56 protein-coding genes and 1 tRNA gene (2 of these 57 running past the window's edge) are annotated in these 56491 nt (G+C 57.1%); 22 read left to right on the top strand and 35 right to left on the bottom strand.

What is annotated here, in order from left to right:
• Positions 1–134: the final stretch of a hypothetical protein gene (locus VSQ83_RS15165; RefSeq protein WP_133076113.1), read on the top strand. Its footprint begins 358 nt before the window's first position; the window shows 134 of its 492 coding nt (coding positions 359–492); the start codon falls outside the window, past its left edge; its stop codon occupies positions 132–134.
• A gap of 62 nt (positions 135–196) precedes the next feature.
• Here VSQ83_RS15165 and VSQ83_RS15170 read toward each other — a convergent pair whose 3' ends face one another.
• A complete protein-coding gene (locus VSQ83_RS15170) occupies positions 197–1090 on the bottom strand; it encodes a DMT family transporter (RefSeq protein ID WP_219261063.1) in 894 nt (297 codons plus the stop codon).
• Positions 1091–1222: 132 nt separating this feature from the next.
• On the opposite strand from VSQ83_RS15170, the gene VSQ83_RS15175 reads away from it, so the two are divergent.
• Entirely contained in the window at positions 1223–1660 is a 438-nt protein-coding gene (locus VSQ83_RS15175; protein WP_133076111.1) for an Lrp/AsnC family transcriptional regulator, read from the top strand.
• A 26-nt stretch (positions 1661–1686) separates the two neighbouring features.
• Here the strand turns inward: VSQ83_RS15175 and VSQ83_RS15180 are convergent, their stop codons facing one another.
• On the bottom strand, positions 1687–3018 hold the full coding sequence (locus VSQ83_RS15180) for an aminotransferase-like domain-containing protein (protein WP_326427137.1): 1332 nt from the start codon (positions 3016–3018) through the stop codon (positions 1687–1689).
• Positions 3019–3115: 97 nt separating this feature from the next.
• Between VSQ83_RS15180 and VSQ83_RS15185 the strand changes: the two genes are divergently transcribed.
• Positions 3116–4012 (top strand): DMT family transporter, encoded by an 897-nt coding sequence (locus tag VSQ83_RS15185; protein ID WP_326427138.1) that lies wholly within the window; start codon positions 3116–3118, stop codon positions 4010–4012.
• Between the two features lie 126 nt (positions 4013–4138).
• The gene (locus VSQ83_RS15190) at positions 4139–5476 is read left to right on the top strand and encodes an MFS transporter (RefSeq protein WP_133076107.1); all 1338 of its coding nucleotides are present in this window, start codon (positions 4139–4141) and stop codon (positions 5474–5476) included.
• 61 nt (positions 5477–5537) lie between these two features.
• Here the strand turns inward: VSQ83_RS15190 and VSQ83_RS15195 are convergent, their stop codons facing one another.
• Positions 5538–6626 (bottom strand): YkvI family membrane protein, encoded by a 1089-nt coding sequence (locus VSQ83_RS15195; RefSeq protein ID WP_219261060.1) that lies wholly within the window; start codon positions 6624–6626, stop codon positions 5538–5540.
• 524 nt (positions 6627–7150) lie between these two features.
• On the opposite strand from VSQ83_RS15195, the gene VSQ83_RS15200 reads away from it, so the two are divergent.
• Complete coding sequence (locus VSQ83_RS15200; protein ID WP_133076105.1) at positions 7151–7312, top strand: DUF2986 domain-containing protein; 162 nt, start codon at positions 7151–7153, stop codon at positions 7310–7312.
• A gap of 39 nt (positions 7313–7351) precedes the next feature.
• Here VSQ83_RS15200 and VSQ83_RS15205 read toward each other — a convergent pair whose 3' ends face one another.
• The 16 genes from VSQ83_RS15205 to tssA all read right to left on the bottom strand — a co-directional run bounded on the left by VSQ83_RS15205 (position 7352) and on the right by tssA (position 27830).
• Entirely contained in the window at positions 7352–8356 is a 1005-nt protein-coding gene (locus tag VSQ83_RS15205) for a serine/threonine-protein kinase (protein WP_326427139.1), read from the bottom strand.
• A complete protein-coding gene (locus VSQ83_RS15210) occupies positions 8353–9081 on the bottom strand; it encodes a PP2C family protein-serine/threonine phosphatase (RefSeq protein ID WP_219261058.1) in 729 nt (242 codons plus the stop codon). Before VSQ83_RS15210 ends, VSQ83_RS15205 begins: the two co-directional genes overlap by 4 nt.
• Positions 9081–12608, bottom strand: coding sequence for a type VI secretion system membrane subunit TssM (tssM, locus tag VSQ83_RS15215; protein ID WP_326427140.1), 3528 nt, complete (start codon positions 12606–12608; stop codon positions 9081–9083). Before tssM ends, VSQ83_RS15210 begins: the two co-directional genes overlap by 1 nt.
• Before the next feature lie 13 nt (positions 12609–12621).
• Positions 12622–13497, bottom strand: a complete 876-nt coding sequence (icmH, locus tag VSQ83_RS15220; RefSeq protein ID WP_326427141.1) for a type IVB secretion system protein IcmH/DotU — start codon at positions 13495–13497, stop codon at positions 12622–12624.
• Between the two features lie 5 nt (positions 13498–13502).
• Entirely contained in the window at positions 13503–14834 is a 1332-nt protein-coding gene (gene tssK / locus VSQ83_RS15225; RefSeq protein WP_326427142.1) for a type VI secretion system baseplate subunit TssK, read from the bottom strand.
• A gap of 2 nt (positions 14835–14836) precedes the next feature.
• Positions 14837–15337 (bottom strand): type VI secretion system lipoprotein TssJ, encoded by a 501-nt coding sequence (gene tssJ / locus VSQ83_RS15230; protein WP_326427143.1) that lies wholly within the window; start codon positions 15335–15337, stop codon positions 14837–14839.
• A gap of 5 nt (positions 15338–15342) precedes the next feature.
• Complete coding sequence (tagH, locus tag VSQ83_RS15235; RefSeq protein WP_326427144.1) at positions 15343–16539, bottom strand: type VI secretion system-associated FHA domain protein TagH; 1197 nt, start codon at positions 16537–16539, stop codon at positions 15343–15345.
• 17 nt (positions 16540–16556) lie between these two features.
• On the bottom strand, positions 16557–16697 hold the full coding sequence (locus tag VSQ83_RS15240) for a type VI secretion protein (protein ID WP_326427145.1): 141 nt from the start codon (positions 16695–16697) through the stop codon (positions 16557–16559).
• 86 nt (positions 16698–16783) lie between these two features.
• Positions 16784–18301 carry a sigma-54 interaction domain-containing protein gene (locus VSQ83_RS15245; RefSeq protein ID WP_326427146.1) on the bottom strand — a complete coding sequence of 506 codons (1518 nt, stop codon included), beginning with the start codon at positions 18299–18301 and terminating at the stop codon, positions 16784–16786.
• A 10-nt stretch (positions 18302–18311) separates the two neighbouring features.
• Positions 18312–20924, bottom strand: coding sequence for a type VI secretion system ATPase TssH (gene tssH / locus VSQ83_RS15250; protein ID WP_326427147.1), 2613 nt, complete (start codon positions 20922–20924; stop codon positions 18312–18314).
• A gap of 13 nt (positions 20925–20937) precedes the next feature.
• Complete coding sequence (tssG, locus tag VSQ83_RS15255) at positions 20938–21945, bottom strand: type VI secretion system baseplate subunit TssG (RefSeq protein WP_326427148.1); 1008 nt, start codon at positions 21943–21945, stop codon at positions 20938–20940.
• Positions 21909–23696 (bottom strand): type VI secretion system baseplate subunit TssF, encoded by a 1788-nt coding sequence (gene tssF / locus VSQ83_RS15260; protein ID WP_326427149.1) that lies wholly within the window; start codon positions 23694–23696, stop codon positions 21909–21911. The genes tssG and tssF overlap by 37 nt, the downstream gene beginning before the upstream one ends.
• A gap of 114 nt (positions 23697–23810) precedes the next feature.
• The gene (gene tssE / locus VSQ83_RS15265) at positions 23811–24221 is read right to left on the bottom strand and encodes a type VI secretion system baseplate subunit TssE (protein WP_326427151.1); all 411 of its coding nucleotides are present in this window, start codon (positions 24219–24221) and stop codon (positions 23811–23813) included.
• A 12-nt stretch (positions 24222–24233) separates the two neighbouring features.
• Complete coding sequence (tssC, locus tag VSQ83_RS15270; protein WP_326427152.1) at positions 24234–25709, bottom strand: type VI secretion system contractile sheath large subunit; 1476 nt, start codon at positions 25707–25709, stop codon at positions 24234–24236.
• Between the two features lie 28 nt (positions 25710–25737).
• Positions 25738–26241: a type VI secretion system contractile sheath small subunit gene (gene tssB / locus VSQ83_RS15275; protein WP_326427153.1), complete on the bottom strand. Its 504-nt coding sequence runs from the start codon at positions 26239–26241 to the stop codon at positions 25738–25740.
• 32 nt (positions 26242–26273) lie between these two features.
• On the bottom strand, positions 26274–27830 hold the full coding sequence (gene tssA / locus VSQ83_RS15280) for a type VI secretion system protein TssA (protein WP_326427154.1): 1557 nt from the start codon (positions 27828–27830) through the stop codon (positions 26274–26276).
• Between the two features lie 611 nt (positions 27831–28441).
• Between tssA and VSQ83_RS15285 the strand changes: the two genes are divergently transcribed.
• From VSQ83_RS15285 to VSQ83_RS15305, 5 genes are all read left to right on the top strand, one after another.
• Positions 28442–28960, top strand: a complete 519-nt coding sequence (locus tag VSQ83_RS15285) for an Hcp family type VI secretion system effector (protein ID WP_219261057.1) — start codon at positions 28442–28444, stop codon at positions 28958–28960.
• A gap of 86 nt (positions 28961–29046) precedes the next feature.
• Complete coding sequence (tssI, locus tag VSQ83_RS15290) at positions 29047–31122, top strand: type VI secretion system Vgr family protein (protein ID WP_326427155.1); 2076 nt, start codon at positions 29047–29049, stop codon at positions 31120–31122.
• A complete protein-coding gene (locus VSQ83_RS15295; protein ID WP_326427156.1) occupies positions 31119–31967 on the top strand; it encodes a DUF4123 domain-containing protein in 849 nt (282 codons plus the stop codon). The genes tssI and VSQ83_RS15295 overlap by 4 nt, the downstream gene beginning before the upstream one ends.
• Positions 31964–32761 (top strand): hypothetical protein, encoded by a 798-nt coding sequence (locus VSQ83_RS15300; RefSeq protein WP_219261054.1) that lies wholly within the window; start codon positions 31964–31966, stop codon positions 32759–32761. Before VSQ83_RS15295 ends, VSQ83_RS15300 begins: the two co-directional genes overlap by 4 nt.
• Positions 32758–34998 (top strand): lipase family protein, encoded by a 2241-nt coding sequence (locus tag VSQ83_RS15305; protein ID WP_326427157.1) that lies wholly within the window; start codon positions 32758–32760, stop codon positions 34996–34998. The genes VSQ83_RS15300 and VSQ83_RS15305 overlap by 4 nt, the downstream gene beginning before the upstream one ends.
• A gap of 492 nt (positions 34999–35490) precedes the next feature.
• Here VSQ83_RS15305 and metC read toward each other — a convergent pair whose 3' ends face one another.
• Genes metC through VSQ83_RS15335 form a run of 6 tightly spaced genes read right to left on the bottom strand, consistent with a single transcriptional unit; the run spans position 35491 to position 42170 of the window.
• Positions 35491–38277, bottom strand: a complete 2787-nt coding sequence (metC, locus tag VSQ83_RS15310) for a cystathionine beta-lyase (RefSeq protein ID WP_326427158.1) — start codon at positions 38275–38277, stop codon at positions 35491–35493.
• 40 nt (positions 38278–38317) lie between these two features.
• Positions 38318–38914: a cysteine dioxygenase gene (locus VSQ83_RS15315; protein WP_219261051.1), complete on the bottom strand. Its 597-nt coding sequence runs from the start codon at positions 38912–38914 to the stop codon at positions 38318–38320.
• A gap of 17 nt (positions 38915–38931) precedes the next feature.
• Positions 38932–39768 carry an amino acid ABC transporter ATP-binding protein gene (locus tag VSQ83_RS15320; RefSeq protein WP_219261050.1) on the bottom strand — a complete coding sequence of 279 codons (837 nt, stop codon included), beginning with the start codon at positions 39766–39768 and terminating at the stop codon, positions 38932–38934.
• Positions 39755–40543 (bottom strand): amino acid ABC transporter permease, encoded by a 789-nt coding sequence (locus tag VSQ83_RS15325; RefSeq protein ID WP_219261049.1) that lies wholly within the window; start codon positions 40541–40543, stop codon positions 39755–39757. Before VSQ83_RS15325 ends, VSQ83_RS15320 begins: the two co-directional genes overlap by 14 nt.
• The gene (locus VSQ83_RS15330) at positions 40533–41267 is read right to left on the bottom strand and encodes an amino acid ABC transporter permease (RefSeq protein WP_326427159.1); all 735 of its coding nucleotides are present in this window, start codon (positions 41265–41267) and stop codon (positions 40533–40535) included. Before VSQ83_RS15330 ends, VSQ83_RS15325 begins: the two co-directional genes overlap by 11 nt.
• 60 nt (positions 41268–41327) lie before the next feature.
• The gene (locus VSQ83_RS15335) at positions 41328–42170 is read right to left on the bottom strand and encodes a transporter substrate-binding domain-containing protein (RefSeq protein ID WP_326427160.1); all 843 of its coding nucleotides are present in this window, start codon (positions 42168–42170) and stop codon (positions 41328–41330) included.
• Positions 42171–42413: 243 nt separating this feature from the next.
• Here VSQ83_RS15335 and VSQ83_RS15340 point away from each other — a divergent pair, with 243 nt between their 5' ends.
• The 3 genes from VSQ83_RS15340 to VSQ83_RS15350 all read left to right on the top strand — a co-directional run bounded on the left by VSQ83_RS15340 (position 42414) and on the right by VSQ83_RS15350 (position 44898).
• Positions 42414–43265: a LysR substrate-binding domain-containing protein gene (locus tag VSQ83_RS15340; protein WP_326427161.1), complete on the top strand. Its 852-nt coding sequence runs from the start codon at positions 42414–42416 to the stop codon at positions 43263–43265.
• 536 nt (positions 43266–43801) lie between these two features.
• Positions 43802–44467, top strand: a complete 666-nt coding sequence (locus VSQ83_RS15345) for an acetyltransferase (RefSeq protein ID WP_326427162.1) — start codon at positions 43802–43804, stop codon at positions 44465–44467.
• Positions 44467–44898, top strand: a complete 432-nt coding sequence (locus VSQ83_RS15350; RefSeq protein ID WP_133076094.1) for a MaoC family dehydratase — start codon at positions 44467–44469, stop codon at positions 44896–44898. Before VSQ83_RS15345 ends, VSQ83_RS15350 begins: the two co-directional genes overlap by 1 nt.
• 137 nt (positions 44899–45035) lie before the next feature.
• Here VSQ83_RS15350 and VSQ83_RS15355 read toward each other — a convergent pair whose 3' ends face one another.
• Together VSQ83_RS15355 and VSQ83_RS15360 are read right to left on the bottom strand one after the other, a co-directional pair.
• Positions 45036–45341, bottom strand: coding sequence for a hypothetical protein (locus VSQ83_RS15355; RefSeq protein ID WP_326427163.1), 306 nt, complete (start codon positions 45339–45341; stop codon positions 45036–45038).
• A gap of 346 nt (positions 45342–45687) precedes the next feature.
• A tRNA-Ser gene (locus VSQ83_RS15360) sits at positions 45688–45778 on the bottom strand.
• Positions 45779–46021: 243 nt separating this feature from the next.
• On the opposite strand from VSQ83_RS15360, the gene VSQ83_RS15365 reads away from it, so the two are divergent.
• From VSQ83_RS15365 to VSQ83_RS15395, 7 genes are all read left to right on the top strand, one after another.
• A complete protein-coding gene (locus VSQ83_RS15365; RefSeq protein ID WP_326427164.1) occupies positions 46022–46693 on the top strand; it encodes a Bax inhibitor-1/YccA family protein in 672 nt (223 codons plus the stop codon).
• Positions 46694–46803: 110 nt separating this feature from the next.
• Positions 46804–47196 (top strand): sulfurtransferase complex subunit TusD, encoded by a 393-nt coding sequence (gene tusD / locus VSQ83_RS15370; protein WP_133076091.1) that lies wholly within the window; start codon positions 46804–46806, stop codon positions 47194–47196.
• A gap of 1 nt (position 47197) precedes the next feature.
• Positions 47198–47560, top strand: coding sequence for a sulfurtransferase complex subunit TusC (gene tusC / locus VSQ83_RS15375; protein WP_219261045.1), 363 nt, complete (start codon positions 47198–47200; stop codon positions 47558–47560).
• Complete coding sequence (gene tusB, locus VSQ83_RS15380; RefSeq protein WP_133076089.1) at positions 47560–47847, top strand: sulfurtransferase complex subunit TusB; 288 nt, start codon at positions 47560–47562, stop codon at positions 47845–47847. The genes tusC and tusB overlap by 1 nt, the downstream gene beginning before the upstream one ends.
• Entirely contained in the window at positions 47844–48179 is a 336-nt protein-coding gene (locus tag VSQ83_RS15385) for a TusE/DsrC/DsvC family sulfur relay protein (protein ID WP_219261044.1), read from the top strand. The genes tusB and VSQ83_RS15385 overlap by 4 nt, the downstream gene beginning before the upstream one ends.
• The gene (locus VSQ83_RS15390; protein WP_133076087.1) at positions 48176–49177 is read left to right on the top strand and encodes a glycosyl transferase family protein; all 1002 of its coding nucleotides are present in this window, start codon (positions 48176–48178) and stop codon (positions 49175–49177) included. Before VSQ83_RS15385 ends, VSQ83_RS15390 begins: the two co-directional genes overlap by 4 nt.
• 45 nt (positions 49178–49222) lie before the next feature.
• Complete coding sequence (locus VSQ83_RS15395) at positions 49223–49450, top strand: YheU family protein (protein ID WP_016781468.1); 228 nt, start codon at positions 49223–49225, stop codon at positions 49448–49450.
• Here the strand turns inward: VSQ83_RS15395 and csrA are convergent.
• The gene (gene csrA, locus VSQ83_RS15400) at positions 49447–49707 is read right to left on the bottom strand and encodes a carbon storage regulator CsrA (protein WP_442800233.1); all 261 of its coding nucleotides are present in this window, start codon (positions 49705–49707) and stop codon (positions 49447–49449) included. The genes VSQ83_RS15395 and csrA overlap by 4 nt on opposite strands.
• A gap of 77 nt (positions 49708–49784) precedes the next feature.
• Positions 49785–50117, bottom strand: coding sequence for a YnfA family protein (locus VSQ83_RS15405; RefSeq protein WP_133076085.1), 333 nt, complete (start codon positions 50115–50117; stop codon positions 49785–49787).
• Between the two features lie 201 nt (positions 50118–50318).
• Here VSQ83_RS15405 and VSQ83_RS15410 point away from each other — a divergent pair, with 201 nt between their 5' ends.
• Complete coding sequence (locus VSQ83_RS15410; RefSeq protein ID WP_133076084.1) at positions 50319–50477, top strand: DUF3309 family protein; 159 nt, start codon at positions 50319–50321, stop codon at positions 50475–50477.
• Positions 50478–50533: 56 nt separating this feature from the next.
• Here the strand turns inward: VSQ83_RS15410 and VSQ83_RS15415 are convergent, their stop codons facing one another.
• From VSQ83_RS15415 to VSQ83_RS15430, 4 genes are all read right to left on the bottom strand, one after another.
• Entirely contained in the window at positions 50534–52612 is a 2079-nt protein-coding gene (locus tag VSQ83_RS15415; protein ID WP_326427165.1) for an LTA synthase family protein, read from the bottom strand.
• A gap of 369 nt (positions 52613–52981) precedes the next feature.
• Complete coding sequence (locus VSQ83_RS15420; RefSeq protein ID WP_133076081.1) at positions 52982–53173, bottom strand: PLDc N-terminal domain-containing protein; 192 nt, start codon at positions 53171–53173, stop codon at positions 52982–52984.
• Positions 53174–53256: 83 nt separating this feature from the next.
• Positions 53257–53787 carry a hypothetical protein gene (locus VSQ83_RS15425; protein WP_326427166.1) on the bottom strand — a complete coding sequence of 177 codons (531 nt, stop codon included), beginning with the start codon at positions 53785–53787 and terminating at the stop codon, positions 53257–53259.
• 67 nt (positions 53788–53854) lie between these two features.
• On the bottom strand, positions 53855–54388 hold the full coding sequence (locus tag VSQ83_RS15430) for an ankyrin repeat domain-containing protein (protein WP_133076079.1): 534 nt from the start codon (positions 54386–54388) through the stop codon (positions 53855–53857).
• 291 nt (positions 54389–54679) lie between these two features.
• On the opposite strand from VSQ83_RS15430, the gene VSQ83_RS15435 reads away from it, so the two are divergent.
• Positions 54680–54958, top strand: a complete 279-nt coding sequence (locus tag VSQ83_RS15435) for a DUF3509 domain-containing protein (RefSeq protein WP_133076078.1) — start codon at positions 54680–54682, stop codon at positions 54956–54958.
• Between the two features lie 65 nt (positions 54959–55023).
• On the opposite strand, the gene VSQ83_RS15440 is transcribed toward VSQ83_RS15435, so the two are convergent.
• The gene (locus tag VSQ83_RS15440) at positions 55024–55569 is read right to left on the bottom strand and encodes a 1,2-dihydroxy-3-keto-5-methylthiopentene dioxygenase (protein WP_219261039.1); all 546 of its coding nucleotides are present in this window, start codon (positions 55567–55569) and stop codon (positions 55024–55026) included.
• A gap of 50 nt (positions 55570–55619) precedes the next feature.
• Positions 55620–56491, bottom strand: partial view of an MFS transporter gene (locus VSQ83_RS15445; protein ID WP_219261038.1) — the 3' portion only. 277 nt of this gene lie beyond the right edge of the window; 872 of the gene's 1149 nt are visible here — the last part of the coding sequence; its start codon lies off the right edge, out of view; its stop codon occupies positions 55620–55622.

Genomic DNA, 56491 nt, shown 5'->3' on the forward strand with positions numbered 1-56491 from the left:
GCGCCCCGACCCTTGGCGAGAAACTGGCGCAGTGCATCAAGGACGAAAACACCGCTGACCTCAGAGCACTGGTGACGCAAGCGCTCAGCTTGGGAGTGCGGATGATCAGCCCGATGAGTCGGTCGGGGATTTAAGCCAGATTTGACGAGTACTTGGCCACAGGGGTAGTGGCCAAGCACTCGTAGACCGCCGCTAATCATCCATTCACCAACCTGCGCCCTCCCACTCGCCACCCCAATTGAATCCCGGCAGCAGCGACCAGAATCGCGCCAACCCCGATCCATTGCAGAAGTTCCAGGCGATGGCCAAAGGCAAACCAGTCCACAAATATCGCGGCGATGGGGTAGATAAAGCTCAGGGCTCCGATCAATGCCGTGGGCAATTTCTGGATTGCGCCGTAGAGAAGTACGTACATAAGACCGGTGTGGACGACGCCCAGCGTCAGCAATGTGCTCCAGGCCTGTGTGCCCGTGGGTAGTTCCGTGAAGTTGGTCATCGGTGCCAGCAGCAGAACTCCGGTGCTGACCTGGATCAATGCGATCAGGTGCGGGGGCACGCCTCGCAGACGCTTGATGATCAATACGGCCACGGCATACATCAGCGCCGCACTCAACGCCAGGGCAATCCCCAGCAAATATTGCGTTCCGCTCTCCCCTTGCCCGTGATGGGCACTGACGATGGCCAGCATTCCTGCGAAAGACACCCCAAGCCAGGCCAGTTTTTGCAGGGTGATTTTTTCGCCGAGAAACAACGCCGCCAGGCCAAGCAAAATGAACGGCTGGACGTTGTAGACAGCAGTGCCAATGGCGATGGAGGCCCGTGAGTAGGAGGCAAACAACAGCACCCAATTGGCGACGATGGCTACCCCGCTCAACACAATCAGTAGAAAACTATGACGATTCAATATACCGGGACGCAGGAAACCCATCAGCGCACAAATCACCAGCAACGTTGCCGCACCGAATACACAGCGCCAGAACACGACGTCCAGTACCGCCTGCCCGGAGAGCAGGACCAGCCAGCCGATGGTGCCGGAAATCAGCATGGCAGCGACCATCTCCAGCGAACCACGCTGCGTTGTTTTGTCCATGTTTGCCTCCTTCAAAGTAGGAAACCAGTATGGCAATCTCGCCGCACGCAGCTCCATAATCCAGAAAAGGCAAATCAACCTATTTGCCTTTAGTGTTGAGGCATTCTGCTGGTTTTGCCTAAGGAGCAAAAAATGAACGACGAGATAGATCAGCTATTGATCAGCGCCTTGATGGAAGACTCCCGCTGCTCCCTTAAAACCCTTGCCAGCATCAGCGGCCTGTCGTCACCCAGTGTTGCGCAGCGAATACACAAGCTGGAGGAGCGCAAAGTCATCACCGGTTATACCGTGAACGTTGATCCCAAGGCCTTCGGCTATCAGCTCCAGGCCATCATCCGCATTCGACCGCTACCCGGCCAGTTGCAGGAGGTGGAGCGCCAGATCCAGAACACCCCTCAGTTCACTGAATGCGACAAGGTCACGGGGGATGACTGTTTTATCGCTCGTTTACATGTGCGCTCAATCGAGCAGTTGGACAGCCTGCTCGATGGCCTGAATGCCTATGCCGAAACCAATACGTCAATTATCAAGAAAAGCCCGGTCAAACGCCGCTTGCCGCCCATGGCGTGAACTTCCCGGTTGAGGCCCTGCCCGCCCTAAGCATGGGCTTGAACCACCCATTTCACTTTGGCCAGGCCCTCTCGCAGTGAATTCATGTCCACCGAGCCCAGCGCCAGCCGGATCGCATGGGGCACATGAGCTGAGGTGGCAAACGGCTGGGCGGTTGAGACCGATACCTGCTCACGCAGCAACGCCGCAACCACCTGATCCGCCCTGGCGTCCTCCGACAAGGGTAGCCAGACAAAGTAGGAAGATGGATGACGAACTGTATGCAGCCCGGCCAGTAGTTCATCAGCGATAAGTTGCCTTGCTTGTGCGTCCTTGCGCTTTTGCGCCTCCAGGCGGCTTACGGTGCCATCGTCAAGCCAGGCGCTGGTGATTGCGGTCATCACGCCGGGGGCGTTCCAGGCGGTCACCCTGATGATTCGCTCCAGTACACCGACTTTTTTTGCGGGCGCAACGATAAATCCAACCCGCAGGCCCGCCGCCACACTTTTGGAAAACCCGGAAACGTAGACCGTCCTTTCAGGTGCCAGCTCGGCCAGGGGCGTAGGTGGGTTTTCGACTAAAAAAGCGTAGGCAGCGTCCTCAATGATATGCAGATCATGCTTGCGGGCGATCGCTACCAACTGCTCGCGCTGCTCAAGGCCCATCACCCAGCCCAACGGGTTATGCAAGGTGGGCATGCTGTAGATCGCACGCACCGAGCGGCTGCGGCAGAGCTTTGCAAGGGCATCCAGATCGGGCCCGTTTTCTGTTGTCGGTATGGGCAGTATTTCAAGATGCAGGGCAAGGGCCAGAGCCTTGAAGCCCGGGTAAGTCAACCCGTCGACTGCGATGACATCCCCAGGTTGTAGCAAGGCCATCAGGACGACGGTCAATCCGTGTTGCGCGCCATTGACGATCAGCACCTGTTCGGCAGGTACGTTCAGCCCGCTCATGGCCAGATGCCGCGCCACCGACGCCCGCTCATGCAGACGCCCGCCATGGGGCTGGTAGCGCAGCAGCGACTCAAGATCACCGGATAGCGCAAGCTGACGCAACGCGGTGCGCAGCATATCGGCCTGGCCCGGCAATGAGGGGTAGTTGTAGTTGAGGTCCAGCATCCCGGCAGTCACATCGGGCTGGTCAATGCCGTGGCCGGGTGGCAACGAGGTTTCCCTGACGAACGTGCCACGCCCGGTTTCACCACTGACCAGCCCCATGGCCTCAAGCTCGGCATATACCCGGCTGGCCGTAACCAGCGCCAGGCCTTCGCTGGCCGCCAACTGGCGGTGCGTAGGCAGCCGCGTGCCTGGAGGCAAACGCCCTGAGCGAATATCAACTGCAAACGCGTCGACCAGCGACTTGTACCGGGATCGAGACATCGAACTTGTATCCATGACAATATTTTGATTGTCATTAATCATCAGCCCTAGGATGTGCTGCATGCAATCCCGCGATTAGCCGTGAGCGTGAGACTCGATGGAACGTACCTCCAAGCTGCAAAACCCCAGTGCTGAAAAAAACCTGAGCGGCTGGATCAACGGGTTTATTGGCGTGGTCATTTTCGGTGCTTCACTGCCCGCGACCAAGGTGGCTGTGCAGGCGTTTGATCCGGTGTTTCTGACCCTGGCCCGCGCCAGCATTGCCGGTGTGATTGCGTTGGCCATGCTGGGGTTGCTCAAGGCACGGCGGCCGCAACGAAGCCATCTGGTCCCGCTGTTACTCGTGGCAACCGGTGTTGTCGTCGGATTCCCCTTGTTGACCGCACTGGCTTTGCAGCATGTGACGTCGGCCCACACCATTGTTTTTCTCGGCCTGCTGCCTCTCTCCACGGCAGCCTTCGCCGTCGTCCGTGGCGGGGAGAGTCCAAGGCCTGCGTTCTGGGTTTTTTCCATCCTGGGCAGTGCGTTCGTGGTGGCTTATGCCCTGTCCCAGGGCCTGACAGCGGCTCCTGAAGGCGACATCCTGATGCTCCTGGCCGTCCTGATCTGTGGCCTGGGTTATGCCGAAGGCGCAAAACTGTCCCGCACGCTGGGCGGCTGGCAGGTGATTTCATGGGCGCTGGTGCTATCGCTGCCCATCATGGCTCCACTGGCATGGCTGTGCGCCCCGTCTTCATTCGCCGGCATCAGCCCCCCGGCCTGGTTTGGCCTGGCTTACATCTCGGTATTCAGCATGCTGATCGGCTTCATATTCTGGTACCGCGGACTGGCCCAGGGCGGGATCGCAGCGGTTGGGCAACTACAGCTCCTGCAGCCTTTTTTCGGGTTGGCACTGGCGGCCACGTTGCTGCACGAAAGCGTCAGCATGGGCATGTTTGGCGTCACCGCGGCGGTGATTCTGTGCGTGGCAGGTGCCAAAAAGTTTGCCCGGTAGCCTGTAGCACACGGCGTTAATCCGCGGATCAGTCGGTGCTGACTATGCCGATGACACTTTTGGAGCGAATCACATCAACCGCTGCCTCGATAATCACGACTTACTGATGACAGGTCGAGGTTCAGCATGACGAGCGTATCCACAGAGCAGGTCAGCCCGAAAACGCTGAGAAAAGTAATCGCCGCCGCCACCATCGGTAATTTCGTCGAATGGTTCGACTTCGCCGTGTATGGCTTTCTGGCCACCACCATCGCCCAGCAGTTTTTCCCCAGTGGCGATACCAGTGCCGCGCTGCTCAAGACGTTTGCGGTGTTTGCCGTGGCCTTCGCATTCAGGCCACTGGGAGGGATTTTCTTCGGCATGCTGGGTGACAGAATCGGGCGCAAGCGCACACTCGCCATGACCATTCTGCTGATGGCCGGTGCTACGACCTTGATCGGAGTGCTGCCCACTTATGCCGCTATCGGGGTTGCAGCGCCGATTCTTCTGACCCTGATCCGTTGCGCCCAAGGGTTTTCTGCCGGGGGCGAATATGCGGGAGCCTGTGCCTACCTGATGGAGCACGCGCCCAACGATAAAAGGGCCTGGTACGGCAGCTTTCTTCCCGTGTCGACATTTTCCGCTTTTGCCGCCGCGGCCGTGGTGGCCTACGCACTTGAGGCTTCATTATCGGCCGAGGCCATGGGCAGCTGGGGCTGGCGCCTGCCGTTCCTGATTGCCGCCCCCCTGGGCCTGGTGGGGCTTTACATGCGCTGGAGGCTGGACGAAACACCGGCGTTCCAGGCGGTGACCGAGGAACATGAGATTGCCCACTCCCCTCTCAAGGAAACCTTGCGCAACCATGGCTCGGCCATCTGCTGCCTGGGGGCCTTTGTGTCGCTGACGGCGCTGTCTTTTTACATGTTCACCACCTACTTCGCGACCTACCTGCAAGTGGCAGGAGGGTTGAGTCGCGCCACCGCCTTGCTGGTGTCGCTGATAGCGCTGATCTTCGCCGCTGCAATATGCCCGCTGGCCGGGCTCTATTCGGACCGGGTCGGGCGTCGGGCTACAGTGGTGACGGCATGCGTGCTGCTGATCGTCGCGGTGTACCCGTCGTTCATGATGGCCAGCTCCGGAGGGTTCACAGCGTCCATCATCGGCGTGATGCTCCTGGCCATAGGTGCGGTGTTGTGTGGCGTGGTCACCGCCGCGTTGCTCTCGGAAACCTTCCCGACACGCACTCGCTACACCGCGTCGGCAATCACCTACAACATGGCCTATACCCTCTTCGGTGGCACGGCTCCGCTGGTAGCTACATGGCTGATCAGCTCCACGGGCAGCAATCTGTCGCCTGCGTTTTACCTGATGGCAGTGGCACTGCTGGCTCTGGCTGGCGGCCTGGCATTACCCGAGACCTCGCGGATTTCACTGCATGATGTTGCCACGCCGGAAAAAGGGAGCGCGGCGGCGGCAACGGTCTGAAGGATTGGAAGAACAGGACTGAGAAGGGATGGCGCCGAGCCTGGGCTCGGCGCCAGCAAGATCAGGACACGGCGTCCAGGGCGGCTTTTTGCGCCTTGGCAATGGAACGACCACGCACCCAGTTGAAACAAATGGCGAGGATCAGGGCGAAACCGACGTAGCCCAGCAGCGGGTAGACAGTGCCTACCAGCTTGCTGAAGCCGCCCAGGCTCAGGCCCAGCCCCACACACACCGTCACTGCACTGATCATTTTGAAGCGACTCGTTTCAGGCTTGGAGAAACGTGCGCTGAACGCAAAGAACATCCCCACCGCCGTGCTGTAGACCATACATACCAGCGCCACCGACATCACCACCGAGAGGATTGGCGAGATGCGCCCCGCCAGTGCCAGGGATGGCATTTCAATGCCCTGCAACTGGTTGATGTTGGCAAACAGGCCGATATTCAACAGCAGGATCAGCGCGCCCAGCCCCAGGCCGCCGAGTACGCCGCCGAGTGCAGCAGCCTTGGGCTGCTTGGTCATGCCGCCAATCACAGCCAGCATCGGGAAGCCAACGGCGATATTGAACGATGCGTACAACAATGCGCCGACAAACCAGTTACCAGTGACCGTCTCGTTGTTTTCGCGGGCCACTGCATCGAGGGTCTCGATCGGGGCGTTGTAGCTGAAAATCGAGTAGGTGGTGATGATCAACACCATCGCCAGCAGGAAAGGCATCACCGCGCTGATCAAATCAATGATTCGTTTGACGTTCATGCACAGGGTAGCGATCACCAGTACAGCCATCAGTGCACCGCCAAACAATGGAGACAGGTCGTATTGCTGGGCAAAAATCGAACCGCTACCCGCCAGCATCACCACTCCGACGCCGTACAGGAAGAAGGACAGCACGACATCAACAACCCACCCCAGACGTGCTCCGAACAGGATGTAAAGAACTTCCTTGTGGGAGTTCGCTTGCATCTTCGAACTCAATCGAGCGATCTGCATACCGAGGAATGCGAACATCAAACCGCTCACCAGAGTGCCTACGATGCCTATCAACCCATAGCCGGTGAAAAACTGTAGCACCTCCTGCCCGGAAGCGAAGCCACCGCCAATGACGACAGACATGTATGCAAGAGCAATCTGGACCGACTGTTTATTCATTACACTTTTCTCATTCTTAGACTTATTAGATGCACGGGAAAAGTGAGGCCATTAATGCCCTATCCTTTCCGCAGAGCGACTATCTCCATGGCAGCTCAAAAAAACATCGTGCTTTTTCGAACGGTGCAGGTACGCAGACGCCGAGCGCAGTATAGGAAGTGTTGAGCAGTTATTTTCACCATATAAATCACAAAATACGGAGCAAAATCCGTAAAAACCATTTATTTACAGCACATAAACACAGAACATGGCGAAAATAACCGCAAAAACACTCGAAACATTATGAAACAAGTATGTTTTTACAAATCAAACACTTAGCCAATTTCGACAAAAAAACCCAAGCGCGCACTCTCGCAGCGCAAGGCCTGAAGCCTGCCATCCCTCGAATCAGGCCAGGTGCAAAAATACGCGTCATTTACTGAGCGTTCCTTGCAAAAATAACTGACAATTGTCGTTACAGAACACCGCTCCATAGCGTCCATCAACGCCCGTGTGGAACAGCACTTACACGCCGAGTAGAAGACATGAACCGTCGCAAGAAAATAACGCAGCTATTGAAGGCTCACGCCAAGAAAGCCAGTGCCAAGCTGGCACCGAAAAACAAGGTCAAGTACATCAGCAAAGCTGACCGGCTGAAGCTGGCTGCCGAGACCAGCCAGGACCCGATCACCTCATCCGAGAGCTGACGGATTTCAAACGCTGATTCAGCCAAGCGCCCATAGGGATCAGTTGCGCCAATGAATCAAGCGCTGCAGCCAGGATGAATTGACAGAGAAAGCATCACGCAATTGCTTGGCAGTGATCGTTCGATCTGCCACATCGAAAGCCAGCGCCGTTCGCAGGGCTGACCAGCAGTGTTTCGGCATGTTCTCAGGCGCTTGCAGCTCGCGCTCCAGATGCTGATTGCGGGCGTGATTCGAGGGCACTCGGCGAAAAGGGTGCTTGCCCTGCGCCAGCTCGTAGATCACGCAGGCCACGCCGTACACATCGGCACTGGCCGACAGCGCTTGGCCATCAAGCAGTTCCGGGGCCGCATAGCCCGGCGTCCAGCCATTGAAGCGCTCGCGGCTCAAGTGCGGCAGACCTTGCAGGATGCCCTTCTGCGCCTGGCCGAGTCCGAAGTCAAACAGCCGCACACCTTCTTCGCTGAGCATCACGTTGCTCGGCTTCATATCACCATGCAGCACGCCGCGGGCATGGGAGTAGGCCAATGCATCGAGCAACGGCAGCACGATGTCGTGCAACTCCTTCCACGGCAGGCCCAGGGGGCGATCACAGAGCAAGTTATCCAGGGTCAGGCCACGCATGAACTCCATGGTGACAAATGCTAGTTGGCAGTCCGTGTCCACTTCAAAGGTGTACAAACGCAGTACGTTGTCGTGGCGCAGGCACCGGGTCAGGGCGAACTCGTTGTAGAGCAGCGCGCTGGCGTCCGGCGACTCGGCAAATTCTTCGCTGAGCACTTTCAGCGCGACGTAAGGGTCGGGATCGCCGAACTGTTCTCTCAGCAAGTCCCGTGCACGGTAAACAGCACCCATACCGCCGGCACCGAGCAGACGCTCGATGCGGTAACGGCCAGCCAGCACCTCGGGAAGTTCACCGGTACTGGTCTTGGTTGGCGCCAGCGCAGCGTCAGCGTTGTACGATTTCGCGAACGCAAAGCAGGTCAGGCTGCTGCCCTGCTCTTCGCTCTCCAGCAGGTCGTTGATCGGTTGCATGTGCTCAGTCATTGGCGGATCACTACGGCTGTCAGGTTGTCCCGAGCCGAGCCCCGCAATGCGCCGTCAAACAATCGTTCCAGAGCAACTTGCGGGGCGGTCAGGCTCAAGGCATTGCCGAGTGCATCGCTGCCGAGTCCTTGATACAACCCATCGCTGCAGAGCAAAAACGCATCGCCGGGATACACCTCCAGTTCCAGAACATCCAGGGTCAGTTGCTCGGCAGCGCCTACAGCGCGGGTCAGAGCATGAGCTGCCGGATGGTCCTTGGCCTGCTCGACGCTCATTTGTTGCTCGTCGATCAGTTGCTGTTGCAGCGAATGGTCTTTAGACAGCTGATACAAACGCTGGCCACGCCACAGGTAGCAGCGGCTATCACCGGCCCAGATGCAGGCCGCGCGACTGCCTTCTACCAACAGCGCCACCACGGTGCTGCCCATGATGCTGTCGTGACACCCATCAGTGACCGTCAACTCCTGACTCAATCGGCGATTGAGCCAGTGCAGGCACTGGCGAATACCTTTGAGTCGTTCATCGAAATCATCCAGCACCGGCAATTGCGCCAGGCTGTCGACGATCAACTGGCTGGCGATATTGCCTTTCTGATGCCCCCCCATGCCGTCCGCAACCACCCACAACCCTTGCTGCGCAGCGTCCAGGAAAGCATCTTCGTTGCGCGCCCGAACCTTGCCTGCATCGGTGCGCGCAGCGCTGCGCCAGGGACTGGCCACCCGCATCAGAGCTGCACCGGCAGGCGGAAGGTGCGCAACACGCCCGTGTCGAAAGGGTTTGGCGCGCGTTGACTTGTTAACAAGTAATTGGCGCGCAGGCCTCCTACGTCAGCCTTGAGCACCAGCACGTCACGGCCGGTCAGGTATTCGGTCTGCATCAAATCAAACAGACGGAACAACGACCAAGGGCCGGTGTTCTTCTCGATCCCCAGCGGGCGGCCGACCATTTTGTCGAGCACCAGACTGGCACGTCCGTCTTCAGCGTCGGTTGGCCATTTGAACGACACCGGTACTATCGGGCCATGACGGTATTCAATGGTCGTGTCGCCAAACCTGAGCGCCGAACGGCTGACAGCCGGGTCGAGGGTGTACGGCTCCAGTTTGAACTGCACCTGAGGCTCGGCCGGATTGTCGGCGAAGAAGCTCTGCCGGATCACGCGCGCGGCGGCCATCTGATCAAGGTAGACCTTGGAAATCGGCAGACTCTGACCATCGACGCTGCGCATGCGATAGTGACCCGGATCTCCGCTGACAAACGCACGCAGGTAGCTGTCGAAGAACTGGTCGGCAATCCCTTGAGCCTTGAAAAACTCGCGAAAGTCGCTGATTGCCACGTCACTGGCGCTGTGGGCGCTAAACGGGTAGCGCTTGCTGATCGCCTTGGCGTAAAAACTGTACAACTCACTCTGATAGCGCTGATTCAAATATCGATAGGAGTCGCTGAGTACCAGGCGCCAGGTGTCTTCAGCCAATACGTTGAACCACACGCCTACAGGCCGCGGCAGACGTCCAGACGCAGTGCGCAGGTTGCTCAGCGCATCACGCTGGCCACCCATGCGGATCTTGGCCGCTTCGAACGCGGCCTGCTCCGGCGAGCTGGAACGGGCCAGACTGGCCATCTGCATTTGCAGCTCATTGAGGGCGGTCATGGCCGGGATCAGGTCAGCGGTTGGGCCATTGTTGTCGTCGAGTAAGCGGTGCAGCGACTCAAAGCGACTTTGCAAGGATTTCCTCGCGGTATCCGGCAGCTTTTTCACCAAGGCGTCTGACGCCTTGCCCGCCGTAGCGACCGCCAGTTTTCCGAGCTTACTGCCCTTTTCTACCGGTTTCCCTGCCGCATCGGCGGCGTCATCTACAGTATCGGCGATCACTGGGAATCGGGTGTTTTCACGCACTTGCACCAGCAGTTGCAGGATCGGTGAATTGGCAGATGTCAGACCCGCCAACTGCTCGGCGCCGTCACTAAAATCGTTAATGGCCGCCAGCGCGATCCGGCCCACCGCTTCACCCCAGTAGTTGGCGTAGTCGCGAAAATACAGTTGCTCGAGTTCGACCAACAGGCGACGCAAATCCATACCACTGATACCCGAGCTTTCACCCAGTACCCAGTTGTCACTCAGGATCTCAGTGACCAGCATCGAGCCCTGAACCGAAAAATACTGCTCATAGCCTTGTTGGGTGTAGAACCCCGGAATCACGTAATCAGTGCCCACAAACAGCGCCCCCTGTGGGCCTAGGTGTTGGCTGAAACGGTAATCCGGCAGATCACGGGCCTGCTCGCGCAGCATCCGATAGACGACGTTGGCCAGGGACTCGCTGCGTAAAACCTGACGCGCCTGAGCCACTAGCTGATCATTTAGCGGATAGATAAATGGCTGTTTCAGCAAGCGCTCGAAGTGGCTGTTCAATCCGTTTTGTACAGCGGTATTGCCGGTGTAACGTTGAGACCATTGGCTAGCGACCCAGTCCTTGAGCCACGGCGCGTCGCGACGATCCTCCATGTTCAGCATCAGGTACGCACGCAGGCTGTTGAGCAGGCGCGTGCGGTCTTTCATGTTGGCGCGAATCTGCCCTTCCAGCAGGGTCGCGACCCGTGGCAACAACTGCCCTTCCAGCTCACGCTCATAGGCGGTCTGGACCACCGGGTTGACGTGTTCACCCTGATACAGGCCGCCTCGTTCGTGGTAACTCACATCGCCTCTTTTCGGAAACACCTGAGACGCCGCGTAGAAGGTGTCGAGGGTCTTGAGCACCGCCATGGAATCATCACGGGGGCTGAGGGCCGAGCGCTGCTGGCTCCAGACTTGTGCCAGGGTGCGCAGGTTTTCCAGGCGCTCGTAGTTGGCGGAGAAACCGCTTGCCCAGAGCAGGCCAAATAGCGCCAATGCAGCCAATGCGCCTGCGTACAGCGCACGCTGGCCCCAGTGGATGCGACTGCGTTCGTGTTTGTCCAGGCCCGCAAGATCGGCCTCGGGGAAAATCACCCGGCTGAGCACATGGTGAATGAAACGTGAACGGCCACTGTGCAGGGTCGGCAACACGCCGGTTTTCATGCTCAGGTTGGCGCCGATGCTGGCGGTAGTTTCGTCCATTTTCTTTGTCAGATGTGGAGCGCTGGTCAGGTAAAAGCCGCGCAACTGGCTGGCACGCTGGTAGCGGTTGCCGGTGAATGCCATATCGACAAACAGGCATAGACGCTCTCCGACTTTTCCCAGTTGATGCGGAAAGTCGAGGATACGGCCACGGCGCTGGGTATCACGCTCTTGGTGCATGCGCATGATCACCTGGCTGTTGAGGCGATGCAGCAGCCCTTCGAACTCGGTGCGTAGCACGGCTACATCAGCGCCGCTCTGTTCCTTGCGGAAACTGGAGCCGAGCACCTGATCGCTCTCTTCACGCGTCAATTGGTCGAAGAACTCATCGAAACCTGGCAGGCGGTCCGCCTTGCTCAACACAAGGTAAACCGGAACATCGACGTGCAATGTCTGATGCACATCCTGAAGACGCGCACGCACTTGGCGGGCCAAGGCTTCAAGCTCCTGCTCAGTGTCGTTCAACAGGGCTTCCACCGGGAGGGTCACCAGTACACCGTTCAGCGGGCGATTGCGGCGACGCCTGCGCAGCAGGTCGAGCAACGTGTTCCAGGCACTGCCATCGACGTCGTCATCTGGTTGGGTCAAGTAACGGCCAGCAGTGTCGATCAGCACGCCGTGATCGGCAAAATACCAGTCACAGTGGCGGGTACCGTGGGTGTCGCGGGTCAGTTTTCGATCAATTTTGTTGATCGGAAACTCAAGCCCCGAGAAGTCCAGCAAGCTGGTTTTGCCACTGGCCTGCGGACCAATCAGCAAGTACCAGGGTAAATCACTGCGCCAGCGCTCACTGCGACCGCGGTACAGGCTCGACGTCTTCAGGGTTTTCAGAGCGTCTTTGAAACGTGCCCTTAACTCTTTCTGTTCTTCGTCGATCTGCTCTTCACTGCGGATACGATCCTGGCCAAACGTCGTGTCGTCCAAGGTTTTTTTTCGAACACCGTCGCGCCAGCTGACAAAGACCATGGTCAGGCCCCAAATCAGACACAGCACGCTGATGGTCAGCAAGCGGGAAGTCGAGCCTTGCCAGAACTTGTAGTCATCAACCGCCAGCAGCGGCCCGGCAAACCACACCAGCAGCGCGACAAACAGTACCAGCAGCAGCGTCCAGACCCAGGTCTTGCGCAAGAATGCACCGACTTTTTTGAAAAGCTTTTTCATCACACGTCCCTGTTTACGGCTGCGACTGCGGCTGGGCCGCGGCCGGATCCAGCGGCTGATATGGTTTAAGAACGGTATCGCGTTGCTCGCCCAGTACCCAGGCGAAGCCCGAATACATCACCACCAGGCAAACAACGGTAAACAGCACCACCATCCAGGCTGGCACGATACGTATCAGGCTGCGGCGCTGATGGCTCAGGCCTTCCCAATGCGGTGAGAGCTCACGTGGCACGTCGCCGCGCAACTGACGGATCTGGCGATACAAGGCATCACGGATGCCTTCGAGTTCGAGCATGCCGCGGGCTTGCACGCGGTACTTGCCTTCAAAACCCAGGGACAGGCACAGGTACATCAACTCCAGCATCGGCAGGTTCTTGACCGGGTTTTTCGACAGATGATCCAGCAACTGAAAAAACTTCTCGCCACCGAAAGTTTCTTTATGGAAGTTGCTGAGCAGGCTCATTTGCGACCACTGGCTTTCGTTACCCCACGACGTAGTGACGACAGCTTCGTCAGCCACGGTGCAGAGCACGTAATGGGCTGCCACCACCTGGCTGCTTTCTGCGCCATTGTGCAAAGCGCTGACTTCAAACAATTCCAGCACCTTGGCAAGTCGCTCGTTGAGCACACTCATGTCTTCGCCAATGCTGTTGTGCTTGATCCGCACCACTTCCGAAAGCAGGTCGGACGCTGCGGCCACCAGCGAGTTGAGACTGACGTTGAACGCCTCGGCCGGGCGCAAGCGCGCGGCGTAGATCATGCGCTCTTCCAATTGCTCGAAACGTGGCGGCGCCGCGAAGTCCGTCAACGGGCTCGACGCCGGGTCGTGTCCCTGACGGTCGAGCAGGACGGTTTTATCGTCCTGGCTGTATTCCATATCCTTGATCATGTCGGTCAGTTCCTGATGGCCCAGAATTTCAGTTCAAGCTCGGCGAATTCGCCGGACACATGGAACGCGAAACCACCGGAGCGTTCGAGTTGTTCCAGGTCTTCGGAGTTGAGTTCGAGAATGAAATAGGTTTTGTTGGAGTGAAACGCGATCTGCCGCGGGGCCACGGCCAAGGGTTTGACGTTGATGCCTGGCAGATGCAAATTGACCAGTTGGCGGATACGCTCCACCGGGCCGACCTTAAGATGCGTCGGCAAACGATGGCGCAGTTCTTCGGAGTCGCAGTTGGCACTCGCTGCCAGAATGAACGAGGCCGAACCCAGCAACTTGTGGTCGTGCAGCGGCGAGACAATGATCCCGTATTGACGGGCTTGCAGCTCCAGCTCAATGGCGTGCTGCTCCAGCACCATCGACAGCACCTGACGGATCTCTTCCATCAATTTACGAAAGCTTGCTCCCTGATCGCTGTGCTGATAACGACTGTCTGAACGCGGGCGCTTGCTCTCGCTGGAGAAGGTTGTCAGATCGCCGAGCATGGTCAGCAGCGTGCGGTACAACTCTTCGGGGTGAACCTGTTCCAGCCCAAGATAGTGACGCAGTAACAACTCGGTCCGATTGACCAGTTGCAGCATCATGAAGTCACCGACTTCCGCACCACCCACCTTGCCATTGGAGCGGATCCGCTCAGCAATAGCGTCTCCCCGATTGCCGAGCATGCTGATCACTTCCTTGAGGCACGACAGCAGGTAGTTGGAGGCGTGCGTCTGGATGTAGGTGGGTACGAACGCCGGATCAAGGCTGATTACGCCGTCCGGCGTGGTGTCGAGTACGTTGCAGATCTTCAGCTTGACGTACGCCTGATCGCTCTGCTGCTCGCCGAGCAACAGCTTGAAGTCCGGTCGAGCGCAGCTGACCTGGCGGGCGGAGTCGGCACCCGCGTTGGAATCGGCAACCTGCGCTTCGTAGGCGGTATAACGCGCAAGCACATCGGATTGCTCCGGGCGACGGGACTCGATGTGGTTGCCGGTGACCAAAGGCAGCGCCAGGTAGATCGGCGTATTGCCGGTGTTCGGCGGCACGTCCAGGGCCAGCGGCTCGGTGTTGCCACTCAGTTCGAACAGGCTACCGTCCGGTAGAACCCCCGATGCCTGGCTGATCACCAATTTGCCCATGTTGAGGAACTGCAAATCGATGTCCAGGTTGAGGAAGCCCCAGATGTAGCTGCCCAGCAATTGGGTACGGGTCTTCATCTGGTGGTCGTAGTAACGATCGTTGTGCTGGAAGTGCTGCGGACGCAGCAACATGCCTTCCTGCCAAATGACTTTATGGGAGTTCATGGTCAGTCATCCGCCTTGACTAGCAATTCCAGGGTGTCGCGAATGCCGCTCTGGTCGAGGGTCAGATCAGCATCGGTGACTTCCATCGGGGTGACTTGCAAGGTGTAGCGCCATTTGGTATCCGGCAGGTCACGGTAGGCGGCGAGTACACCGACATAACGGCTACCCTCCTCGACGCTAAGTTTGAGTTCGACGGTTTCGCCCGGACGCAGCTCCAGCTCCTCAGTCGCAGCCATGTCTGGAGTCAGGGACTCCTTGGCGCGCTCGTACAGGCTGAAGAAGTCCGCGTTCTCGAACGCCACCGGGTGCTTGAGCTCAAACAGACGGACGACAATCGGCGACGGACGACCGTTGAGGTCAGGGTTCAGCTGATCGCTGGCGGTGAGCTTCAGGTTGAGTTTGGTCACGTTGGAATACGGCGACATTGACGAGCAACCGGCCATCAGCGCCAGAGCCACGAATGCAGTCAGCATCTTGAAAAAAACGGTCGCGCAGCGAGACATGCGGGTCATCCTTGGTGGTCGGTGTAAAGGGTGGAAATCAAGCGGATCTGCTCTTCGTAGGCTTGGGCAAAGTCACGTGCCAACAGGCGCTCGCTCCAGTCATCGTCCTGACGCAGGGCCTGGTGATAACGCCCGAAGGCTCTCCAGCGACTGCCAGAAGTGGCGAGGATCGGCTTGTTGTCGCGTTCGAAACGCAAGGTCAACTGTTCTGGCGAGAAGTGCTCCAGCGTGCCGCGCACCGCTGCGCGACTCGCGGTCAGCAACGCCACCTGATGCGCCTGCACATCACGAAACGCACGGGAGATCGCCTGTTCGGCCGACAACTGCCCAGGCTTGCCCGGCTGCAACAGCATGCCCAGTGCTTCACCGGCATCAACGGCAAATTTCAAAGGATTCTTTTGAGATCCCTGCACAGTGGTCTGCGCAAGCCGCAATTCGTTTTTCAGCTCACTTCGAGTGCGCAAACTCTGCTGTAAACCGGCGACGCTGTGCTTGAGCAAGTGTGCTGCGCTCAACGCCAACTCCTCTTTGGCATCATGGTCAAGGCCGTTGAGATCTACGCCCAGGGCAACCGCAAACCGTTCCCAGAAACCGTCGCTCTGACGCTCGACCAATTCCGGCGCCGGGGCGGGCGCACGTTCGGCCGGGGCAGCGATCAGCTCCGGTACCATCAGGCTTTCCATGTCGATGCGCGCATAGTCGGCGCGTTGACGAGTGTCTTGCGGTGCCTTGCGCGGGGAGATCAGTTCTTCGATGTCCGAATACACCCGCTCCTGCTGGTCTAAAGCATTCAGTGGGTCGAGGTCCAAGAATGCATCGTTAGGAATGATGCTCTCCGCTGAGTGCGGACGGCCGAGCTCCAGGTCAACGGTCGTGGTGGCGTGAACTAGCCGTGCACGAATTTCGAATTCACCCAGCACGTATACGCTGTCGTGCTCGATACGTACCGCATCCCCCTTGCGCAAACGTGCGCCGCTGGCACAAATCCGGGTCCCGTTACTGCTGATATCGGTCAGAAAAAAGCTGCCTTCGCGATAGCTGATCAACGCGTGACGGCTGGACAGATGACGATTGCAGTCTGGAATGAACCAGTCACAGTCGTCGCCACGACCAATCACACCGCCAACCTGATTGAAGGTTTTCTGGCACAGTTCAGCAGGCATTGACGGCTCGGTGTTCAGTATTTCAAAAACCAATTCCATGGTGATGCTCCTTGCGGTCACTTACCGCGATTGACCGCCTGCGGATCGCCCAATGGGCGGTAGCTGTTATCGTTGTATTTGTAATTGCCGTTGCAGCCGCCCAGGCCACATGAAAAGACAACGGTCAGAAGCACGGCTTGCCAGTGACGAATAGACATCAGAGGGTCTCCAGGGGCAGCACAAAGCGCACGCCCTTAAGGTTGAGGCTGTTAAAAGCAGGGGATTGATATCAAGCGCGTATGGCCTACCCATCGACATTTTCCACGTTGATGTTCAGGCGGCCGAGGCGATAGAGGAATGTGCGCCGTGGCAGGCCGAGCTCGCGCGCTGAGAGGGTCTGATTACCTTCGTTTTTGCGCAGGCAATCGATCAGCAGGCCGCGCTCAATCTGTTCCAGACGTTCGCGCAAGGTCAGCTTTCCTGCATCAGGCAGGGTGTCCATGCGCAGAGAGAAGTGCTCCACCAGCAACTCATTGCCTTCACAGAGCAGCACCGCACGCTCGACCAAACCCTTGAGTTCACGCACATTGCCGGGGAACGCGTAACTGGCCAAAAGATCCAGTACTGCGTTGGACCAACTCACCTCATCACGTTGCAAGAACACACAGGCCTTGTTGGCGAAGTGCCGCGCCAAGTCGAGGATGTCGTCTTCACGTTGACGCAGAGCCGGCAGTTCAATCGGGAACTGAGCAAGGCGGTAGTACAAGTCTTCGCGAAACTTCCCTTGGTTCACCAGCACCGATAAATCCTGATGTGTCGCGGCAATGATGCGCACATCAATTTTGTGGGTCTCGCTGGAACCCAGGGGACGAACCTCGCCCTCTTGCAGCACCCGCAACAACTTGGCTTGCAGCGACAGCGGCATGTCACCGACCTCATCAAGCAACAAGGTCCCGCCGTTGGCCGCGTCGAACAGCCCGGATCGGTCACGGTCGGCCCCCGTGAAGGCGCCTTTGCGGTAACCGAACAGTTCACTTTCCAGCAAGTTTTCCGGGATCGCCGCGCAGTTCTGCACGATAAACGCCTGGGTACGACGGGGTCCGCTTTCGTGGATCGCCCGGGCAACCACTTCCTTGCCTGTACCTGTTTCGCCCCCCAGCAGCACGGTGCAGGCGCTGTGCAAGACTTTGCTGATCAGCGAATAAACCTGGCGCATGGCTGCGCTTTTACCTGTCAGGCCATAGCCGCTGGTGCTCGCAGCGCCAACCGGTGCTGGCGGCTCACCGCTGCCTGGCCGTTTTAAACGCTGTAGCAAATGCCAGTGGCCCAACACGAACGAGCCAAGCCGACCAAAGGATTCGGCAAAGCCCTGGAGTTCCAGATGCTGATGACTGGCACACAGCAATAACCCTTCCACAGAGTTCTGCTGATTGACCAGCGGGACACACAGCAGTGATCGCCATGGCCTCACTTGGCTCGGCAGAAAACTGGTGTCGTGCAAACTGCCCCCCAACTCACCCATGCAAACCACGCGGTTCTGGCACAGCGCAAATTGCAGCAGTTGCTCGCCGTTGTAATCCGCTGACAAGCTCGCCGTTTGACGGGGTTGCAGGTGACCATTGAGGCACTCCGCACTCATCCCCAGGCAGGTATGGGTGGCGTCCAGCAAGTACAGCTGTGCCAACTCACAACCGCTCAGTTCGGCCAGACCGCGCACGAAGTCACCCTGCAGCGCAGTGCCATCCGTCGCGCGCGACAGGCTGGCGAACTGCGCAAGCAAGGCTTCGGCATAGACCAGTGGTTGCGGCACCAGACTGAACATCACACCCACCTCAGGCGAACTCGCAGATCACGCCGGCGTTATCGTCAAGCGTTGCGTAAACCCGCTTGAGGCTTTCGCCGGTGGCCATGGCGTCCAGCAAACGGTCAGCCACCAACGGCAGCACGTGCAGGTCCAGCAAATGGTCGATCAGGCGCGCACCGCTGTCACTTTGAGTGCAGCGTTCAGCCAGGTGATCAACCAGACCCTGTGAGTACGTGAAATCGAGCTGGCGACGGTTCAGGCGCTCGCCCAGGCGATCGAGTTTGATTTCGATCAGCTCGCGCAGCACCGGCCCACCGATCGGGTAATAAGGCACCACACGCATCCGCGCCAGCAGCGCCGGTTTGAAGTGCTTGCTCAGCACCGGGCGAATAGTGTGTTCGAGGACTTCAGCCGATGGTCTCGCGCCGTTTTCGCAGAGCTCGCGGATGTGCTCGCTGCCCAGGTTAGAGGTCATCAAAAACAGCGTATTGCGAAAATCGATTTCACGCCCTTCGCCGTCGTTGGCTACGCCTTTGTCAAAGATTTGGTAAAACAGGTTGAGCACATCCGGGTCGGCCTTCTCGACTTCATCGAGCAGCACGACGCAATACGGTTTCTGCCGCACAGCTTCGGTGAGCATGCCGCCCTCGCCATAGCCAACGTAGCCTGGCGGCGCACCGATCAGGCGCGAAACGGTATGTTTCTCCTGAAATTCGGACATGTTGATGGTGGTGATGAAGCGATCACCGCCGTACAACAAATCAGCGAGGGCAAGTGCGGTTTCGGTCTTGCCGACGCCACTTGGACCCACCAGCAGGAACACACCCACGGGCGCATCGGGCTTGTTCAGGCCAGCGGCGGTAGCGCGCATCGAACGATCAAGGGCGTGAACGGCTTGTTCCTGACCACGAATACGGGTGCGCAGGTCGGTAGCAAAGCTGGCAACTTTGGCATTGTGCTCGCGGGCCAGCTGCGCCAGCGGTACGCCGGTCCAGGCGCTGATCACTTCAGCCACAAGCCGCGGGCAGACTTCGAAGCTCACCAGTCGCTCTTTAACTTGCAGCTCTGTCAGTGCTTTGTGAGTTCCGTTGAGCGCTGCTTCCAGCGTTTCGACGCTTTGCGCTTCGTCTACCGGCAGACTTTCGATGACGCAGCCTAAGGCGGCTTCACGGGCCCTGGCCAGTTGTTGGCGCAGTTCCAGCAGGTGCTCAGCCAATGTTTTCTGTTCGGTCCAGAGGGTTTCCAGCGCAACCATTTCGGACTCAGCTTCTTCCTGTCGCGCTTGCAGCGCATCCAGCGCTTCGCGGTCGATCAGAAGACCGGCTTCGGCATCGCGGCGCACGGCCTGACGTTGACGCCCCCCCTCTGCCAGCTCGCCGCGCAGCCGCTCCAGACTTTGCGGAGCGGCTGCGAGACTGATGCGCACACGGGCGCAGGCGGTGTCCAGTACGTCGACAGCTTTATCCGGCAGTTGACGTCCTGCCAGGTAGCGAGCGGACAACTCGGCAGCGGCAACTACCGCGTCATCACGCAAATAGATACCGTGACTCTTTTCGTAAACCTGAGCCAGACCACGCAGGATTGTCACTGCCTCGCTGACGGTGGGTTCATGCAATTGCACTGGCTGGAATCGACGGGCCAGCGCCGGGTCTTTCTCGAAGTATTTTTTGTACTCCGCCCAGGTGGTCGCGGCGATGGTGCGTAACTCTCCTCGGGCCAACGCTGGCTTGAGCAGGTTGGCGGCATCGGAGCCACCGGCATTGCCGCCCGCGCCGATCAGGGTATGAGCTTCGTCGATAAACAGAATGATCGGCTTGGGTGAAGTTTTGACTTCGTCAATCACGCCTTTGAGTCGACGTTCGAATTCACCTTTGACGCTGGCACCGGCTTGCAACAGCCCCATGTCCAGAGACAGCAACTCAACGCCTTTCAACGCTTGCGGCACTTCACCCGCCGCAATACGCGAGGCCAGGCCTTCGACGATGGCCGTTTTACCGACGCCAGCTTCACCGACAACAATCGGGTTGTTTTTGCGACGCCGGGCAAGGATGTCGATCATCTGTCGAATCGCGTCGTCGCGGCACAACACCGGATCGAGTTTGCCGTCGCGGGCTTGCTGGGTAAGGTTGTGGGTAAAGCGTTGCAACAGCAATTCACCCGATGCAGCCGGTTTACCGGTGTCCGCCGGCTCTTTGCAGGACAAAGCGAACTCTTTCAGACGTTCGATATTCAATTTGGCGAGCAAAAGCTGGTAGCGACTGCCCGCGTAGCGCATCGGGTTACGCAGCAACGCGAGAATCAGTGCCGCCTGTTCGACCTGGGTCTGGCCCAGTTCAAGGTTGGCAACCAGCAAGGCATCTTGCAGCCACTGCACCAGTTCCGGGGCGAACACCGGATTGCGCGAAGCGCTGTGCTCAATCTGTGATTGCAGGGCAGCACTGAGTTCACCAGCGTCTACTTCAGCATCCAGCAGAGCGCGGGCAAGCAAGCCTTGCGGACGTTCCAGCAAACCCAGCAACAGGTCTTCGACGAGGATCTTGCTGCCGCCACGAGCCACACAACGTTCGGCGGAACTTTCCAGGTCACGACGGGTTTGGGCATCCAGCGCCTGGATGAGTTGTTGCAGATCTACGTTAATCATTTGTCATCTGTCCTTAATGAATTTTGCTGCCCAGAGTCACCACACCGTCCGCTGTTTCGCGGCCAAGCCAACTGGTCCACCCCAGGCGACAAACGTTCTGCTCGCCAATACGCAGTTCGCGAATCTCTTCCTTGCGCAGCGTCAGGCGAATGTCGTAGTCGAGGGGGTCACGCAGGGTGAACCGAACCAGTGCACACAGCGGCTGGTAGCCGAAACCAATCGGCAGGAATTCATGAAAGCGCTGCCAGTCCAGTTCACGGATGTGGATCCGGAACTTGCCACTGCGATCGCGCACGCTCTCTCCCAGCACCAGATCGTCACCCAGCATGGTGTTGGCTTGCCCCAGGCGATTGCGCTGTTCGTCGAGGATTTCCACATGGCGCTCAATGCACTGCTCAATGGTCAGCTCGGCGTGTTTGAAGTAGTAACGCAGCACCGCTTCGATCAGCGCAGCCGAATGCGCACGCAAACTGAGCAAGCCCAGATACGGCAACAGGCGTTTCCAGTTCAGCTCCTGGGCGCGTCGAATCTGTTCACCACCGAGGCCGATCAGGGCAAACAGCTGAGAGGAAAAAGGGTCCAGGGCACCACTCTGAAAACTGGCGCGATAGCGGTATTTTTTCCAGATCGGCAGCATCAACCGCTGCAGGCGATGGTGAAACAGGTCGAGGAAGTTGCGGGTCGGGTTGCCGTCCTCGCTGTCGCCCAGGGCCTGTTCTGCGTAAAACGCCGGTAGTGGTGACCCGGAGCCAACCAGTCCGATCAAATTGAAACGCAAACGCGCGCGCATCAACCCGTGCTCATGAAAGAACTCAACGCGATCAACGTCACTGCCGGGGAATCCCAGACTGGGGTTGGCCTGGAATTCCAGTTGGTCGTATAAATCATCCTGGCTGAGATGAGGGCTTGCTTCGCGTAGTCGCTCAACTACCAACAGTACGGCCTGAAACAGCGAGTACTCACGAATGCCTCGGGTCAGTCTGCTCAAAGAAGCGGTTGCAGGCCCATACGTGGTGTCCATTGGTACACATCTCCCTGTGTGCTGTTTACCCGCAGTTCGTGGTATGAATTGAGACTGGCGTAAAGCGCGAAAAACTCGTTAAGAACCGACGCGAAAACGAACAGGTCGCCCTCACCGATATACCCTTGCGGATCGATGGTCAGTTCGGTGCGCAGCCCTCGAACCGGTAAACCGCGGTGCAATCGATCGACGTGTTGATGTTTGATCGACTTGAGTCCGCCGAGCAGGCGTCTACTGACTTTTTCAGCGTGTTGGTCGTAGTAGCGCGGCAGGTCGTAGGTTTCGAGAATCACCTTCAACGCGTTGACGTCGGCCAGCGACAGATAGTTGAGCGACATGTTGCTGATCAGCTTCCAGAGGAAGTTGCGATTGAGCGGTGGCGCGAAACTCGACGTGGCGGGCGTAATGTTGCGAAAACTCAGGAACTCTGGGGTTTCTTCGCTGGCCAGGCTTATTTCGCCAAGCTTGAGCTTGCGCGGCAGATTTTGGTTGGTGCACGTCAGCTCAATCGACAGAGTTTCCTGGGCTTCGGTGTCACGAATACCAAAGCTCAGGTAAGTATCGAGGCCGTCGTGCAGCGAGGAAGAACGCTGGCGAACGCTGTAATGAGGTCGGCTGTTGGGTACGTCGAAACTAGGATCGTGCTCGAAGGATTCGAACGGAACATACTCCTGATAACCGATGCCTCCAGGTTTCCAGCCAATCACGGACTCCACCGCGAACACGCCGCAATTTTCCAGGTCGTACTCGGCAGGTAGCAGCAGGTACTCGTCCTGCTTGCCGTCAAGGCGGATTGGCAGTGCATCATGGGTGAACAGGTTCACGATGGGGGTGCAGTGAAGTTTCACGTTGTCCAGGGTCGGACGCATCCGCATGATGCCGCTCTTGCGAATATCGAAGCGCAGTTCGAGGCCGCGCATCTGCCTGAGCGTGTCTTGCGGCAAAGCGTTGAGCAGGTCCAGACCATTGATATCAACGAAGAGGAATTTGTCCTGAAAGGCGAAGTATTCCTGCAAGTAGCGATAGCCGCGGAAGGTGTTCAGCGGATACGGAATCAGCGCCTCTTCTTCGGCAAAGCCCACCGGTTGCACGCGGTCACCGGGCATCTTGAATGCCATCGGCGTGCCGTTGGCGCCATTAATGGGTTTGCCATTGCCATCCAGCGGAATCAGCTCAATGCCTTCCAGATTACGCAGCAGGCTCAGGTACAGCATCTGGCTGATGTAGCGCTCGCCGGCAAAGTACAGACGCAAGCGGCTCAACTCCAGCTCACCGAGGTGACCGTCGGCGCTCATCTCCAGACGCAGACTCAACAGGGAGCCATCACCCTTCACCGAATAGTTCAGCGCGGCCAGGTCCAACGCCAGGACCTCAGTCGGGTAGCAAGTGCGAAAGCGACAACGCACGTCATCAATCGGCACGCTTTCCACCGGCGTATCGCGCTCGACCATCAACGCAGGACCCGATTGCTTCAAAGGATCGAACTGCAAAATGCTGAACGACGGCAGCGGCCGCATGTAGTTGGGCCACAGCAGTTGCATCAGTGAATGACTGAGCTCAGGCAACTCGTCATCGAGTTTCTGACGCAGACGCCCGGTCAGGAATGCAAAGCCCTCCAGCAACCGCTCCACGTCCGGATCCCGTCCGGCCTGCCCGAGGAAAGGTGCCAACGCCGGGCTACGCTCGGCGAAGCGACGACCCAACTGGCGAAGCGCAGTGAGCTCGCTTTGGTAGTAGTGGTTAAAGGACACGGGGTACCTGCCTGGTGTTCGAGCTCATGAACACACCGCCCAGACAGTCTTGCGCTTTGACCGTTTTCATGATTATTCGCTTCCGGTTTTTTTGAACGTCAAGGTCTACGAATCTCATTTGCTGACCTTGACTTGACCACTGCCATCCAGGCGCGCGGCGAAACTGACCTGGCGCCTGAAACCCTCTACTTCAAGCAGCCCTTCAATGTTGAAGGACAGTCGAAGCTGATCGTGATCACGGGGCAGTGAGATAACACGCACATTGCTCAAACGTGGTTCGTAGGCTTCGATGAAATTTTCGATGGCCACACGGGCCTGACTCAGGGAGTCGTGCAGGCTCAGACGCATGTCATTGAGATCGGGTAGCCCGTAATCGGACAGCGTTTGCACGCTGCCCGCACGGGTACTGAGCATCTTGCCCAGATGGGCAGCCACGGACGCCATGGCGCAAACCTCACGGCTCCAGTCGACGCGTTTATCCGCGTCGCCACCCAGGCGTTCGAAAAGGCTGCCGTATCGAGTCATAAGTCGCTCCGCTTACTCTTTGTCCAGCTTGCCAACGAGCGACAGGGTGAAATCGGCACCCATGTATTTGAAGTGCGGACGCACATTCAGGCTGACGCGGTACCAGCCAGGCTCGCCTTCGACATCGCTGACGATGATCTGGGCAGCACGCAGCGGACGACGGCCACGGACTTCGGCGCTTGGGTTTTCCTGGTCGGCCACGTACTGACGGATCCACTTGTTGAGTTCCAGTTCGAGGTCGGTACGCTCTTTCCACGAACCGAGCTGCTCGCGCTGCAGCACCTTCAAATAGTGAGCCAGGCGGTTGACGATCATCATGTACGGCAGTTGAGTGCCGAGCTTGTAGTTCAGCTCTGCGGCCTTGCCCTCTGCGCTGATACCGAAGAACTTTGGCTTTTGCACCGAGCTGGCGGAGAAGAACGCTGCGTTGTCGCTACCTTTGCGCATGGTCAGGGAAATGAAGCCCTCCTCGGCCAGTTCATATTCACGACGGTCGCTGACCAGAACCTCGGTGGGGATCTTGGTTTCGATTTCGCCCATGCTTTCGAAGTGGTGCAACGGAAGGTCTTCAACCGCACCACCGCTCTGAGGGCCGATGATGTTCGGGCACCAGCGGAATTTGGCGAAGCTGTCGGTCAGCTTGGTGCCAAATGCGTAGGCAGTGTTGCCCCACAGATAGTGCTCGTGGCTGTTGGCAACGGTTTCTTTGTACACGAACGATTTGACCGGATTCTCTTCCGGGTCGTACGGGTTGCGCAGCAGGAAGCGCGGGACTGTCAGGCCAATGTAACGGGAGTCTTCCGACTGGCGAAAACTCTGCCATTTGGCAAATTGCGGGCCTTCGAAGTGATCCTTCAGGTCCTTCAGGTCAGGCAGACCGGTGAAGCTTTCCAGCCCGAAAAACTTTGGGCCAGCCGCAGCAATAAACGGTGCGTGAGACATACAGGCAACGCTGGACACGTACTGCATCAGCTTCACGTCCGGCGAGCTTGGGGACATAAAGTAGTTGGCGATGATCGCGCCTACAGGCTGCCCCCCGAACTGACCGTATTCAGCGGTGTAGATGTGCTTGTACAAGCCCGCTTGCATCACTTCCGGCGAATCTTCGAAGTCATCCAACAGGTCTTCTTTGGAGACGTTGAGAATTTCGATCTTGATGTTTTCACGAAAGTTGGTGCGATCGACCAGCAACTGCAGACCCCGCCACGACGACTCCAGAGACTGGAAAGCCGAGTGGTGAAGGATTTCGTCCATCTGGCGGCTGAGCTTGGCATCGATCTCGGCGATCATGCGGTCAACCATGGCTTTCTTGACCGGTTCACCATTGTTCTGCGGCTTGAGCAGCTCTTCGATGAACGCCGACACACCACGTTTGGCGATATCGTAGGCTTCGTCATCGGGCGTCAGGCGGGTTTCGGCGATGATGCTGTCGAGAATGCTGTATTCGGCGTTCTCGGTAGTTTTCTGCTGCGTTGCACTCTTGCTCATCGTGTTGGCTTCCTTGGCTGATGTGGACTCAGGCGTTCTGGGCGGCGGCGTTCAAGCCCAGTTCACCCAGGACTCGACCGCGGGATTCATCGTCGGCGAGTACGCCTTCGATGGCTTTACGAAACGCAGGTGCGTTACCCAGAGGGCCTTTAAGGGCCACCAGCGCGTCGCGCAACTCCATCAGTTTTTTTAGCTCAGGTACTTGCTCGACCAGCGAGGCCGGGTTGAAGTCCTTCATCGAGCTGACGCGTATTTTTACTGCCAACTCTTGGGTGTCGCTTTCTTCCTGAAGACGGTTCGGTACGCTCAGTGTCAGCTCCAGCTCTTGCTTGGCCAGCACTTCGTCGAAGGTCATTTTGTCAATGCTGATCGGCTTGCGATCTTCAACTTTGCGTTCGTCCTTGCGATGGGTGTAGTCACCGATTGCCAGTAGCTTCAGCGGCAGCTCGATCTCTTCCTGAGCACCACCGGTAGAGGGTTTGAAGGTGACGTTGATACGTTCTTTGGGGGCTACAGAGCCTTCTTTGGCCATTGCTTTTCTCCTTGCGGTGGTGGCCCGGGGGCCTATTCGAGTACCACGTCGAGATCGAGGTGGCACAACCTGCGATAAACCTCTTCTTTGCGTTCACGCACAGCGTGGTTTTGCGGTAATAACTCGCAGCAGCCATGCAGCAAATGCAGCACTTCGAGCACAAGATCGGGCTCCCAGGTTTGCAGGCCCGAGTCATGTAAAGTTTGGTCGAGGGCTTCGAGTTGGGTCTTGGCCAGTTCGTATTTCTTGGCCGCGAAGCACAGCCGGGCCAGAGCAAATTGCCAGAAAAATCGAACTCGCCCGCCGTAAGCGTTTTGCAGGCCTTGCTTGAGGATCTGCACGGCAGCCTTGAGACCGTCTTTGCGCAAGATCGGCAGGGCTTCCTCCAGGGCCAGCTCCCAGGCCAATTGGGTGTCAGCAACTTCAACCTTGCGCGGGGCACTTGAGGTTTGCAGGTGCGGGGTGACGTTGGCACTGATCCAGGCGCAAGTGGCCGGATCTGCGAAAGGGATGCCGTTGTGAAAGCGCAGCTCGATGACTCCTGGCATGCGCTGCATAAAAAGTGCGAAGTGAATTTCCACCTCTCGCATCGCCATCTCAGCGTTCAGGCCTTGCAAGCATTCCCAGACCATTCGCTGGCCATCGAACCAGAATGGCGCCTTCGCCAGGCTCGCCTCCAGTTCCACGATCAGGTCTGCGTATTGGGCTTGATCATAGCGATCCTGATAGGTCTTCAGTTTGTCCACCGGCAGACCACGAAGCGCAGTGATCTGCTCGTTATTGCGCTCAGGAATCGCGTCGATGGGCAGCCACAACAGCGTGCGATTGAGGCGCAGCGCACGCACGTCGGTCGCCTTCTGTTTGAGCCACCAGGCGCATAACGGTCGTGCATTTTCCTGCTGGACACGCAAGGCCTTGTGGGCGTCTTTCTCGTTGTCGATCGGCGCACCGGGAGTGAACAACTGCGTGGCGGCCTGCTTGACCTGGGCCACAGCAGCGCCGACCAGACCGGGTTCCGGCTGGTTGTCAGCAGCACGCTGAACCAGGTTTTTTAAACGGCGGGAGATTGGCAGCAACAACGGGGCATCGTCGCCCAAATGTTCGGAGCAGGCTGCATCCAGGCCTTCCAGATGCTCCACCAGCCGGCGAAACAGCGGCAGTTGCTCTTTGATCGCGATGTTTTCGTTCAGCACCTGCTCAAGGCGTGGCACCAACCAACTGAGGGCCGCTGCGCGGGTGCGAGCCTTGCCTGGATGAATTTCAGCCCAATGGTTCTCACACAAGTGTTGCAAAAAACCCAGACCAGCCAACAGCCCCTGGAAGGATTCGCGCTGGTACAAGCCCCAGGTCAGCCAGGCACCCACTCGCAAATCCTTGGACTGGGTACGTAACAGGGTTTCGCTGTTTTCACAGACCCTAACCCAGTCAATCTGACCGCTTTCGTGCATGGATTGGGCTTTACTCAGCTCGCTTTCCAGCCCTTCATACTCGCTGGAAAAACGAACGTCCTCGCCCGAAAAACCCTCTTCGGAAATTGAGGTTTTCGCGAGTTCAAGATAGTGAGCCGAAAGTTTACTGGAGTAGGACATCCATGACCTTAAATTAAGATTTACGCGACAAATTCAAAGAGCTGTAAGACGCGGAAAAAAGAAAAATTTTTAGATTCTTAGTTGCGAGCTCGTCTATTCATGAGTAAGCGTCGAGCATAAAGAATGAAATACAAGAATCTCTCATAGGAAATATCTTGTTTTCATGCCCTTACAGCGCCGCAAGAATAAGTAGTGCGAGAGAACCATACACTCATCTCAAGAGCAGGCATGTAGGACTATTCCTAAAAGCAGCAAAGAAGATTCCTGAGTGATTGATTTTTGCGGATGCTGTAACCGCGCAATATTACCTTGCTGTACATGCGCCAAAAGTTGCGCACCTATATGTGGACAACCCTGTGGATAGACCTCTGCGAAGTGCAAACTTAGCCGCCCACAGGCAAGTGCGCAAGAAGTTGCACAGTACTGCGCAACTTCTTGCGCACTTTATTGATAACTTTCGCACCATACGCTAGCTGAATTTTAGATTTTAAATTTAAGTCATTGATATATAACAGATTTATTTATTACGGCATGAACTTTGATAGTTGCCTTGGCGTCTGCAGTGCAATTAAGCCTGTGGACTCCTCTATTTTTCAGCAAGGAAAGCATTCATGGCTACGCCAGCATATATGTCTATCACGGGTACCAAACAAGGTCTGATCACCGCCGGCGCTTTCACCGCCGACTCGGTCGGCAACACCTACCAGGAAGGTCACGAAGACCAGGTCATGGTTCAGGGTTTCAGTCACGAAGTGATCATTCCTCGCGATCCGCAATCGGGTCAACCGACCGGTCAACGCGTTCACAAGCCGGTCAAGATCACCAAGGTCTTCGACAAGTCGTCACCGCTGCTGCTGGCGGCGCTAACGTCCGGCGAGCGCCTGACTGAAATCACTATCGAATGGTATCGCACTTCGTCGGCAGGCACTCAAGAGCACTACTTCACCACCAAACTTGAAGACGCGATCATCGTCGACATCAAGGACTACATGCATAACTGCCAGGACCCATCGAATTCGCACTTCACTCATTTGGAAGACGTTGAGTTCACCTATCGCAAAATCACCTGGACCCACGAAGTGTCCGGCACTTCCGGTTCTGATGACTGGCGCACCCCAGTCGCAGGCTGACACTGACTCGCTGTTTCGCGGCATCAATCTCTTTGGCGGTTGATGCCGTTTGCGTTGTGTCTCATCTCTCCGCTAAGGACAAGCCTATGTTCGCGCCAGCCAATGCTGCGCATTTCACGTTACTGATCCCCTCTGTTCGCAACGACTTCAAGGTCCTGGCCTTTGATGGCACTGAAGCCATCAGCCGCTTGTATGCGATCCACATCGAACTGGTCAGCGAGTACCCCGATTTCGATCTGGAGAGCCTGCTCTGTCAGCCCGCTTTTCTTCAGTTTGGCCTCAATGGCGAAGGTATTCATGGGCATATCGAGGAGGTGTCCGTGGGCGAGTCCGGTCGACGCCTCACCCGTTATCAATTAACCCTCGTGCCTGCCCTGCACTACGTGCAGTTCAGTCATAACCAACGGATTTTCCAGCACCTGACGGTGCCGCAGATCGTGGCCCAGGTCCTTAAAGGCCACGGCATCCAGGCCGATGCGTACACCTTCCACGCCAACACCAGCCCGGAACGTGAGTACTGCACTCAATACGGGGAAAACGACTTCGAGTTCATCCAGCGGTTATGCAGTGAAGATGGCATTTCAGGGCACCACCAGCACAGCCAGGATGGCCACCGTCTGGTATTCACCGACGATCAGACCTATTTCCCAAAGCTGGGGGGCACGCCCTACCTGCAAGGCTCCGGTCTGGTGGCGGATCACCCGGTCGTCAGCCAGCTCTCGATGCGTTACAGCACCCGAACCAGTACCACCACACGCCGGGGCTATGATCTAAAACGCCCAAGCCTGTTGCTGCAAAGCCACTTCACCGCCGAGTTCAGCCCGGCGCTCGAAGACTACCGTTACCCGGCGTTGATCGAAAATGAAAAGCTCGGCAGACAAATCGCCCGCCAAGCCCTGGAGCGACACCGCACCGACTACCAGTTAGCCGAGGGCAAAAGCCACCAGCCGACTCTGCGCAGCGGTCACTTCTTTGACCTGACCGAACACCCCCGTAAAGCCTGCAACGACTTGTGGCTGTTGCTCAGCGTGACGCACACAGGCAAGCAACCTCAGGCGCTGGAGGAAGCGATCACCAGCGACGTTAACCCCGAAGACGGCTTCACCCAGGGTTACCGCAACACCTTCAGTGCGATCCCCTGGGACGTGTTCTACCGGCCTCCCTTGGTCACGCGCAAATCCGTATTGGTCAGCCAGACGGCTCGCGTTACGGGGCCTGTAGGGGAAGAGATTTTTTGCGATGAATACGGCCGGGTCAAAGTCGAGTTCCATTGGGACCGCGCCGAGCTGGGCAGCGACAAGAGCAGTTGCTGGCTGCGGGTGTCATCCAGCTGGGCGGGAGAAAGTTTCGGTGCGGTGACTATCCCGCGCATCGGCATGGAAGTCGTCGTGACGTATCTGGAGGGTAATCCCGACCATCCACTGATTACCGGTTGCGTCCCCAACAAGGTCACGCCGGTGCCCTACCCCTTGCCCGCGCACAAGACCAAAACGGTACTGCGTAGCCACAGCTCACCCGCCAATGGCGGCTACAACGAACTGTCGATTGAAGACCGGGCCGGGCAGGAGTTGATCCACCTGCGGGCGCAGCGCGACATCGAACAGGTGATCCTCAACGACAGCGACACCCACATCGGTAACGACCGCCGCGAGCACATCACGCGGGACAGCCACAGCCTGATCAGCAACGACCGCGTTGAGCAGGTGGACAACAACAGCTCCAGCCTGATCAAGGGTGACGAACTGCACACCACCCAAGGCCTGCGTAACACGGTGATCGGTGGCAACGAACTGATCAGCATCACCGGCAACAGCAGCACGACGGCCGACGGCACGCTGGTGATTCAGGCCGGGGCACACGCCCATGTCACTGCGGCCCATGTGGTGATCAATGCCGGCATGAGCCTGACGCTTCAGGCCGGTGGTCAACACATCCTCATCACCGCAGGCGGCATTTTCAGCAGCGTGGACATTGTTCAGGGGGGCGCGCCCGTGGCGGGTGTTCCTTCGCTGCAAGCCGCCCAGGCGCTGGCCAGCGCACCGCAATCGATTATCGCTAGTCCGCTGTCCATCTTGGCCGCCGTCAAACAGAAAGCGGCGGACAAATGCCCACTGTGCGAGGCCTGTCGTGATGGTCTATGCAGCACTGGAGAACGTGCATGATTACCCTTGAACAATGGTTGCAAGAGCAAACCCGGCAGGGACGACACCTTTACCTGGTACTGGATTCAGATGGCCAACTTGACGAGCGCAATGGGTTGGTCAGTGAACTGGGCGTCGATCACTACCGCAATCTGTACAGGGGAACACCTGCTGATTCATTGGCGAACGTTGCTCCCTGCCTCTTCCGGTTGGACGCGGTTGAGCATCCGACCCTTCAGGCCCTGCTCAAGACACCGGACCGTCATTGGGGCTGGCTTGCCAGCGCCGCAAGCGCTGACCTCGATGCGTTGACCGCCCATTGGCAGAAGCGTCTGGTGACCGGTGAGCGGCCGAACCAAGCGCTTTATCGCTTTCACGATAACCGCGTACTGGGGCGTGCACTGGCCTACCTGCAACCCGAGCAGCGTGCGGACTACCTCGGCCTCATGACCAGCGTGTGTTACTGGCAGGCTGAGCAGTGGGCTGTCACCGACAACCCTGATCCCGGTACTTATCCCCTGCCCACAGACCCCGCCTGGTGCCATACCCCTACGTCTGAAGAAACCTTCAAGGGCATACAGTTCGACAATACGCGCCGTTACCTGGTCCGCGAGCACCTCGACACGCTGCTCGATCTGGCCCGAGAACAAGACATTGATGCCTGGCTACGGGGCCAGCTCGACCTGGCGCACACCTGGGGCTGGCAGGGACCCGACAGCATTCACTTTTTGCTGATGCAAAGCTTGCAGGCGCCGGATTACACCCCACCCAAAAACTGGCTACCCCGGCCAAACGCAACTCCGGCGATGCACTTTGACCGGGTTTATCAGCAAACGCTGTATTGGCAGGGAGATGGCCCCGTATGAAACGCGTTATTCACCGTTTAATTCTTGGCAGTTGCCTGGCCCTGACTGGCGGCTGCTCAGCCACAGGGAAGTCCGACACTTTTACCCTGACCGCCGACATGCCACCGGGCTTTGCCTATGTCGCGAAAGTGACCTACGTACCTGTCCCCGGTCAATCTTGCAACCTGGGCAGGTATAACAATGTGAAACAGCAGTTCAATCGCGAATGGTGGTCTGAATACAAGCCCGATGTAGAGATTGAAATACACCTCACCCGCAAAGGCTGTGAGTTGGTGCTGAATGGCATAGACCTTGAGATCAATGGGGTATATGGCAAAGATTTTGGTGACTCCGGCGGAGATTCCGGGTTTATCGCGGTGCGCGATTATCTCGACGCTCGCGACAAAGGCTCCTTCAATGCTGCTGGCGAAAGCCAGATTTCGGGGCAGTGCCAGTGGACTTTCCGGACCTCGGGAGGCTTGCGTCGTATTGTAAAAATCCTCTTCTGCAAAAACACCGATACCCAGGGCAATGTCACCAAAGGTCGTCCGTTCGCCGCGTACACCCTTGATCAGCTACCGGGCAAAACCGTGAAACTGAAAATCAAGTTGGCCGATGAGGAAAGACCTTACATGAAGGACACCTGGGTCAAGGTGCCCGGTGGATGGAAACGCTGTATGGGAGACAATTTTGAAGACCAACATGCCTTTTGCTATGGCAATTACAAAGACTTCAGCACCTTTCGCATGCCGGATGGTCGCGACACCTGCACCATTTACCCCGGTTGCACGGAAAACAAGGAGGTGACCCCATGATCCGTGCACTGCCAGAACGTGACAGGTCATCCATGGATGGCACAATTCACGCTTGCCCTTTACGGGAACACTCGACCAGTTTTCAATTAGTGGACGAGTTCGGGGATGGACAACCTTATGCCGGGCTGACTTATCAGATCATCGACCACGAAGACATTATCTACACCGGCAAGCTGGATGCGACAGGCTCCGGGAAAGTGGAAAACCACTACTGCGGCCCTGTGGTGCTGACGCTGAATCAACCCTATCAGGGACGCGAGAAAACCTACACAGTTTTAAGTGGAAGAGATCACTACCCCCTACCCATCACCGAACTACAGGTGCGAGCCGAGAAAACTCGCTTCTCCAATAAGTCCGGTCTTCGCACTCAATCCAATCCTGCACAAGACAAGACCAATGTGGGAGCCTTTTATCAGGTAGAGGTACGAGAACTCGTGGAGTACGGCGCACACCTGCCGCCGTTGTCCGCACGCCATTTCCCTCCCAACTTCCATGTCTTTAAGCTGTTTCGACCGCTACCGGTCAAAGGAAGTACTGGCTACAAGCCTGAGCTAGCAAAACGTTTCGGCGTTCCGCTGATGCCGAACCGGCACCATGTACTGGAAGTGCGCCCGTTGCGCGCCCTGCGCCCAATGCTGTCACCCGGCAACGATTTCTGCGCGCTCAACCTCTACCAACTGGCGCTGATGTCGACACTGAGTTACAGCGACTTTGCCCAGCAACCCATCGATCATCCGGTAGACACCGACACAGTGAGCTTTCCGCTACAGCCGAGCATCGGCAATTGGTTTGCTGACGCGCTAGCAAAATTTGACGAGCTTTGGCAGGTCGATGCCGCGCAGGCTGGAGGAAAGGCGTATTACCCGTTGTATGAGGAGGTGCCGTACTCCAGACGCCTGGAGGTCGTGCCCTTCGACCCGGCACTCTACCCGCAGGTTAATAGCCCGAGCCTGGGGGAGAAGCAGGAAAGTCCGGCGACTATTCACTGGCTTGATGACCGCGCTGATGACGACGGTACCGATACCCAAGCCTTTATCACTCACCATGATGCGCTGATTCTTCTTTCGATCCGGGGCACCGCCAGCGTGGCTGATGCCTTGCGTGACATGGATGCGACTCAGGTGCCCTTTGGCGATTCACCTGGCAAGGTGCACAACGGATTTTATGGTGCGGCCAAGGTAGCCTACCTTTTTGTCACTCGTTACCTGGACATGTTTTACAGCGGACAAAAACTGGTTATCACCGGGCACAGCCTGGGCGGGGCGATTGCCTTGATCGTGTCTGAAATGCTACGACGTCGACCGGATTTCACTTATGACATCGTGCTTTACACCTATGGCGCCCCCCGGGCCGGTGACAAGGTCTTTGTTGAGGGGGCCAAGCCGCTGGTTCACCACCGCATAGTCAACCACAACGACCCGGTGCCAAGCGTTCCATCGACATGGATGAATACGTCCACCCAGCGGGAGTACATAGCACAGGGTGTCGTTACCGTGCTGAACCCGGCTATCGGGGTGGCATCGCTGGTACTGGGCATGGTCAACATGACCGGTGAGCCCTACGCTCACCACGGCACACTGCGACACTTCATGCCGGTCTACTTTAACGCGGGCATCATGTCCTCGATCCTCTGGAAGCCAGGGTGCAGCACCATCAACGACCACGGTTGTGCCGTAGCGCTGAAGGCAACCGACGGCCTGCCCTCCCGTGGCTCATTCTTGCGACAAGTGATTGATAATGCCCACCACAAAATGGTCGTCAGCTACATTCCCAACTGCTGGGCCAGCCTGCGCCGCTGGCAGGATGCTCAGGAGTCCAATCGCTCATTGGTGACTATTGATGAGTTTGAGCAGGTGGATGAGGCATTAACCAATGCCAAGCGGCAAGTACTCACTCTGGAGAGCCGTCTGGCGGCGAGCTCCGACAGTTATGTCCGTAATCAAGCCGCGGCGATGGCCGCTCTTCAACAAGAGTTCCGCAACATAGAGATCACGCGCACGCGGCTGAGCGAGTTACGGGTTAGCCGTGTCAGTGAGGCCGATGTGTATGGTGTGTTCGCGGGACTACCCGAACTGACTGATGAGGATTTGCCTCGTTGGAAAGCTCATGCAGAGAACACAAGCGAGGAACAACTGGCAATGGCTCCGCCAGCAGCCGACGATGATGATGATGATGAGCGAGCGAGCGATAGCAGCCATTATCGGAGTCCGCATTCCGGGAACACCCTTCAATTTTGATATTGATTCGATTGTCTAGCCTGATACCTGCAGCGTGTGAGCATTTCATGCAACTGCGGGCTAGAAAATGGCACCTAAAGCGCCCGTGACACCCCGGACGCCAACACAACTTACACCCGGCAAGTTCTGGGCATCCCCCCGCCTTGCACCGTTACGGCATGAACTTCAAGGAAAAACGCCGCTGACCTCATCATGAGAGCGCGGCGTCTTTCTTGGCTAGAGTCAGCCAGGCACCAAACACCTTTGAGTGACTGTAAAGGCTACTGACTCCAGACGATTCACAATGACTGATCCCAGTTAGTCATCAAAAAGCTGAACACGGCAAACACGACCAGAACAATGACAAATATGTGTTTCTTATGGATTTTAGTTTTCATATCGCTCCCCTTTTTTGGTCTAAAAATGCCTCGGTAGCCAAAGCCAGGGATTGAGCATAGCTAATCAGGCCAAACCGTTGTGCCTTTGCTCCTAGAAAACACTGCCTTAACGTTTTTATCGGCGCGAAAGCTCGTCCAAAGGCTTGCCCCTATCCTTCTCCAAAGCCTCAAACCCGCGCTGCAGATCCTCGATCAAGGCGGCGACATCCTCCAGCCCGATATGCAAGCGCAACACAGGGTTCAGTGAGCGATCAGCCGCACTGTTGCGATCTTGTGTATCGGCTACGGTAATCAGACTTTCAAAACCGCCCCAGGAAGCCCCCAACCCGAACACCTGCAGCGCATCAATGAAGCGTTCAACACAGGCGGTGTCCGTGTCGTTCAACTCAAAAGACAGCAAGCCATTGCTGCCCGTGAAATCCCGCTTCCAACAAGCATGATCAGGATGATCGGGCAAAGCCGGATGGAATACACGTTTCACCTGCGGTTGCGCCTGCAACCAATGGGCGACTTCCAGGGCCTGACGCTCATGCACTTCCAGTCGGGGCGCCAGGGTTCGAGCGCCGCGCAGGACCAGGTAGGCGTCATCGGGGCTGACCGTTGCTCCAAAGTTGTCGCTCATGGAAGCGAGTGCCGGCCATGCCTCTTCACGGGTGCAGACACTGCCCATGAGCACGTCGCTATGGCCGCTCAGGTACTTGGTCAGCGCCATGATCGAGATGTCTGCACCAAGCGCCAGCGGTCGGTACAGATAACCCGAGCCCCAGGTGTTGTCGACGGCCACCAGGATGCCGCGCTTTTTGCACAGCGCCACAATGGCCGGCAAATCGCACAGTTCATACAGCAATGAGCCTGGCACTTCGGTGTAGATCATTTTGGTGTTGGCTTGCAGTTGAGCCTCAAGGTCGTGGCCGTTCGCAGCGAAATAGCTGACCTCAATACCGAAAGGCTGGAGAAACTCCCGCGCCAGACGCCGCACCGGCGCGTACACCGCATCGGTAATCAGCACATGATCACCGGGCCGCAGGTACGCCACAAACACCTGCGCCACAGCCGCCAGGCCGGTACCGAACAACCGCGTGCGGTACCCCCCCTCCAGCTCAGTGACCAGGTCTTCGAGGGCGAACGCCGTCGGGTTGCCGCGAGCACCGTAGCTGAGCACGCGCTCATGATCGCGCCGGGCCCGGGCGTCACGCATCTGTGCCAGGTTATCAAACAGCACGGTGCTCAGACGAGTGACCGGCACATTGACCGCCCGCCCGCCGATACCCTGGGCCCGTGCCGCATGCACCAAGCGCGTGCGCACCCGTTCATCTGGACGTACTGTCGGCTGCAAAGGATTGAGGCTGGCGATTTCGTCGGCGCTCATTTGCGCCAGCAGACCGATTTCCCAGGCAAGGTACTGGCGCGCCGCATCCTTGTTGCCCGTGTGGCGATCATGGGTGAAGAACAGAAAATCGATGCATTGATCATCGGATGGACTGTCCGGGCTTTCCTCCACGGCGAATCCTGCTGCACGCCAGGCCTCGAGTCCGCCGTCCAGCAGTTGCACGTGCACACGCAGGGCTTCGGGCAATTCACGGGCGGCAAACGCAGCGAGTTGCGCTTGATCGGCCAACAACACAACCGGTCGCTGCTCACCCGCCACATGCTGCGCGAGCAACGAGCGGATCGACCATCGTGAACCGGCAATATGGCCTTTGCGATAGGCACTGCTCGCACGCAGGTCGATCAACGCAACCGCCTTGTCTTTCAGTGCATCCGCCAGTGCCTGCGCCGAGATCAATGGCAGCGCCTCGTGGCCGACCACATCGCCTTCGGGCAACGCCAGACCGCTGTTCACGCCCTCTGCCAGCAGATACACCTCATGGCCCAACTGGCGCAGCCAGCTCGCAACAATCGGCGCACGTACGCCATCGCTGTCAATCAGCACCACCCGCGCCTGGCGCACACCGATATACAGGTCGGTCGATTGAATCAGCTGTCCGCCCGGCGTATGTTGCGCGCCGCTCAGGCTGCCCGCGGCAAACTCCTCTGCAGTGCGCACATCACACAGGAACAGGCTGCGCCGCGCATCCGCAGCCCACTGCTCAACCTGGACCGCGGCTACCGTTTTCACCCCCGCCCGTTCCGCCAGTTGCGAAGCGGCCAGCCGCTGCGCAGGCAATGACGCCGTGGTCACCCCATCGGCATAGCGACGGCGGCTGCCGTGCTCCAGCTCAAAGTCTTCAAGATCCCAACCCTGAGTGCCGTTTTCCAAGGCATAGACCGGATTCTTCACCCCCAGATTGATGAGGGTTTGTGCGCCGATGATGCTGCGGGTTCGCCCGGCGCAGTTGACCACGATCGGTGTTTTTTCGTCCGCCACCAGGTCATGGATGCGATACCCCAACTCACCGTTCGGGCAGCACACAGAACCCGGAATGGTCATTTTGCGGTATTCATCGAACGGACGACCGTCGAGTAGCACCAAAGGCTCGCCCCGGCTTTGCCAGTCGGCCAGTTGTTGTGCGGTGACATGGGGCGTATGGCTGACCTGTTCGACCAATTCGCCAAATGCCTTGGACGGTACATGTACCCCGGCAAACAACTGATAACCAGCAGCCTGCCAGCCATCGGCACCGCCCTGAAGCACGTGTACGCGTTCATACCCCAACGCCTGGAGGCGCCGGGCTGAACGTGCAGCAACATCGCTGCCGTTCTGGTCGTAGATCACCAGTCGCACCTGCAGGTTGGGCGCCAGTCGCCGAGCCTCCAGTTCCAATCGGCTGTACGGCAGGTTGACCCCGAAAAACAGATGGGCCTCTCCATACTGGCCATGCTCGCGCACATCAAACAGGGCGATTTCCTGCCCGTCGAACAGCCACTGCTGCAAGTGTCCCGGGGTTACGGTCTGGCTCATGGGAATTCCGTTAAAAAATGATGGATGCGCCGCAAGGCGCTTATGAATAGGCCTTGATCGACGGCGCCATTTGCGAGGCGTTGTAATTGAGAATGCGCCCGTCGGCCTCGACGCCGTAGCGACCATTGAGCGACTCCAGGGGCAAACCGTAGAGATGGAAATGCAAGGTCGCCTGCTCGCCTTCGACGCGAATGCCGTGCAGGTCGTCGCCCAGAAACGAAATCGACGTGCCAGGTTGCACGACCACTTCCTGCTGCAGATGCAATGTCGTGAACCCTGGCTCGCGACCTTCGTCGTCACGGCCATACACGTAGTTGATCTCCTGGCCTTCAACAGCGCTGATAATTGCCCAGGTTTCATGATTGTGAGCAATCGTGCTTTTGCCCGGTAGCAACGAGTTCAGGTACAGCGTTGGGGTGTCGCCATCGTCATTCAGGCGGTAGCGAAACGCGGTGGTGCCCTGCCCCGGCACCGGTGCCGGAAATTCATCGAAATTGAACAGATCACGACGCTCGGCCAGTGCCTCGAGCAGGGTAACGATGTGCACCAGTGCGGAACGGTCGACACCGGATTGGTTAATGACACGGATTTTCTTCAGGAAATCCTCGATGACGGCGGCACGGTTTTCGGTACTCATTGGCAGGCTCCTCGTTATTAGACAGACAAGCTGTAGCGACCCAGATTGGTCAGCAGGTACGGATCGTTGGCAACGACGGGACGGCGTCCCGGATCGCCCAAGGCATGCCGCAGGAATGCCTGGGTGCGCACGCTGGCCGGGCGTTGAAAAATCTGTTCGGCGCTGCCGTGCTCGACGATCACGCCGTTTTCGGTGAAGTAAACAATGTCACTGATCTCTTCGGCGAAACGCATCTCGTGGGTGACCAGCACGCACGTCATGCCCTCTTCGGTCAACTCGCGAATCACCGTCAGTACTTCGCCGACGGTTTCAGGATCGAGAGCAGAGGTCACTTCATCAAACAGGATCAGTTCCGGGCGCATCGCCAGGGCCCGGGCAATTGCCACGCGCTGTTGCTGGCCCCCGGACAGTTGTCCCGGATAGGCATCGGCCTTGTGCTCCATGCGCACTTTGGCCAGCAAGGCGCGGGCGTCTTTTTCGGCATCGGCGCGACTGCGCCCCAGCACTTTGCGTGGCGCGATCACCAGGTTCTCCAGCACTGATAGATGCGGGAACAAGTTGTACTGTTGAAAGACAAACCCCACGCGCTTGCGCAACTCGATGCGCTGCGTTTCCTGGGCCATCGTGTGTACCTCGGCGGCACCGACGCGCAGGGTGCCGCGCTGGGGCTGCAACAGCCCGGTGATGCAGCGCAGGATGGTCGATTTGCCAGACCCCGACGGGCCGATGATCGATACGGCCTGACCTCGATACACGTCCAGGTCAATGCCCTTGAGCACCGGGTTACCGCCAAACGACAGGTGTACATCGCGCAGGCTGACCAGAGGCTCGGCGACGGTTTCAATAGAAGGCATAACGTCGCTCCAGGCGCTGGGTGAGACGGGAAATCGGATAGCAATATGCAAAGAACATCACCAGCAGACTCAGGTAAACCACCACGGTGAAGCCGGTCATGTTCACGGTGTTGCTGGCAATCTGGGCGGTATCGATCACGTCGTGCACGCCCACAAGCGAGGCCAGCGCCGTGCCCATGGTGATCACCGCATACAGGTTCATCCACGGCGGCAACATGCGCTTGAAGCACTGGGGCAGGATGATCGAGCTGAAAATCTGCCAGCGTGTAAACGCCAAGGATCGCGCGGCTTCCCACTGCGTGCTCGGGATCGAAGCAATGGCGCCGCGGAAGATTTCAGCGACATTGGCACTGGCCGGCAAGGCCAGCCCGATCGTTACCTTGACCCAGTCCGGAAACGGGAGGTAGGCGCTGCCGATCTTGATCTCGAACGGAAATACATAAGTGGTGAAATAGATCAGCACCAGCCAGGGCGCATTGCGAAAAACGTGCACCCAGATTCGCGCAGGCTGTCGCAGCACCCACAATGGCGACAAGGCCAACGCCCCCACCAGCAACCCCAGCACTGAACCCAGCGTGATGGCGACCAGGCTGATCAGAATGTTCTGGCCAAAGCCCGCAGCCAAGGCTGGCGACCATTGCACAAGCGCTTTCAACACCGGGCTTTGCGGGGTAAACCACAACAGCCAGAATACGGCGCCGAGCAACAGCAGCAGCGTGCCCAAATGCCGTCGCGACCAGGCCTCTGATGCAGTGGCAGACGATTCAATGGCCATAGCCGGGCATCCTCAGGCGCGCTTCCAGATAGCGCCCCACTCCATTGACGATAAAACTCAGCAGACCAAAAAAGCTCAGGATCAGGATCATCAGTTCCAATACGTTATCGCTCTGCGTCCAGATCATGATCGACGCGTAGGTGATGTCGCCGACGGCAATTGCCGAGGCGACGGCGGTCATCTTTACCAGGTCGATCAGGTTGTTGATCAACGACGGCAATGCGAAGCGCAGGGCCAACGGCAACTGCACGTGCCATAGCAACTGGCGGCTGCTGAATGCCAACGAACTGGCGGCTTCCAGCGTCACTGCCGGCACAGCTTCGATGCCCGCACGCAGGGCCTCTGCATGAAAGGCCCCTTTGTGCAGCGAGATCACGATCACCACCCAGGCAAAGGGCGTCAGCGGGTTCGCCGCACCGACCGCCTGGGTCAGCAGCATGTTCAACACGAGAAAGGCGCAATACAGCTGCACCAGGGTCGGCGTGTTGCGGGTGACTTCGACGAACACCCGCGCAGGTTTTGCCAGCAACGGGTTTCCCGATGTCAGCATGGCCGCCAGTCCAACCCCGGCGAGCAAACTGCCGATGATGGTGAACAGGCACAACCACACCGTGGTCAACGCCCCTTGCACAAGGGTGCCCCGCTGATAGGCATCCAGCAGAAAGTTGTAGTTCAGACCAAACCCGGCGACCCAGTGGACGAAAATCTCCAGCCAATGACTCATGGGCAACTACCTTGGAGGGCAGCCGCAATGCGGCCACCTGTTAAATACGATGGAGGGGAATCAGGCGCCGTCGCCCTGGAACTGCTTTTGCAATTCGACCAGTGCAGGTGACGCGGGAGTGATGTGATTGCGGGTCTGGGCTTCGATCAGCCAGCCGCTGCGGTGCAGCTCCTTGACGATCGGCTCAAGCCTGGCCTGGGTGTCGCTTTCACCACGACGCGTCCAGATCACGGACGGTGCCGGGTTGAGCTCCGGACTTAGGGCACGATAGCCTTGCCATTCGGGGTTGTCGGCGATTAACGGATTGATCAGTGTGGCGTCATGTACCGCCGCAACGCAGTTACTGCCACGCAGTGCCAACAAGGATTCGGATGAACTTTTGAACGCCTTCAACTCAACGCCCAACTCGGTCAGCGGCTTGATGTAGCTGCTGCCTTGAGAGGTGCAGACGGGTTGCCCCTTCAGGTCTTCCCAACGAGTGATCTTGCTGTCCTTGAGCACCGCGGCGGTACCGCCAACCCGGTAAAACGGTGTCGGTACAAACCCGAGGATTTCGCCGCGCTCTGGCGTCCATTCCATGTTGGCGATCAGCAAGTCCACTTTGCCCTGCTGTAGAAATTGCACACGGTTGGCAGGTAATACCGGCACCAGTTGCACTTCAACATTCAACTGCCGACCCAGTTCCTGAGCGAGTTCAACGTTCAAGCCGCGCGGCTTCTGAGTGCTCGGGTCTATACCGCCAAAGGGGCCACCTGACAGCAGCACGCCAACGGCCAACACATGACGCTGCTCGATCTTGTCCAGTGTCGCGTCAGCCTGGACAGCAGTGCTGGCCGCCAATGAGACCAGGGCGCCCAACAGTACAGGCAATAGACGTCTTTTAGGCGCGCGCTCAAGCAACATGGATTTCCCCTCATGAATGACCGGGAAAAGCCCGATCCAATAAGTGGACATCCTGCGTACAGCACGGAGGTAACGGAAATACAAATATCTAATATCGTTATAACTGAGCCGGTTTCAATTTTTAGATAAATGCTTATAAGCCTGTATTTACGGGCAAATGTGAGTATTCAAAGAAATAACTTCGCGCAAACACATAAAAATATGTAATGTTTAGGTTCTCACTCCTGATATAAAAAAGCCTCCATGTCGACCCTGGATCTCGAGTTACTGCGCACCTTCATTGCCGTGGTCGACCACCACAGCTTTGCCGAGGCCGGCGTGCAACTGGCCCGTACACAATCGTCGGTCACTCAGCACATGCAACGCCTGGAGCAACAGGTCGGGGTTAGCCTGTTTGAAAAGCGCGGCCGACAAAAACAGCTCACGGAAGCCGGACAGCAGTTGCTGCGCCATGCCAGACAGATGCTCTCGCTCAACAATGACGCGCTGAATTCCTTGCGCGAAAGCAGCTTGAGCGGCGTGCTGCGCATTGGCTCACCCCATGACATCGCGGACACCATCCTGCCCCCCATCCTGAGCCACATCGCGCGCTCGGCGCCGCGTTTGCGCCTGGAAATCGACGTCGGCAGAAGCCCTTTCCTGATGGACGACCTGCACCGGGGCAAGGTGGACATGGTGATTTCCACTCGCGAAGACCCGAACCTGGAAGGCTTTGCCCTGCGCACCTCACCTGTATGGTGGATTTGCTCCGCGCAGTACCTTCACACCCCCGGGGAGCCGATACCGTTGATTCTGGTGGATGAGCCCAGCATCTATCGACGATATGCCCTTGAGGCACTGGAGAGCGCCAACATTGCGTGGCGCCAGGCTTACCTGGCATCGAACCTGATCGGCATCAAGGCGGCAACACGTGCAGGCCTTGGCGTCACTGCCAGAAGCATGGAAATGCTGGGCCCGGATATGCGGGTGCTGGGTGAAAGCGATGGTTTGCCTCGCCTGCCGGACGTCACCTACTACCTGTGGATTCGGCCCAACACCCTGAACCCCCCGGTTCGTCGGGCCTATGAGTTGATTCGCAGCCACCGCGGGCACTGAGTGCCGCTGAAGCCTGCGGCACAGGTCAGTCAGCACGAACGAAGCAAGGGGCAACGGCGTGGCGGCCCCTTGATAATGGATCAGGCTCACTAAAACGAAGGCACAAAAAAGGGCACCGCGTTAGCGTATGCCCTTTTTTATCGAATCTTGGCGGAAAACCAGGGATTCGAACCCTGGGAACGCTATTAACGTTCGTCGACTTTCAAGACTGGCGAGCTTCCCAGAAAAACAATGAGTTTGACATTGATCGTTTCCGCATCTTAGCATTTATGACTGGCCTGAAACCCGCGCAGATCAGGGGTGCATATTGAGTTGCAGAAATGATTCTGCCCCTCTCCCGGCGTCCTGCCGAACGAATAAACCTTCATTTCTTCACCCCTACATACCCAATGAGTCACCACTCGCAACCTGCAGCATGGGGCGCCAAAACTTCAAAAACAGCAAAAACAGACCAACCCTAAATTTATTTAAGACTTTTCATGTATGATATTAATTGACAAACACATAAAGACCAGCCTATCTAAAAAGGAGTGAATATGGATATTTATGCAATTATTGGGGCCGGAGGTTTTGGCCGAGAAGTCTTGCCACTTGTAAAAGAACGAGTTGGCATGTTTAGCGAAAGCCCATACCGAATTATATTTGTAGATGATGGCATTAACGCCAAAGAGATTAACGGCACAGAAGTAATTACTTCATCTGAGTTTAAAACCATTACAGGCACCAACAAATTTTTCAACATCGCAATTGGCAACAGCAATGTGCGAGAGACCATTGCACAAGACATGATCTCGTCCGGTGCAAAGCCATTCTCTATTTCATCGATCAGCCACAGTGTGACGTATGAAGGAAGTATGATAAGCGAAGGGTCAATTCTATGCCCTTTCACGACAATTACTTCCAATGTAAAAATTGGAAAATACTTCCATGCAAACATCTACTCCTATGTTGCACATGATTGCGTGATCGGCGACTTCGTAACATTCGCTCCCGGTGTCAAGTGCAACGGCAATGTAACGATCGAAGACCACGCCTATATCGGGACCGGCGCCATTATCAAGCAAGGCACCCCAGACAGACCCATTGTGATTGGCGAAGGGGCTATTGTAGGCATGGGCGCAGTGGTGACTAAAAGCGTGGCCGCAGGATCCGTGGTGGTTGGAAACCCCGCAAAACCACTTCGCAAAGGTCTTGGCAGCTGATGGATCACCCTACCCTTACCTCAGTGCCTATTGAAGAAATTAAAGTTGGGATGAAAGCCAGTTACTCCCAAAAAATATGCGACTCAGATATCAGGGACTTTGCCAGAATCAGCGGCGATCACAATCCTGTACATATTGATAGCGCCTATGCTGCTGAATCACGTTTCGGGAAGCGCATCGCTCACGGCTTGATGTCTGCCGGATTTTTCTCGGCGCTGTTTGGAACACGAATACCTGGACCAGGTTGTGTTTACGTATCCCAGAACCTTAAATTTATTAAGCCTGTTTACATCGATGACACCGTGACGGCTGAGGTTGAAGTGACTAAAGTTGACCTGGTAAAACATCGTCTTTTCTTCAATACCACTTGTAGAGTGGAGGGGAAAAAAGTAATTACCGGATCGGCAGAAATCTACATCCCAAAAAAGTAGCCTACCCCCCGCATACGCGGGGGAAGTTGGCTCGAACTGTGCCAACTACAACAGCAACATCAGGCCTAGCGCCAACTGTTTAACATCGATAATACCGTGAGCTACAAGTTTCCAGCGAGCACCGTCCATGGCAACAATTACAGTGCCCGCGTTATCAGAACTTGTTGTACCCGCCAGGCCAACAAAATACTCCCCGCCACCACCCACCCAATCACCGTGATATTCAGAACGAAAGCACGCTGATTACGAGTCGGCGAAAGAATGGCGTCTGATTTGATCTTGCCCAGCGAACAGCCCCAACAGGATACCGTGCCGACATTTTGCGTTGAGCCCAGGAACATAGCCACCGCGTTATTGGCGTGGCGCAGGGGGGGGGCTGCACGTTGCAGGGGATGATGCGTTCCGGCCCCATACAAACCTCCGTCACGGGTTTCGAGTGGCATTGGTACTGCGAATCCCACTCGTTGATGGTGCAGGTTTTCTTGCGGCGGCCGGCCAGTTCTGCGGCACTGAAGCGCTCAGGCCATGCGCTACCGGCGTAGCAATCGACCAACGTACCGAGCGGTGTAAAGAAGGCAATGCCGATTTTTGTCAGTTGAAAATCAACGCCCAGCACCAGCCATCGGGCATGTTTTCCAATACCGGAAAACACAACTTGCTGATCACGAATCTGTCGGAGTTGCGCAAACCGCCCGAAATAATGCGAAAGCAATGTAAAGCTTTGCCTCGGCCGCCTCCAAACCCCAGAAACACAAAAGCCCCGCTTTCGCGAGGCTTTCGTATGAATTTTGGCGGGAAACCAGGGATTCGAACCCTGGGAACGCTATTAACGTTCGCCGGTTTTCAAGACCGGTGCATTCAACCACTCTGCCAATTTCCCGTACTTCAAATGAATCACCGCCAGCGTGCTATTGGAAAGCACCCGGGATAAAAAAATCATGAACCTGTTACAGTCTACGACTTTCAAGACTGCTGCTTTAAAGCAATCAGCCCTACCCCCTACCGTTGTTTCGGGCGCCATAATACCTGAATGAAACACGTTGTCAAACTCTCTTGATCCCTTGTTTCAGAGCCTCTGCTATGATCTTTGCTACTTAACATTTCTAACCACAGGAGTATCGCCATGCGCGAACAGGATTACGCAGTTAATAACAGCGTGCAGGCCGAGCAGCTAGAGGTTAGCCGCGTCCTGCGCAACACGTACGGCTTGCTGGCTCTTACCCTGGCTTTCAGCGGTGTAATGGCTTACGTCTCGCAGCAGATGCGAGTCGGCTACCCAAATATTTTTGTTGTACTCATCGGTTTCTACGGCCTGTTCTTCTTGACGAACAAGCTGCGTGATTCGGCATGGGGCCTGGTGTCCGCCTTTGCCCTGACCGGTTTCATGGGATTCCTGCTGGGCCCGATTCTCAACCGCTACCTGGGCATGCAGGGCGGCGCTGAAGTAGTAAGCTCGGCATTTGCAATGACTGCTCTGGTATTTGGTGGCCTGTCAGCCTACGTGCTGATCACCCGCAAGGACATGAGCTTCCTGGGCGGCTTCATCACTGCCGGCTTCTTTGTTCTGCTGGGCGCGACGCTGGCCAGCTTCTTCTTCCAGGTCAGCGGCCTGCAACTGGCGATCAGCGCAGGTTTTGTATTGTTCTCTTCGGTCTGCATCCTGTTCCAGACCAGCGCCATCATTCATGGCGGCGAGCGCAACTACATCGTGGCGACCATCAGCCTGTATGTTTCGATCTACAACCTGTTCATCAGCCTGCTGCAAATTTTCGGCATCATGAGCCGCGACGACTGATCAACAACCGCTACACAAAAGCCCGCTTCGGCGGGCTTTTTGTTGTCTGCTGCAAGCATCTTTGGGCATCTGGCTTTATCATTACCGCAGATTTGCTGACAGAGCCCACCATGAAATTTGCCATTGCCCTTTATTCGGCAGCCCATGCACCCTCCTCCCGTCGTGCCCTGCGTTTTGCCCAGGCAGCACTGGCGGGCGGCCATGAAATTGTCCGGCTGTTCTTTTATCAAGACGGTGTTCACAGTGCTTCGAGCAATATCGTGACGCCCCAGGACGAACAGGACATCGCACAACAATGGGCGACCTTCGTCAGTCAGCATCAGCTCGATGGCGTGGTGTGTATTGCCGCAGCCTTGCGCCGGGGCGTACTGAATGAAGACGAAGCAACGCGCTATCAGCGCCCGGGGGTCAACCTGAAAGCACCGTGGGAATTGTCCGGACTGGGGCAATTACACGATGCCATTCAATCTGCCGATCGACTGATCTGCTTCGGAGGGCCTTGAAATGCCCAAGTCACTGTTGATTATCAGCCGCCAGGCTCCGTGGTCTGGCCCGGGGGCAAAAGAAGCACTGGACATCGTTCTGGCGGGCGGTGCATTTGACTTGCCTATTGGCCTGCTGTTTATGGATGACGGTACTTTCCAGCTCGCTCCAGAACAAAACGCCGGCGCCCTTCAACAAAAAAACCTCACCGCCAACCTGCAAGCCCTGGCCATGTTTGGCGTTGAGGATTTGTATGCTTGCCGCCACAGCCTTGACGAGCGTGGAATCTCGCCTGCAGGGCTTGCAGTCGCTGACGTACAGCCACTGTCAGCAGATGAAGTGCGTGCAGTCATTGACCGTTATGACCAAGTGATCACCCTCTGATGTCGACCCTACACGTTGTGAGCCACTCACCTTTTTCAGACACCCGCCTGGGCAGCTGCCTGCGCTTGCTGGGCAGTGAAGATGCCGTGCTGCTTTGCGGCGACGGGGTATACGCCCTGCAGCTACAAGGCAGCGCCCTCACATCCCTGGAAGAAAAAACCGTTTTTATCCTTGAAGAGGACTTGCAGGTGCGCAACCTCAAATGCCCGACATGGGCAACGGGTGTTGATTACCCAGCCTTCGTCGAGCTGTCGATTCGTTATGACAAGGTCAACACCTGGCTATGAATGTGCTTACTCTCAGCGGCAAAAGCATCGAACTGGACAAGGACGGCTACCTGCTGGACCTCAACGATTGGTCTGCCGAAGTCGCCCAGGCACTGGCCGTACAAACGGGCATCGAGCTAAGCCCCGAACACTGGGAAATCCTTGAGTTGTTGCGCAGCTTCTATCAAGAGTTCCAGCTGTCTCCTGCCACGCGCCCACTGATCAAGTACACCGCTCTGAAACTGGGGCCCGACAAAGGCAACAGCTTGCACCTCAACCGACTGTTTAATGGCACCCCAGCCAAACTCGCCGCCAAGCTGGCGGGCCTGCCCAAGCCGACCAATTGCCTATGAACACTCCCGCTGCGCTGACTCTCGAAACTCCGGCCGAACACCCGTTTGCTCAATTTGTACGCATCCTGGGCAAAGGTAAACGGGGTGCCCGCAACCTGACCCGCGAAGAAGCTCGCGAGGCAATGGGCATGCTGCTCGACGACAAGGCAGAAGACACCCAGCTGGGGGCCTTTCTGATGTTATTGCGGCACAAGGAAGAAAGCTCAGAAGAAATGGCAGGTTTCACCGAAGCCGTCAGAGACCGCCTGGCAGCACCCGCGATCAAGGTCGACATCGACTGGCCGACTTATGCAGGCAAAAAGCGCCACTTGCCTTGGTATCTGCTGGCCGCCAAGTGCCTGGCCCAGAACGGCGTACGTATCTTCATGCATGGCGGAGGCGCTCATACGGCGGGCCGAATGTACAGTGAGCAGCTGCTTGAGGTGCTTGGCATCCCGCTGTGCCGCAACTGGCAGAGCGTCAATGAAGCGCTGGACACAGGCAATCCGGCGTTTATGCCGCTGCAGGACTGGGCGCCGCAATTGCAGCGCATGATAGACCTGCGCAACACTCTGGGCCTGCGCTCGCCGATCCACTCCCTTGCACGCATTCTCAACCCCCTGAGTGCCCGCTGCGGCCTGCAAAGCATCTTCCATCCGGGCTATCAAAGCGTGCACCGAGAAGCCAGTGGCTTGCTGGGAGACACCAGCATCGTGATCAAGGGTGATGGCGGCGAAGTCGAAATCAATCCCGACACATCAAGCCATCTTTACGGCACAACGGCAGGCGTGAGCTGGGATGAAGAGTGGCCCGCCTTGTCGTCACAACGCCATGTCAAACCCCCATCGCTGGAGCCGGAACATCTCAAGGCGCTTTGGCGTGGCGAAGTCGAAGACAGCTACCCCCAATTGGCCCTGTTGTCGACGATGGCCCTTGCATTGCGAGGGCTGGGCACCCCCCGGGAGCAAGCCTTTGAGCTGGCACAGCGCTATTGGGACAATCGTGACACATCGATCTAAACCTGTTGCTGGCCACCCGACTCTGCCTTTTTGCGAGACCACACCATGCTCATTCCCTACGACCAACTTGAACCCGACACCCTCACCCGCCTGATCGAAGATTTCGTAAGCCGTGATGGCACTGACAACGGCGATGACACCCCTCAGGAAACCCGCGTGCTGCGTGTCCGACATGCGCTGAGCAAAGGGCAAGCGGTTATTTTTTTCGACCTTGAAAGCCAACAGTGCCAGCTGATGCCCAAGCACGCAGTGCCAAAAGAGTTCTTTGATTAATCCTTTGCAAGTTCGCCGCTGGCAAGGCGCCCAGCATTGCGGTCTCGTATCCGCTTATAGATTTCATCGCGATGAACACTGATGTCCCTGGGGGCCTCGACCCCCAGGCGCACGCTTGTACCGTTTACGGCAATAACGCACAGCGTTATTTCTGATCCGATTGAAATACGCTCGCTTGCGGCACGACTAAGTATCTGCATGGCTGTCATCCTAGGATCTGAGTAGGCATAAAGACTGCACTGCGTAAAACTACCCATCAATCCCTACAAATGAATTCAGCGCACGCCTACTACTTCCTCGGATACCTCCTACAGACTAACGGTCGAACAAGGCTTTAAGGGCTTGAAAAGCGCGGTCCCAGCAAGATGATGGTGGCGCCAATCACACACAACCCTACCCCAATCCAGTCTGAACCCAGTGGTCGAATGCGCTCAACGACCGCCAGCCAGGCAATGGACGTCACAATGTAAATCCCGCCATAGGCGGCATAGGCACGCCCGGCATAAGCCGCTTCGACCTTGGTCAGCAGCAAGGCAAACAACACCAGACTCACGATCGCCGGCAACGCCCACCATGGGCTTTTGCCCTGGCGCAACCACATCCAAAATCCATAGCAACCTGCAATTTCAAACAGGGCTGCCAAAAAAAACCATACGTAGTTGAGCATGCGCGTGTCTCCAGATATGCAGCGCGCCACCCTACCTGCGGGTCTGCTGGTGATCAAGGTCGAAGTCTTTTAAGACCGCCCTGAATAAAAATTGAATTATTTACCTTGCGCTCGAGTCGGATTTTATAAGCACTGCCCCCCCCTGTATCTCAAGCGGCGCCCCAAAAAACTGCCTATCGGCGCAACACAAAAAAGAAGGAAATATTCATGACCACAATTCTTCTGATCGTTCTTATTTTGCTGTTAGTCGGCGGACTGCCGGTGTTCCCGCACTCAAAAAGCTGGGGATACGGCCCCTCGGGCATTATCGGGACCGTGCTGGTAGTGCTGTTGATATTGCTCCTGCTCGGCAAGATCTGACGTCTGCAGCGCAATAAAAAAGAGGCCCTGAGGCCTCTTTTTATTTATCGGGCTGATTACTTGGGATCAGCCACGCCTGCGGTGTTATCCAGCAGGCTTTTGGTAGCGGTTTGCAGGAAGGATTCGAGCTTTGTCTTAAGCTCGGTCGCTTCAGGCGAATCGGTTACCACTTTTGCATCAGCATTGGCGCCCAATTTGTACTGCCAAACCTTGGCCGGCATATCCTTGGGTTGAACCAGCAAGTAGTCGTCACTGATGATCGCCACGGTCTGGTCACTGCCGGACGGCTTGATCACACCGCTGCCCTTGTCGCCTTCTGGCAGGGTCAGCAGGTCACGGCCCCAGCATTGCTGACGGAACTCGCCACCCAGACGACCCATGATAGTCGGCACGATATCGACCTGAGTCCCCACAGTGTCATTTCGGGCACCGAACTTCTCCTGAATACCAGGCCCGATCAGCAGCAATGGCACGTTAAAACGCCCAAGGTCCATCTCGGAAATTTGCTGTTCGTTGCCGAACCCGTGGTCGCCGACCACGACAAACAGGGTTTCCTTGAAGTACGGCTCTTTACGCGCTTTTTCGAAGAACTGCCCCAACGCCCAGTCGGAGTAACGCATCGCCGTCAAATGCTCGTTGAGCGAACCACGATCAGTCACCGGTTCAACCGGCAACGGCGTAGGCAAGGCATACGGCGTGTGGTTGGACAGGGTTTGCAGCAGCGCATAGAAAGGTTCTTTACCTTCACGCTTTTTCAGCTCTTCGAGGCCACGGTTGAACATGTCCTGGTCAGATACGCCCCAGGTAGGGTCCGAGAACACAGGGTTAACGAAATCGTTACGACCCACAAAAGTAGTCATGCCCTGGTTGCTGAAGAAGCCCGACTGGTTGTCCCAGGCAAAATCACCGTTGTAGACATACACATCATCGAACTTGCGGGCACTCAGCAATTCCGGCAGGCCGGACAACTTGTGGCTACCTTCCGGGGTTTGCATCAGGTATTCAAAACCCGGCAGGTTCGGGAAGCAGGCCATAGTGGCGAACATGCCCTGATGGGTATGGGTACCGTTGGAGAAGAAGCGCTCAAACAGCAAGCCTTCCTTGGACAGGTTGTCGAAGTAAGGCGTGATATTGCCCGGGCGACCCAGCGCACCCACCGAGTGTCCGGCGAAGCTTTCCATCAGGATCACAACAACGTTCTTGATCGGCAGGGTTTTTTCCGCAGGCGGCGTGGTGTCACGGCGCACAGGGGCCGTATCCGGATCGACCAGCTTGTCGTGTTCGGTCAGCAGCATGTCGCGCACGGTCTGCTGAGCCACAGGCTCTTCCAGCGTGGCCTTCCAGATATTGGTGCGATCGTCACCGAAGCGGCTTTTGGCAGCAGCAATCAGGGACAGGGAGCCGTTGAGACCCAACTGGTTAGCGAAGTTGGAGTCCGTTGTGTAGGCATCACCCCAGCGCAGCGGAGGCCCCTGACGCAGGGTGCCGCGAGCCGCAACCACACACACCAGCAGCAGCACCATGAACACGGCAACACGGCCATACCACGGCGCTACAGTGCGCGAAGTGCCTGAGGCAACTGCGCCAGCACTTGGACGGGTTACGCGGTCTGCACCACGGAATGCGAAGTACAGGATCACGGTGCCTACGGCCCAGGCCAACAGGTAACGCACTACCGGGAAGCCATACCACAACATGCTCATGACGGTTTTCGGGTCTTCCTTGACGTACTGGAAAACCAGGCCGTTGAGGCGTTGATGGAACTCACGGTAGAAGTCCATCTCCATCAGGCCCAAAAACAGTGCCAGGCTGGAGGCAGCGAGCAGCCAGAAGCGCAGCACCCCGCGCATGGCCATTGCCTTGACACTGAGCAGCGCCAACAGCAGTGGAATGCTGAAGTAAACGACAATGCGCAAGTCGAAACGCAGGCCGTTGGCGAACGCTTCGAGGAAAGTCGAGGCCGGGGTATCGAGGATCATTTCCCGGTTATAAACCAGCAATGCCACCCGTAGCAGGGTGAACATCACCATCATGATCAAGGCACAGAGCAGCGTAAACGCCAGATGCGATTTGACGGTCTGTTGCAACACACGCGTGGCAGCATGTTGTTGGCTTGGGGCGTCCGGGTTTGCCATGTCGTTTTAGGACCCATTGGTTCAAGTTGAAGTGGCTTTATTGAGCATTGCCCTGCCCTTGGCACCCATGCGCTTTGGCACAGGCAGAGAGGTCACTCATAGGGGGGGCAAATGTTGCATGATCACCCGTGGATTTCCACTGGAACATCGCTCTTCTTTACGCAGGATTTGGCCCGACACTAACCGCTAAACACCGGACTAGAGGCGTTTACACGTTGTGAAGCCGAAAATTTGCGTGCGAATTGTCTTAAAGTTTCCGTGAAAATTTCGTTCAAAGCACATCTTGATACACAAGAAAGGGCCATCAGGCCCTTTCCAATCATTGCGTCGCCGTTGAGTGTCAGCACCGCCGATTGATCGCGCAGCAGCTTAAATCCGCACATTACCCCGCGGCCCGGCAATGGCCCAAATGACCAGCCCCAACACCGGCAGGAACAGAATCAGCAAGATCCAGAGGATTTTTGCCCCGGTACCCGCACCACTTTTAAGCACGTTGATGATGGCCCAGATATCGAGAGCCAGAATGATCAAACCGATCAGACCATTAAACGTTGAACCCATGATGACGCTCCTGAGTGAGTACGTGTGCACATAGGATAGTCACCCGCAGCCAGGGTTCCGCTTTTAATTGCACAGGCATGGTTTCAGACGTGCACGGCAACCTTCAAGGCTTCGAGCGAGGGCGCTGCCGCGATACCCGCCTGGGCACACAACTCCAGCACGCGAGGCACGTCGTTGCCATACACCAGTACCACTTGAATCTCGTCATCCAGCGGCTGGCTCAGGTTCAACAGCACATAACCCCCCTTATCGGCGCTCATGCTGCCCATCTGGATCTGGATCCGGTTAAGCGCCGTCAGCGGCTCGGTCTTGGCCAACTGCTTGGGCTTGATATTGAACGCTACGTCCGGGCCAAACGAGGCTACGATCTGGGCAAACAGATCCATGTACGTATCTGCCTGGAACAACACCGTGTCCGGCAAGCTACCCACAATCACCCACTCGCCCAGCGGGATAGGGAAGCTGTCGTCGTAGTTGATGTCCGGATTGGCGGCCAGAAAGCCTGCCTGATCAGCGTAAGCTTGAGCCGCCTCATCAGCGATTGTGGCGATTTCGTCGTCACCCATGCACCCAGAGCTGATTTTGCTGATGAGTTCAACGAGAGTGGTTTTCATGGGCGAGGCCTGTCACAAGGAAATTTAAGGGCGCGCAGGATATAACAATTGCGCCCTTCAAGGGCAATCAGCCCGACAGCTTCTCGAGTTTGGCCACAGCGTCGGTTGCGCCCATGGTCTTGGCCGCATCCAGTGCCGTGATGCCATTGGCATCCTTGGCCTTGGGATCTGCACCCTTGCTGATCAGGTAATCAATGATCTCGGTGCGATTGAACATGGCGGCCATCATCAACGCGGTCCGGCCATCAAACGAAGCGCCTTCGACTTGTGCACCGCCCTCGACGAGGGTTTTGACCATGTGCAGATCACCCTTGAACGCAGCACCGGCAATCGGGCTCTGGCCGTTTTCATTGCGGATTTCGGGATCGGCATTGTGCTCGAGCAGCACCTTAACCGCCTCTACGTGCCCGTGATAGCTGGCCAGCATCAGCAAGGTATCGCCCTTGTGATTGCGCAAGTTGGCCGGCAATCCCTTGCTCAACAGAGCGGCCAGCATCGCAGCATCGCCGTCGCGCGCCTTGTTGAACACCTGTTCGGCAAAGTCGGCGGCCTCTTCAGGGCTCATCTGCCGGGCTTGATCTGCTGGCTTGTTGTCTGACATGTAAAGCTCCACCTTCGCTACAAAAAAACCTAGTTTCCTGAGACGGAGCAAAGGTGTCATCCCTTTTCTTCGCAAGATGACCATAGAAACAATCAATCGACGCTCAGACGCTCATATCAACTGGGCAAAATGCAGGATGCACGATGGCCCTTCATGCAAAATGCACGACAAGTGCATTTTGCATTAAATACAAGCTATTGATTTATAAGGATTTTCTAAAAAAAGAATAGTGGCACAATCGCTGCAACCTCTCCTCCATAGAAGCCCTTCAAGAGCTATGGAGCAAAACACATGAGCCTGATCCAGGAAAAATTCGCATCGTTGTTCTCCAACCACACAGTGACTGTCAAACCCCGCCCGGATGGCGGCGTGCTATTGACCCTGTGTGACAGCGATGGAAAACAGACCCAGCGCACGATCTCCTACGCCCAGTTGCATACCGCAGAACAATTGACGTGGGCCATCAGCGCCATTCGCCGTGACCTCGCCGGCACTGCCAGCGAACTGCCAACGATTTCGCTGCTGCAAAGCCAGCACCGCTTCGCCCTGCCGACCTACCACACCCGCTGATACCGAATGCCTGATGCAAAAAAGCCAGCGATCGCTGGCTTTTTGCTGTGCTCGATTCGGTCGCCTTAATCATCAAGGCCCGGGAAATGGCTGGCGATGTCTGCTCCCGTCGGATGAGCAACCATGCCCTGGGCATTGCCGAACATTCTGATGGCTACAAGGTGCGGGTGCTCACCCATATCAAACCATTGCGCCATGCCGGCAGGCACCGAGAGCAGATCGCTGCGTTCGCACAGCACTGCATAGAGATAATCACCGATGTGCAGCGAAACCAGCCCACGCCCGGCGACAAACAATCGCATTTCATCAGCACCGTGACGATGCTCGTCCAGAAACCTGGCGCGCAACTCGGCTTTTTGCGGGTGTTCGCTGCTGACGCTGACAACGTCAAGGCTGGCGCAGCCGTGTTCGCTCATCAGCCGATCAATCGGCTCACGGCAGGCCTGGACCACTTCGTCCTGGCTGGCGCCCGGCCGGATCGGTGTTGTGGTTGGCAGGCGATCAAAAACCACGCCCTGTTCGGCCAGTGTAGAAACGATGTCTTCAAAGTGGGTCAGCACCTTGTTGGGTAATTCAGGGCTCGATACGTGGTAAACGGACAGGCTGCTCATGGGACGGGGTTCCTTGGCTTGGGCGTGCATTCGGCTGTTGCGGGCAAGGCTCAGTGCCTGTCCTCTTTCAATCGAGTGGCAATGATAACGGCTGCGGTCAGGGCTGCGACGCTTGCCATACTAAAGGTGAAGGTGGGACCCAGGGTGTTCCAGCTATAACCGGAATACAGTGCCCCCACTGCGCCGCCAATCCCGGCCAGGGTGGCGTACAAGGCCTGGCCCTGCCCTTGCTGGCCCGGGCCAAAACTGCGCTGTACAAAGGTCATGGCCGAGGCGTGAAAACTGCCGAAAGTGGCGGCATGCAGCAGCTGCGCCAGCAGCAATACCCACAGGTGCTCGGCAAAAGAACCCAACAATAGCCAGCGCACGGCGGCCAGCATGAAACTGAACATCAACACCCGGCGCACTGAGAACTTGAGCAGGATGCGGCGCATGGCCAAAAACATCAGCACTTCGGCGACCACCCCCAGGGCCCAGAGCAGACCGATCACGCCCCGGCTGTAACCCAGGTCCTCGAGGTGCAGGGTGAGGAAGGTGTAATACGGCCCGTGGCTCATTTGCATCAACGCGACACAGGCATAAAACGCCAGTACACCGGGGCTGCACAATTGCTTTAAAAAGCCGCCCACGACGGCTGCACGCCCCTGACTGGAAGGTTGCGCATTCGGTACCCACAGGCTGCACAGCACAATGCCGCCCATGATCACGATCAGCGCTACCGGGTAGATATCCAGGCTCAGCCACTCAAACAGGCGTCCCAGAATCACCACCGCGAGGATAAAACCGATCGAGCCCCACAGGCGAATCTGGCTGTAACGCTCAGGCTGCTCGCGCAAGTGGGCAAAGGTGATGACTTCGAATTGCGGCAATACGGCGTGCCAGAAGAACGCGTGCAGCGCCATCACCAGTGCCAGCCAGGCAT

This window comes from Pseudomonas sp. DSV-1, from assembly GCF_035830915.1.
Classification (GTDB): Bacteria; Pseudomonadota; Gammaproteobacteria; order Pseudomonadales; family Pseudomonadaceae; genus Aquipseudomonas.

Coding starts and splice junctions, on each gene's coding strand:
- VSQ83_RS15170 (WP_219261063.1), bottom strand. CDS start 1,090: ATGGACAAAACAACGCAGCGTGGTTCGCTGGAGATGGTCGCTGCCATG.
- VSQ83_RS15175 (WP_133076111.1), top strand. CDS start 1,223: ATGAACGACGAGATAGATCAGCTATTGATCAGCGCCTTGATGGAAGAC.
- VSQ83_RS15180 (WP_326427137.1), bottom strand. CDS start 3,018: ATGTCTCGATCCCGGTACAAGTCGCTGGTCGACGCGTTTGCAGTTGAT.
- VSQ83_RS15185 (WP_326427138.1), top strand. CDS start 3,116: ATGGAACGTACCTCCAAGCTGCAAAACCCCAGTGCTGAAAAAAACCTG.
- VSQ83_RS15190 (WP_133076107.1), top strand. CDS start 4,139: ATGACGAGCGTATCCACAGAGCAGGTCAGCCCGAAAACGCTGAGAAAA.
- VSQ83_RS15195 (WP_219261060.1), bottom strand. CDS start 6,626: ATGAATAAACAGTCGGTCCAGATTGCTCTTGCATACATGTCTGTCGTC.
- VSQ83_RS15200 (WP_133076105.1), top strand. CDS start 7,151: ATGAACCGTCGCAAGAAAATAACGCAGCTATTGAAGGCTCACGCCAAG.
- VSQ83_RS15205 (WP_326427139.1), bottom strand. CDS start 8,356: ATGACTGAGCACATGCAACCGATCAACGACCTGCTGGAGAGCGAAGAG.
- VSQ83_RS15210 (WP_219261058.1), bottom strand. CDS start 9,081: ATGCGGGTGGCCAGTCCCTGGCGCAGCGCTGCGCGCACCGATGCAGGC.
- tssM (WP_326427140.1), bottom strand. CDS start 12,608: ATGAAAAAGCTTTTCAAAAAAGTCGGTGCATTCTTGCGCAAGACCTGG.
- icmH (WP_326427141.1), bottom strand. CDS start 13,497: ATGATCAAGGATATGGAATACAGCCAGGACGATAAAACCGTCCTGCTC.
- tssK (WP_326427142.1), bottom strand. CDS start 14,834: ATGAACTCCCATAAAGTCATTTGGCAGGAAGGCATGTTGCTGCGTCCG.
- tssJ (WP_326427143.1), bottom strand. CDS start 15,337: ATGTCTCGCTGCGCGACCGTTTTTTTCAAGATGCTGACTGCATTCGTG.
- tagH (WP_326427144.1), bottom strand. CDS start 16,539: ATGGAATTGGTTTTTGAAATACTGAACACCGAGCCGTCAATGCCTGCT.
- VSQ83_RS15240 (WP_326427145.1), bottom strand. CDS start 16,697: ATGTCTATTCGTCACTGGCAAGCCGTGCTTCTGACCGTTGTCTTTTCA.
- VSQ83_RS15245 (WP_326427146.1), bottom strand. CDS start 18,301: ATGTTCAGTCTGGTGCCGCAACCACTGGTCTATGCCGAAGCCTTGCTT.
- tssH (WP_326427147.1), bottom strand. CDS start 20,924: ATGATTAACGTAGATCTGCAACAACTCATCCAGGCGCTGGATGCCCAA.
- tssG (WP_326427148.1), bottom strand. CDS start 21,945: ATGGACACCACGTATGGGCCTGCAACCGCTTCTTTGAGCAGACTGACC.
- tssE (WP_326427151.1), bottom strand. CDS start 24,221: ATGACTCGATACGGCAGCCTTTTCGAACGCCTGGGTGGCGACGCGGAT.
- tssC (WP_326427152.1), bottom strand. CDS start 25,709: ATGAGCAAGAGTGCAACGCAGCAGAAAACTACCGAGAACGCCGAATAC.
- tssB (WP_326427153.1), bottom strand. CDS start 26,241: ATGGCCAAAGAAGGCTCTGTAGCCCCCAAAGAACGTATCAACGTCACC.
- tssA (WP_326427154.1), bottom strand. CDS start 27,830: ATGTCCTACTCCAGTAAACTTTCGGCTCACTATCTTGAACTCGCGAAA.
- VSQ83_RS15285 (WP_219261057.1), top strand. CDS start 28,442: ATGGCTACGCCAGCATATATGTCTATCACGGGTACCAAACAAGGTCTG.
- tssI (WP_326427155.1), top strand. CDS start 29,047: ATGTTCGCGCCAGCCAATGCTGCGCATTTCACGTTACTGATCCCCTCT.
- VSQ83_RS15295 (WP_326427156.1), top strand. CDS start 31,119: ATGATTACCCTTGAACAATGGTTGCAAGAGCAAACCCGGCAGGGACGA.
- VSQ83_RS15300 (WP_219261054.1), top strand. CDS start 31,964: ATGAAACGCGTTATTCACCGTTTAATTCTTGGCAGTTGCCTGGCCCTG.
- VSQ83_RS15305 (WP_326427157.1), top strand. CDS start 32,758: ATGATCCGTGCACTGCCAGAACGTGACAGGTCATCCATGGATGGCACA.
- metC (WP_326427158.1), bottom strand. CDS start 38,277: ATGAGCCAGACCGTAACCCCGGGACACTTGCAGCAGTGGCTGTTCGAC.
- VSQ83_RS15315 (WP_219261051.1), bottom strand. CDS start 38,914: ATGAGTACCGAAAACCGTGCCGCCGTCATCGAGGATTTCCTGAAGAAA.
- VSQ83_RS15320 (WP_219261050.1), bottom strand. CDS start 39,768: ATGCCTTCTATTGAAACCGTCGCCGAGCCTCTGGTCAGCCTGCGCGAT.
- VSQ83_RS15325 (WP_219261049.1), bottom strand. CDS start 40,543: ATGGCCATTGAATCGTCTGCCACTGCATCAGAGGCCTGGTCGCGACGG.
- VSQ83_RS15330 (WP_326427159.1), bottom strand. CDS start 41,267: ATGAGTCATTGGCTGGAGATTTTCGTCCACTGGGTCGCCGGGTTTGGT.
- VSQ83_RS15335 (WP_326427160.1), bottom strand. CDS start 42,170: ATGTTGCTTGAGCGCGCGCCTAAAAGACGTCTATTGCCTGTACTGTTG.
- VSQ83_RS15340 (WP_326427161.1), top strand. CDS start 42,414: ATGTCGACCCTGGATCTCGAGTTACTGCGCACCTTCATTGCCGTGGTC.
- VSQ83_RS15345 (WP_326427162.1), top strand. CDS start 43,802: ATGGATATTTATGCAATTATTGGGGCCGGAGGTTTTGGCCGAGAAGTC.
- VSQ83_RS15350 (WP_133076094.1), top strand. CDS start 44,467: ATGGATCACCCTACCCTTACCTCAGTGCCTATTGAAGAAATTAAAGTT.
- VSQ83_RS15355 (WP_326427163.1), bottom strand. CDS start 45,341: ATGCCACTCGAAACCCGTGACGGAGGTTTGTATGGGGCCGGAACGCAT.
- VSQ83_RS15365 (WP_326427164.1), top strand. CDS start 46,022: ATGCGCGAACAGGATTACGCAGTTAATAACAGCGTGCAGGCCGAGCAG.
- tusD (WP_133076091.1), top strand. CDS start 46,804: ATGAAATTTGCCATTGCCCTTTATTCGGCAGCCCATGCACCCTCCTCC.
- tusC (WP_219261045.1), top strand. CDS start 47,198: ATGCCCAAGTCACTGTTGATTATCAGCCGCCAGGCTCCGTGGTCTGGC.
- tusB (WP_133076089.1), top strand. CDS start 47,560: ATGTCGACCCTACACGTTGTGAGCCACTCACCTTTTTCAGACACCCGC.
- VSQ83_RS15385 (WP_219261044.1), top strand. CDS start 47,844: ATGAATGTGCTTACTCTCAGCGGCAAAAGCATCGAACTGGACAAGGAC.
- VSQ83_RS15390 (WP_133076087.1), top strand. CDS start 48,176: ATGAACACTCCCGCTGCGCTGACTCTCGAAACTCCGGCCGAACACCCG.
- VSQ83_RS15395 (WP_016781468.1), top strand. CDS start 49,223: ATGCTCATTCCCTACGACCAACTTGAACCCGACACCCTCACCCGCCTG.
- csrA (WP_442800233.1), bottom strand. CDS start 49,707: ATGGGTAGTTTTACGCAGTGCAGTCTTTATGCCTACTCAGATCCTAGG.
- VSQ83_RS15405 (WP_133076085.1), bottom strand. CDS start 50,117: ATGCTCAACTACGTATGGTTTTTTTTGGCAGCCCTGTTTGAAATTGCA.
- VSQ83_RS15415 (WP_326427165.1), bottom strand. CDS start 52,612: ATGGCAAACCCGGACGCCCCAAGCCAACAACATGCTGCCACGCGTGTG.
- VSQ83_RS15420 (WP_133076081.1), bottom strand. CDS start 53,173: ATGGGTTCAACGTTTAATGGTCTGATCGGTTTGATCATTCTGGCTCTC.
- VSQ83_RS15425 (WP_326427166.1), bottom strand. CDS start 53,787: ATGAAAACCACTCTCGTTGAACTCATCAGCAAAATCAGCTCTGGGTGC.
- VSQ83_RS15430 (WP_133076079.1), bottom strand. CDS start 54,388: ATGTCAGACAACAAGCCAGCAGATCAAGCCCGGCAGATGAGCCCTGAA.
- VSQ83_RS15435 (WP_133076078.1), top strand. CDS start 54,680: ATGAGCCTGATCCAGGAAAAATTCGCATCGTTGTTCTCCAACCACACA.
- VSQ83_RS15440 (WP_219261039.1), bottom strand. CDS start 55,569: ATGAGCAGCCTGTCCGTTTACCACGTATCGAGCCCTGAATTACCCAAC.